General features: G+C 62.1%; 45 protein-coding genes and 3 pseudogenes (1 of these 48 only partly in view). 17 read left to right on the top strand and 31 right to left on the bottom strand.

What is annotated here, in order from left to right:
* Positions 1–505: 505 nt before the first annotated feature.
* Positions 506–1,384 (bottom strand): GNAT family N-acetyltransferase, encoded by an 879-nt coding sequence (locus CQ14_RS21650; protein WP_057859864.1) that lies wholly within the window; start codon positions 1,382–1,384, stop codon positions 506–508.
* A 325-nt stretch (positions 1,385–1,709) separates the two neighbouring features.
* On the opposite strand from CQ14_RS21650, the gene CQ14_RS21655 reads away from it, so the two are divergent.
* From CQ14_RS21655 to CQ14_RS21665, 3 genes are all read left to right on the top strand, one after another.
* Positions 1,710–2,633, top strand: coding sequence for a 2-hydroxyacid dehydrogenase (locus CQ14_RS21655; protein WP_057859865.1), 924 nt, complete (start codon positions 1,710–1,712; stop codon positions 2,631–2,633).
* A gap of 11 nt (positions 2,634–2,644) precedes the next feature.
* Positions 2,645–3,001, top strand: a complete 357-nt coding sequence (locus CQ14_RS21660; protein WP_057859866.1) for a cupin domain-containing protein — start codon at positions 2,645–2,647, stop codon at positions 2,999–3,001.
* A 210-nt stretch (positions 3,002–3,211) separates the two neighbouring features.
* The gene (locus CQ14_RS21665; RefSeq protein WP_057859867.1) at positions 3,212–4,669 is read left to right on the top strand and encodes an NAD-dependent succinate-semialdehyde dehydrogenase; all 1,458 of its coding nucleotides are present in this window, start codon (positions 3,212–3,214) and stop codon (positions 4,667–4,669) included.
* Between the two features lie 134 nt (positions 4,670–4,803).
* Here the strand turns inward: CQ14_RS21665 and CQ14_RS21670 are convergent, their stop codons facing one another.
* Positions 4,804–5,493: a haloacid dehalogenase type II gene (locus CQ14_RS21670; RefSeq protein ID WP_057860013.1), complete on the bottom strand. Its 690-nt coding sequence runs from the start codon at positions 5,491–5,493 to the stop codon at positions 4,804–4,806.
* Positions 5,494–5,975: 482 nt separating this feature from the next.
* Between CQ14_RS21670 and CQ14_RS21675 the strand changes: the two are divergent.
* Positions 5,976–7,186, top strand: a pseudogene (locus CQ14_RS21675) (aminotransferase class III-fold pyridoxal phosphate-dependent enzyme); the annotation flags it as partial.
* Between the two features lie 13 nt (positions 7,187–7,199).
* On the opposite strand, the gene CQ14_RS21680 reads toward CQ14_RS21675, so the two are convergent.
* Positions 7,200–7,676 (bottom strand): Lrp/AsnC family transcriptional regulator, encoded by a 477-nt coding sequence (locus CQ14_RS21680; protein ID WP_057859868.1) that lies wholly within the window; start codon positions 7,674–7,676, stop codon positions 7,200–7,202.
* A 114-nt stretch (positions 7,677–7,790) separates the two neighbouring features.
* Entirely contained in the window at positions 7,791–9,116 is a 1,326-nt protein-coding gene (locus CQ14_RS21685; RefSeq protein WP_057859869.1) for an NAD(P)/FAD-dependent oxidoreductase, read from the bottom strand.
* A gap of 665 nt (positions 9,117–9,781) precedes the next feature.
* Here CQ14_RS21685 and CQ14_RS21690 point away from each other — a divergent pair.
* From CQ14_RS21690 to CQ14_RS46580, 10 genes and pseudogenes are all read left to right on the top strand, one after another.
* Positions 9,782–11,446: an ABC transporter ATP-binding protein gene (locus CQ14_RS21690; RefSeq protein WP_057859870.1), complete on the top strand. Its 1,665-nt coding sequence runs from the start codon at positions 9,782–9,784 to the stop codon at positions 11,444–11,446.
* 23 nt (positions 11,447–11,469) lie between these two features.
* Entirely contained in the window at positions 11,470–13,140 is a 1,671-nt protein-coding gene (locus CQ14_RS21695; protein ID WP_057859871.1) for a peptide ABC transporter substrate-binding protein, read from the top strand.
* A gap of 74 nt (positions 13,141–13,214) precedes the next feature.
* Positions 13,215–14,165 carry an ABC transporter permease gene (locus CQ14_RS21700; RefSeq protein WP_057859872.1) on the top strand — a complete coding sequence of 317 codons (951 nt, stop codon included), beginning with the start codon at positions 13,215–13,217 and terminating at the stop codon, positions 14,163–14,165.
* Positions 14,166–14,203: 38 nt separating this feature from the next.
* Positions 14,204–15,082 carry an ABC transporter permease gene (locus CQ14_RS21705; RefSeq protein ID WP_057859873.1) on the top strand — a complete coding sequence of 293 codons (879 nt, stop codon included), beginning with the start codon at positions 14,204–14,206 and terminating at the stop codon, positions 15,080–15,082.
* Positions 15,083–15,126: 44 nt separating this feature from the next.
* Entirely contained in the window at positions 15,127–16,437 is a 1,311-nt protein-coding gene (locus CQ14_RS21710; protein ID WP_057859874.1) for an NAD(P)/FAD-dependent oxidoreductase, read from the top strand.
* A gap of 278 nt (positions 16,438–16,715) precedes the next feature.
* The gene (locus CQ14_RS21715; RefSeq protein ID WP_245320449.1) at positions 16,716–17,483 is read left to right on the top strand and encodes a GNAT family N-acetyltransferase; all 768 of its coding nucleotides are present in this window, start codon (positions 16,716–16,718) and stop codon (positions 17,481–17,483) included.
* Between the two features lie 11 nt (positions 17,484–17,494).
* Complete coding sequence (locus CQ14_RS21720) at positions 17,495–18,688, top strand: alanine racemase (protein ID WP_082649975.1); 1,194 nt, start codon at positions 17,495–17,497, stop codon at positions 18,686–18,688.
* Between the two features lie 84 nt (positions 18,689–18,772).
* Positions 18,773–20,236, top strand: coding sequence for an aldehyde dehydrogenase family protein (locus tag CQ14_RS21725; RefSeq protein WP_057859876.1), 1,464 nt, complete (start codon positions 18,773–18,775; stop codon positions 20,234–20,236).
* 244 nt (positions 20,237–20,480) lie between these two features.
* Positions 20,481–21,803, top strand: a complete 1,323-nt coding sequence (locus CQ14_RS21730; protein ID WP_057859877.1) for an NAD(P)/FAD-dependent oxidoreductase — start codon at positions 20,481–20,483, stop codon at positions 21,801–21,803.
* A gap of 54 nt (positions 21,804–21,857) precedes the next feature.
* A pseudogene (locus CQ14_RS46580) lies at positions 21,858–21,980 on the top strand (alanine dehydrogenase); the annotation flags it as partial.
* Between the two features lie 147 nt (positions 21,981–22,127).
* Here CQ14_RS46580 and CQ14_RS21735 read toward each other — a convergent pair.
* From CQ14_RS21735 to CQ14_RS21790, 13 genes are all read right to left on the bottom strand, one after another.
* On the bottom strand, positions 22,128–23,567 hold the full coding sequence (locus tag CQ14_RS21735; RefSeq protein ID WP_057859878.1) for an FAD-binding oxidoreductase: 1,440 nt from the start codon (positions 23,565–23,567) through the stop codon (positions 22,128–22,130).
* Between the two features lie 25 nt (positions 23,568–23,592).
* Positions 23,593–23,841 (bottom strand): hypothetical protein, encoded by a 249-nt coding sequence (locus tag CQ14_RS43810; RefSeq protein WP_156435261.1) that lies wholly within the window; start codon positions 23,839–23,841, stop codon positions 23,593–23,595.
* A gap of 296 nt (positions 23,842–24,137) precedes the next feature.
* The gene (locus tag CQ14_RS21740; RefSeq protein ID WP_057859879.1) at positions 24,138–27,239 is read right to left on the bottom strand and encodes a proton-conducting transporter transmembrane domain-containing protein; all 3,102 of its coding nucleotides are present in this window, start codon (positions 27,237–27,239) and stop codon (positions 24,138–24,140) included.
* Positions 27,233–27,592 carry a sodium:proton antiporter gene (locus tag CQ14_RS21745; protein WP_057859880.1) on the bottom strand — a complete coding sequence of 120 codons (360 nt, stop codon included), beginning with the start codon at positions 27,590–27,592 and terminating at the stop codon, positions 27,233–27,235. The genes CQ14_RS21740 and CQ14_RS21745 overlap by 7 nt, the downstream gene beginning before the upstream one ends.
* Positions 27,593–27,618: 26 nt before the next feature.
* Positions 27,619–28,320, bottom strand: coding sequence for a hydrogen gas-evolving membrane-bound hydrogenase subunit E (gene mbhE, locus CQ14_RS21750; RefSeq protein ID WP_057859881.1), 702 nt, complete (start codon positions 28,318–28,320; stop codon positions 27,619–27,621).
* A complete protein-coding gene (mnhG, locus tag CQ14_RS21755; protein ID WP_057859882.1) occupies positions 28,317–28,655 on the bottom strand; it encodes a monovalent cation/H(+) antiporter subunit G in 339 nt (112 codons plus the stop codon). The genes mbhE and mnhG overlap by 4 nt, the downstream gene beginning before the upstream one ends.
* Complete coding sequence (locus CQ14_RS21760; protein WP_057859883.1) at positions 28,652–28,894, bottom strand: Na(+)/H(+) antiporter subunit B; 243 nt, start codon at positions 28,892–28,894, stop codon at positions 28,652–28,654. The genes mnhG and CQ14_RS21760 overlap by 4 nt, the downstream gene beginning before the upstream one ends.
* Positions 28,895–28,898: 4 nt before the next feature.
* Positions 28,899–29,159, bottom strand: a complete 261-nt coding sequence (locus CQ14_RS21765) for a monovalent cation/H+ antiporter complex subunit F (protein ID WP_057859884.1) — start codon at positions 29,157–29,159, stop codon at positions 28,899–28,901.
* Positions 29,152–29,670, bottom strand: coding sequence for a Na+/H+ antiporter subunit E (locus CQ14_RS21770; RefSeq protein WP_057859885.1), 519 nt, complete (start codon positions 29,668–29,670; stop codon positions 29,152–29,154). The genes CQ14_RS21765 and CQ14_RS21770 overlap by 8 nt, the downstream gene beginning before the upstream one ends.
* Before the next feature lie 30 nt (positions 29,671–29,700).
* Positions 29,701–32,784: an efflux RND transporter permease subunit gene (locus CQ14_RS21775; RefSeq protein WP_057859886.1), complete on the bottom strand. Its 3,084-nt coding sequence runs from the start codon at positions 32,782–32,784 to the stop codon at positions 29,701–29,703.
* Positions 32,781–33,896 carry an efflux RND transporter periplasmic adaptor subunit gene (locus tag CQ14_RS21780; protein WP_430650201.1) on the bottom strand — a complete coding sequence of 372 codons (1,116 nt, stop codon included), beginning with the start codon at positions 33,894–33,896 and terminating at the stop codon, positions 32,781–32,783. The genes CQ14_RS21775 and CQ14_RS21780 overlap by 4 nt, the downstream gene beginning before the upstream one ends.
* An 871-nt stretch (positions 33,897–34,767) precedes the next feature.
* Positions 34,768–37,488: a molybdopterin-dependent oxidoreductase gene (locus tag CQ14_RS21785; protein WP_057859887.1), complete on the bottom strand. Its 2,721-nt coding sequence runs from the start codon at positions 37,486–37,488 to the stop codon at positions 34,768–34,770.
* A gap of 2 nt (positions 37,489–37,490) precedes the next feature.
* Positions 37,491–38,312 (bottom strand): FAD binding domain-containing protein, encoded by an 822-nt coding sequence (locus tag CQ14_RS21790; RefSeq protein WP_057859888.1) that lies wholly within the window; start codon positions 38,310–38,312, stop codon positions 37,491–37,493.
* Between the two features lie 115 nt (positions 38,313–38,427).
* Between CQ14_RS21790 and CQ14_RS21795 the strand changes: the two genes are divergently transcribed.
* Positions 38,428–39,777 (top strand): 8-oxoguanine deaminase, encoded by a 1,350-nt coding sequence (locus CQ14_RS21795; RefSeq protein WP_057859889.1) that lies wholly within the window; start codon positions 38,428–38,430, stop codon positions 39,775–39,777.
* Positions 39,778–39,831: 54 nt separating this feature from the next.
* Here the strand turns inward: CQ14_RS21795 and CQ14_RS21800 are convergent, their stop codons facing one another.
* The 14 genes and pseudogenes from CQ14_RS21800 to CQ14_RS21865 all read right to left on the bottom strand — a co-directional run bounded on the left by CQ14_RS21800 (position 39,832) and on the right by CQ14_RS21865 (position 53,704).
* Entirely contained in the window at positions 39,832–40,908 is a 1,077-nt protein-coding gene (locus CQ14_RS21800) for a BMP family ABC transporter substrate-binding protein (protein WP_057859890.1), read from the bottom strand.
* 85 nt (positions 40,909–40,993) lie between these two features.
* Entirely contained in the window at positions 40,994–41,911 is a 918-nt protein-coding gene (locus tag CQ14_RS21805; protein WP_057859891.1) for an ABC transporter permease, read from the bottom strand.
* Positions 41,898–42,989, bottom strand: coding sequence for an ABC transporter permease (locus tag CQ14_RS21810; RefSeq protein ID WP_057859892.1), 1,092 nt, complete (start codon positions 42,987–42,989; stop codon positions 41,898–41,900). The genes CQ14_RS21805 and CQ14_RS21810 overlap by 14 nt, the downstream gene beginning before the upstream one ends.
* On the bottom strand, positions 42,973–44,544 hold the full coding sequence (locus CQ14_RS21815; RefSeq protein WP_156435263.1) for an ABC transporter ATP-binding protein: 1,572 nt from the start codon (positions 44,542–44,544) through the stop codon (positions 42,973–42,975). Before CQ14_RS21815 ends, CQ14_RS21810 begins: the two co-directional genes overlap by 17 nt.
* Before the next feature lie 121 nt (positions 44,545–44,665).
* Positions 44,666–45,160 carry a nucleoside deaminase gene (locus CQ14_RS21820; RefSeq protein ID WP_057859894.1) on the bottom strand — a complete coding sequence of 165 codons (495 nt, stop codon included), beginning with the start codon at positions 45,158–45,160 and terminating at the stop codon, positions 44,666–44,668.
* A pseudogene (locus CQ14_RS21825) lies at positions 45,160–45,522 on the bottom strand (ABC transporter ATP-binding protein); the annotation flags it as partial. The pseudogene CQ14_RS21825 and the gene CQ14_RS21820, both read right to left, overlap by 1 nt.
* Before the next feature lie 85 nt (positions 45,523–45,607).
* Positions 45,608–47,161: a hydantoinase/oxoprolinase N-terminal domain-containing protein gene (locus CQ14_RS21830; RefSeq protein WP_057859896.1), complete on the bottom strand. Its 1,554-nt coding sequence runs from the start codon at positions 47,159–47,161 to the stop codon at positions 45,608–45,610.
* A 4-nt stretch (positions 47,162–47,165) separates the two neighbouring features.
* Positions 47,166–48,272: an S-methyl thiohydantoin desulfurase family protein gene (locus CQ14_RS21835; RefSeq protein WP_057859897.1), complete on the bottom strand. Its 1,107-nt coding sequence runs from the start codon at positions 48,270–48,272 to the stop codon at positions 47,166–47,168.
* A complete protein-coding gene (locus CQ14_RS21840) occupies positions 48,269–48,955 on the bottom strand; it encodes an AroM family protein (protein ID WP_057859898.1) in 687 nt (228 codons plus the stop codon). The genes CQ14_RS21835 and CQ14_RS21840 overlap by 4 nt, the downstream gene beginning before the upstream one ends.
* 7 nt (positions 48,956–48,962) lie before the next feature.
* Positions 48,963–50,039 carry an ABC transporter ATP-binding protein gene (locus CQ14_RS21845; protein WP_057859899.1) on the bottom strand — a complete coding sequence of 359 codons (1,077 nt, stop codon included), beginning with the start codon at positions 50,037–50,039 and terminating at the stop codon, positions 48,963–48,965.
* Positions 50,036–51,106: an extracellular solute-binding protein gene (locus tag CQ14_RS21850; protein ID WP_057859900.1), complete on the bottom strand. Its 1,071-nt coding sequence runs from the start codon at positions 51,104–51,106 to the stop codon at positions 50,036–50,038. The genes CQ14_RS21845 and CQ14_RS21850 overlap by 4 nt, the downstream gene beginning before the upstream one ends.
* Before the next feature lie 24 nt (positions 51,107–51,130).
* Positions 51,131–52,036 carry an ABC transporter permease gene (locus CQ14_RS21855; RefSeq protein WP_430650202.1) on the bottom strand — a complete coding sequence of 302 codons (906 nt, stop codon included), beginning with the start codon at positions 52,034–52,036 and terminating at the stop codon, positions 51,131–51,133.
* 10 nt (positions 52,037–52,046) lie between these two features.
* Complete coding sequence (locus tag CQ14_RS21860; RefSeq protein ID WP_057859902.1) at positions 52,047–52,922, bottom strand: ABC transporter permease; 876 nt, start codon at positions 52,920–52,922, stop codon at positions 52,047–52,049.
* The gene (locus CQ14_RS21865) at positions 52,919–53,704 is read right to left on the bottom strand and encodes an IclR family transcriptional regulator (protein WP_057859903.1); all 786 of its coding nucleotides are present in this window, start codon (positions 53,702–53,704) and stop codon (positions 52,919–52,921) included. Before CQ14_RS21865 ends, CQ14_RS21860 begins: the two co-directional genes overlap by 4 nt.
* A 541-nt stretch (positions 53,705–54,245) precedes the next feature.
* On the opposite strand from CQ14_RS21865, the gene CQ14_RS21875 reads away from it, so the two are divergent.
* Both CQ14_RS21875 and CQ14_RS21880 read left to right on the top strand, forming a co-directional pair.
* Complete coding sequence (locus tag CQ14_RS21875; RefSeq protein ID WP_057859905.1) at positions 54,246–56,330, top strand: hydantoinase/oxoprolinase family protein; 2,085 nt, start codon at positions 54,246–54,248, stop codon at positions 56,328–56,330.
* A gap of 2 nt (positions 56,331–56,332) precedes the next feature.
* A protein-coding gene (locus CQ14_RS21880) for a hydantoinase B/oxoprolinase family protein (protein ID WP_057860016.1) crosses the window boundary here: on the top strand, positions 56,333–57,671 show its 5' portion. Its footprint extends 320 nt past the window's final position; the window shows 1,339 of its 1,659 coding nt (coding positions 1–1,339); it begins with the start codon at positions 56,333–56,335; the stop codon falls past the right edge of the window.

Consider the following 57,671-nt stretch of genomic DNA (forward strand, 5'->3'; position numbering starts at 1 on the left):
ATCGAGCTATCTGCTGCTCAGCTGGATTTGTTCGACAAAGCGACCTGTAAGCCTTTGATTCATGGTGATCGGAATCTCACGTTCGACAACGTAAGTTGTTGATTTAACTCATTGGTCTCATGACTCTTAATCAGCGGGTCCCAGGTTCGAGCCCTGGTGCGCCCACCATCGCGNCAAGTACTTATAGAAGATTGTTAATCCTTCATTCCGACAAGCTGAGTCAGCGGCTGTTACGACAAAAGTTAATCTGTTTTGATTCACGCGGCGCGATGCTCGATGTGCGCGTGATGGGAAGGCGATCGTGAATCGTTTGTTTGACTCGCACTCTCTCCGCCATTTGCGCGATTTTGTACGCTAAAGTACGCTTTTGTGCGCTCGGGTTCGTTTAACCCCGCGTCGCGAGCGAAGCGCCCCTCTTCTAGCCGCCAGAACATGACCCGCTTCTTTGGGCCGTGATCGGCATGGTTGGCAGCTGCTCCCGCAACAGGCGATTCGCTTCGCAGCTTCAGCTCAACGCGTGACCGGCCAATCCGTATACCCAGGGCTCACCTTCCTTCCGGTTCAGGAATCGCCGTCCCTTGGACATGGTCGTGACAGTGTCGTTCATCCCAAGACGGCTCTGCTGAAGAAAGTCGGCAAAGGGACCCGTCTGCTCCCGCGTATCGACGCGGGCGAACCGCCCGACGAGATCTTTGAGATGCACGGCCGTGAGATGGATCGCGTCACGATCATTGCTGGCGACGATCGGACCGATCACGTGACCACGCCCGAATTCGCGCTTCATGGAATAGCCGGCGATCTCGCCGCCGCGGCGCAGAACGCAAATTGACGCGCCCTCTGAAAGCAATGCAAGCAGCCTCTGACGGCTTGTTCCGAATGCGCGCTCATCCAGTGCTGCGATTTCTTCAACATTCTCGGCTGCCAGCGATGTCAATTCACCGTCCAGAACTGGCACCGGCGGGAGAGGTGACACGACCTCACCCTGCCACTGATACACGACTGCTTCCTTCCTGAAGCCCAGCGAAAGATAAAGATGATAGGCTGCGTCGGTCGAGTTCAGGCTCAAATTCCGCTCGCCACACCGCTCAAACACCTGCTTCATGAGCCAGCGGCCAGTACCTTGTGCCTGGGTGCGGGGCGATGTGATCACCAAGCCGACGGTGGCAAACTCGCGTCCATGGGGGAACCACATCGCGCTGCCGAAAACGCGCCCGATGCCATCAACAGCGACGATGCCCTGTCCGGCGCGTCGCAGGAAATCCCAGTCCTTGGGCCGATGCGGCCAGCCAACCGCGATCGAAAGAGCGTGCAGCAGCTTCACATCAACGTCGTTGATGTCCCTCGCGGCCAGTTCAAAGGACTTTACGCGTACCGTTCGCCCCATTTCAACTCGTCCATTCTTTCGCGGGATGCCGGTCTCTGGCACATCGCGCCTTTTGTCCTCCCGCCACGATACGGCAGCAGGCTATTTCGCCGCAGTATCGCACGGAAACCCAGCAGGTTTCCCCTGTTTGGGCGGTCTTTTCGAAATCTTCGGCCTGTATTGCATCGCAATTCGGCAGGGAAAGCTCCGGCTTGCAGCTACCATCTCGATGTTCGGCAAATTGTGCAGGCAGAGTGGGCCGCCGTGAATGCTCGAGAAAGTCTTGCGAGGCTAATCGCTTTTCCCGGCGTCGTCGACATACCGAGCAAGACAGGGGCGTGCATCGATGGCATTTCTCTTTAATTCTGATGCTGCCAGGGGGGCAGTCTTCCGGGAGGCTTTTGCGTGCGAACTCCCTGATCTGGAATTCTACCATTGTAGCGAATCTATCGACCCGGAAAAGGTACGCTACCTGCTGACCTGGAACGTGCCGGACGACGCCTCGCGCTTCCGCAATCTGGAAGTGCTGTTTTCCCTCGGTGCGGGGGTGGACCAGTTCAAGCCGGACACCATACCTGATCACGTCAAGCTCGTGCGCATGGTCGAGGATGGCATCATACGCATGATGCAGGAATACGTCGTCCTCGGGGTGCTGACGCTCCATCGCGAGATGCTGGCCTATCGGGAGCAGCAGGGAAGAGGGCTTTGGCAAGCTCTTGCAACCTCCCAAGCGACCGATCGGCGCGTGGGCTTCCTGGGCCTTGGCATGCTGGCGCAAGCTGCGATCGATCGCTTGAAGCCATTTGGATTTCCCCTTGCCGCTTGGAGCCGCAGCAAGAAGGTGGTTGAGGGTGTCACCTGTTTCCATGGCGAGGATCAGCTCGGCGACTTCCTGCAAGGAACGGATATCCTCGTCTGTCTTCTGCCCCTGACGGAGCAAACGAGCGGCATCCTGAACGCAAGGCTCTTCTCGCTTTTGCCAGTGGGAGCGAGGCTGCTGCATGTTGGCCGCGGTCCGCAGCTCGACCAAGGCGCACTGATCGAGGCGCTCGACAGCGGCCGCCTTGCAGCAGCCATGCTCGACGTTACCGATCCCGAGCCACTGCCCGAAAGCCATCCACTCTGGTTCCATCCGAAGGTGATCATCACGCCGCATATCGCGTCCGTGACGCAGCCGCATACGGCAGCACAATCCGTCATAGAAAACATCAGGCGCCATCGCGCCGGCAGAAATCCGATCGGCCTTGTCGATCGAACCCTCGGCTACTAACAGGAAAATTCATGTCACTTCTGATCACCATCGACACCAATCCGGCCTTCGCACCAAAGCACGCCTTGCCTGCTCCGGAACGGCTCATTTCAGGCAATCCATCGTTCAAGACCTGGGCGCAGGACGCCTCGAAAGGCGAGAAGGTGCTGACCGGCGTCTGGGAAGCTACGCCCGGCGAGACCCATTCCATCAAGGGCACCACCTTCGAATTCTGCCATCTTCTTTCGGGCCTTATCGAAATCGAGGAAAAGGGTGGTGAGACCCGGAGATACCGCGCCGGCGACAGCTTTGTGATGAAACCTGGCTTCGTCGGGGTCTGGCGCACGATCGAGACCGTGCGAAAGATCTACGTCTGCCATTATGACTGAGCGCGATGCCGAGGGCAGCACTATCAAACGGCCCTCAGAACAATCGACTTTCGAGCCCGCGTCCGGCCAGATTCAACGCCGTCAAACCATTCATTCTCAATGAGAAATGCGGCGTGCGATCCTGTACTGCTCGCGTGAGACGGATCGTCCCGCCAATCGCAAATCCAGGCAGTGATGGCGGGGTCGGGCCCGAAGGCAAGGAGCAAGCCCATGATTGCATTGAAGGACAAGGATCTGTTTCGCCAGCAAGCGCTGATCGGCGGCAACTGGCGGGATGCGAGCACGAAAGCCACCGTTGATGTCATCAATCCCGCCAGCCAGAAAGTGCTTGGTACCATCCCCGACATGGCGCGTGACGAGACCAGGGCAGCAATCGCCGTCGCTGCGGATGCCTTTAAGCAGTGGAAGACAAAGGCTCATGCAGAGCGTGCGATGCTTCTGGAGCGCTGGTATGAGCTCATGCGGTACCATGAGCAGGATCTGGCGCTTCTGCTGACGCTGGAGCAGGGCAAGCCGCTGGCCGAATCGCTCGGAGAAATCCGCTATGGGGCCTCCTTCGTCAAATGGTTTGCGGAAGAGGCGCGGCGGATCAACGGATCGATGATTCCTTCACCCACTATCGATCGCCGCATTTTGGTGCTGAAAGAGCCGGTGGGCGTCTGCGGGATCATCACGCCGTGGAATTTCCCGAATGCAATGATCACGCGCAAAGTGGCCCCCGCGCTGGCTGCCGGCTGCACCGTGGTCATCAAGCCCTCCGAATTCACGCCCTTCTCGGCCCTCGCAATCGGTCTTCTGGCGGAGCGGGCGGGAATTCCCGCGGGCGTGATCAACATCGTGACCGGCATGCCGGCGGAAATCGGCAAGGAGCTGATGGCCAATGAAGCCGTCCGCAAGATCTCGTTCACCGGATCGACCCGCGTGGGCGCGCTGCTGATGAAAGGCGCCGCCGACAACATCAAGAAGCTCAGCCTCGAGCTCGGCGGCAATGCGCCGTTCATCGTCTTTGACGATGCCGATCTCGACCGGGCCGTCGAGGGCGCGATTGCGTCGAAGTTCCGCAATGGTGGACAGACGTGCGTTTGCTGCAATCGCATTCTCGTGCAATCAGGCATTTACGACGCCTTCGCACAGAAGCTCGCCAGCCGGGTCGCGACAATGAAAGTCGGCGCCGGTACGGAAGAAGGGGTCGAAATCGGGCCGATGATCAATGGCGCGGCGATCGAAAAGATCAAGCGGCACGTCATCGACGCGCTGGACAAGGGCGCGAAGATCATCGCGCAGAGTGAAACGGTGCCGGAAGATCGGCAATATGCGCGCCCTGTCGTGCTTGGTGGCGCGACGACTGAGATGCTGCTCGCTTCGGAGGAGACTTTCGGACCAGTCGCACCGCTCTTTCGCTTCGAGACGGAGGACGAGGCGATTGCGATCGCAAACGGCACGCCGTTCGGCCTTGCCGCCTATTTCTACACGGAGAACCTCAAGCGCTCATGGCGTGTTGCCGGGGCGCTGGAGTTCGGTATGGTCGGCCTGAACACCGGCCTGATCTCGACGGAGGTTGCGCCTTTCGGCGGTGTAAAGCAGTCGGGATTGGGACGTGAAGGCTCCCAGCTCGGGATAGACGAATATCTCGAGATCAAGGCGCTCCATGTCGGCGGGTTGGACTGAGCGATCCATCGGACCGGTAGCTGAAACAGGAAAAGGGGCGGTCGAACCGCCCCCTTTCTTCTTCACAAATGCATCGATCGCTATTGAAGCTTAAGACCTTGAGCGCCGCGCACGATCGCGAAAGGAATACGCTTTCACGCGCTCTTACGAAGAGGCTCCAACCCGACTGCCGCGGCGAGCCCCCCGATGTCAGCGACCTCGATGTATTCATAGAAGGGGTTCGCGGGCTCATGACCGCGGTTCACCCATACCTTGCTCTTGATACCCAGGTCGTAGGCGGTCATCAGGTCGTAGCGGAAGGAGGATGAGACGTGGGTGATGTCTTCCGGACCGCAGCCCAGCTTGTCAAACATGTACTCAAAGCCCTTCATGTGCGGCTTGTAGGCGCCGGTTTCCTCGGCCGTGATCACCGTGTGGAAGGGGGCGCCGAGCTTCTCCACGTTCGACATGATGAGGTTCTTCATGGAGTTCGACAGGATGACCAGGGGAATCTCCCTTGCAACTTTGGCCAGACCCGCCGGGACGTCAGGATGTGGACCCCATGTGTGGATCTCCTCGTTGATGCGCTGGGCATCCTCCGGCCGAAATATGACACCGTTGCGCTTGCACGTACGCTCTACCGAATTATGCACGACCTCGAAGTACGGCTTCCACGCGCCAAGAACCTCGTCCAGGCGATAGGCAGCGAAATCTTTGATGAAATTTGCCATCGTCGTGGCGGAAAGCTGGGAGCCGTAGACTCTCCTTGCCGCACCGGCCATGTCGAAATTCGTCAGCGTGCCGTAGCAATCGAAGGTGATATATTTCGGTCGGAACTTCGTCATGACGTGGAATCCTCCTATCCTCTCGGCACTGCGTGCCGGTACGACAAGCATCATAATGAGCATCTCGTAAGATAAAGCGCCGCTTTCGCCGGAGCCGGAAGCAGATTGTGTCGTATCGGGTCGAAGCTTTGGCAGAGCGTTCCGCCTGGCAACCTTTCGAATTGAGCAGCACCGCCAGGCGCCGGACCTGCTCCGGCATTAGATGCGGCGTCAATCACCAATGAAAGTCAAAACTCCTTTGGTCCAGGCTCTGCTTGGGAGGAACTGCTGACCTCGATATCCTAACTTGTTTTCGGGTTGATATGGAGGTCGACATGTTAAGCAATTCGCTGATCGAACTGGATCGAGCGCATCTGGTTCACCCGGTCGCATCCTACCGCAGCCATGAGGCGCTAGGTGTGCGGGTGTTGAAATCGGCGAAGGGCGCGNACCTTGACCGATGCCTCGGGACGTCAATTGCTCGACGGGTTCGCCGGCCTTTNGGTGTGTCAATGCAGGGTACGGACAAGATAGCATCGTTGAAGCGGCCACGAGGCAGTTGCGCGAACTGCCCTATGCGACAGGCTATTTCGGACTGGGCTCCGAGCCGGCTATCCGGCTGGCCGCCAGGCTGGCTGAACTGGCGCCTGGTGACCTGAACCATGTCTACTTCACGTTGGGTGGCTCGGATGCCGTCGACAGCACGATCCGATTCATCCGGTACTATTATCATGCCAAGGGAAGGCCACAGAAGGACCAGTTCATTTCCGTCGAGCATGGCTACCATGGATCGTCGACGGCAGGGTCTGGCTTGACCGCGTTGCCGGCGTTTCATGCGGGCTTTGGAGTACCCTATAGCTGGCAGCACAAAATTCCCTCGCACTATGCCTATCGCAATCCGGTTGGGACCCATCCCCAGGCTATTATTGCAGCGTCGGTCGCGGCCCTGCGGGACAAGATCGCCGAACTTGGCGCAGATCGCGTCGCCGCCTTCTATGTCGAGCCGATCCAGGGCTCGGGAGGCGTCCTCGTTCCGCCGCCATCGTGGCTGAAGGAAATGCGCGCTGTTTGCAAGGAGCACGATATTCTGTTCGTTGCCGATGAGGTTATTACCGGTTTCGGCCGTGTCGGTCCGCTGTTCGCCTGTGAGGGGGACGACGTCGTGCCGGATCTCATGACCACGGCAAAGGGGCTGACTTCCGGCTATGTGCCGATGGGGGCCGTCTTGATGTCCGACCGCGTTTACGACACGATTGCTGACGGCGCCGGCAAGACGGCCGTCGGCCACGGCTACACCTATTCCGCACATCCCGTCAGCGCAGCCGTCGGGCTCGCCTGCCTTGACCTCTACGAAAACGGCTTGCTGGAAAACGGCCGGAAGGCCGGGCACCGCCTGATGGAAGGTCTTCGCGCGCTGGCCGATCATCCGCTCGTCGGCGATGTCCGCGGTCGTGGCATGCTGGCCGCAATCGAGCTTGTCGCCGACAAGGAACGTAAGACGCCGCTGCCGGCGGCGGCCGACCCTGCGCGCCGCATTTTCGACCGCGCATGGGACAACGGCCTCGTCATCCGCGCCTTTGCCCAGGGCGTGCTGGGCTATGCGCCACCGCTCTGCTGCACGGCTGCGGACATCGACGGCATCATCGAACGGACTAGGACCACGCTGGACCAGACGCTCGAAGACAGCGACGTCCGCGCGGCGATGAAAGGATGATCGCTGCTGTTCTTCAGCTACTGAAGATGCTTTCGAGCGGCAGATGGGATTTCACGATGGGGGATTTCAGCACGACAAAGCTGAAGTATTTGTCGATGCCGATATCCATCTCCACGAGGCGTTCCATGACCGCCTGGTATTCGCTGATCCCGGCCGTGATGAATTTTACGAGATAGTCGTACCCACCCGAAACGAGATGGCATTCGACGACGGAATCGATCTTCTCGATCGTCGTGAGAAAGCGAGCGAAATCGATTTGCCGATGATTCTTCAGGGTTATTTCGGCGAAAACGGTCAGAGTTTGTCCGAGCTTGGAGACGTCGATCTGGGCGGAATAGCCGGTGATGAACCCCTCGGTCTGGAGCCTCTTGACGCGCATCAGACATGGGCTAGGGGAAAGGTTTATCAGCTCCGAGAGCTCGACGTTGGAAATCCGCCCGTTCTTCTGCAGTTCGCATAAAATCCTGATGTCGATCTTATCGAGCTTCATCGCAAGGCCATGAGATGGGGGCGATAACGGCGTCAGGGCTTTGAGGCTTCAGTGTCATTCGCATTGTCATAGCATCAACCAGCTCCTTTTCCCACTGGGGTGGAAACTGCTTTTCTAGAACTCGCTGACCTTGCCCCAGGCGCTCATTTTCAGCCGTTCCGGCGTGTAAGGGCGCGGGTCGACGATCGGCGCGCTACCAGTAATGATGTCGGCGATCATATGTCCCGCGCCGGGACCGATCCCGAAGCCGTGGCCGCTGAATCCCGCCGCCAGGATGAAACCCGGAATCGACTCAACTTCACCGATTGCCGGAATGCCGTCCGGCGTGCTGTCGATGTAGCCGGCCCAGATGTTTGAGATTGCAACGTGCTGGAGTTCGGGCACCAACTGGCAAGCTCGTTGATGTGTCAACCGAATCTGCCTCATGTCGGGACGGGGATTAAGTATCCGGTTCAGCTCCATCGGAGTCACCTCATCGAGCGCCCATTTCGCCAAGCTTTCATGACCTTGCCGCAAGCCTTCGAAGGCGCCAGGGGCAAGACTTCGCCACCGTCGTGCGAACATCGGTAGGAATTCGCGGCCGAACCTGAACTGCTGCGCCGTGGGATCGACTCGCGCGCGACCACTGATCGCCAGCGTGTATCCGCCGTTGCCGCGCCGGGTGAGCGATACCAGCGCAGTGTGCAGGGCATCAGGCAGACCGGCCACGCCGGGAGCGACGGCGAGAATGGACTGGCGCACGGACGCCTGCGGGAAGCGAATTCCGAGCTGGTTGCAGAACGAAGAAGCCCACGCGCCTCCTGCCATAACTACTGTCTTCGTCCGGATCGTGCCCGCTTCGGTCACCACGCCGCTGACCCGGCCGGCGCTGAGCTCTACACCGCGAGCCGCGCAGTGCTGGTGTACCGTGCCACCCGCCGCCATGATCGCACGCGCGGCGATGGGCACGGCCTTTGAGGTATCTGCCGTCCCGTCGGTCGGAGAGAAGACGCCGCCTTTCCACTTGCGGCCCGTCGTCTTGCCTCTCTCGCTCGCCTCTTCCGCGCTCAGCATGTGCGTCGTAACGCCGACGGTCCTGGCGAAGTCTCGCCACTTTGCCCAGCCTGCCAGCTCATTTTCGTCGTTCGACAAATACAGAAGGCCGCAGCGGCGGAAACCCGTATCTTCACCGGTCTCCTGGGCAACTCTCTCCCAGAGATCGAGACTCTTGGTCGCCATCGGCAACTCGCGCGCATCGCGGTTCTGTTGGCGGCACCATCCCCAGTTGCGGCTGGACTGCTCGGCAGCAACCCGACCCTTTTCTAGTAACGCGACCTTTAGACCGCGACGGGCGAGGTAATAGCTCGTGAACACTCCCACCACTCCGCCGCCAATGACGACGACGTCTGCCTCGTGAGGCAGCGATGGACTGGATTCGATATGGATGAGCGGCGCGCTCATTGGGCGGGGACCTCCCGTGGTTGCGGTAACGTAACGGAGGTGGTGCGGCAGGCCCCGCGGACTTTCGTGATCGGACGGAATATCCTGCCGTTTGCTGCCTTGGACACAGGCTATTATTGCGGGAATACTCGGCTTGCGCCGCATCTCGCTGTGTGGAGACCGACCCACACCCTCTGCAATCGGGTCGGCCAGGAAAAAACATGCATCCGCCGCGCGTCAGCGGATCTCGCGATGCAGACTGAAATGCCAAATCGGACTTCGTTTTCAGAAGTTCGTGCTGCCCGAATGCCGCGTTTCGGCGACTCCAGGGTGATCGAAGTCGTCAAAATCAGGAGAACCATTCAATCTCGATCAATGGGTCGATGTCCGAGGAGGCGAACTGCATGAGCCTTGTCCAGGAGCAGGCCTTGGCCGAAGCGATAGAGATGGCGACGCTCTATGGGCTTCCTCGCGATGGCGGTGGCCGACCTGGCCGGCGTTGTCATCTGAGCATCCGCTCCTGCATATTGCTCAAGCGGGCCTGAATCATGCCCCGGCCTCCAATGAAGGAATGGCAGGTTGACCGCCGAATTGTCGAACTGCCCCAGAAGCGCGGCGACGCAAGGAGCCGAAGGCTCGCCCCTCAGCAGGATGATCGGACCAGGTTGAAAGGGGAGGATGTTCTTATGGCCTCTGGCATCCAGCCTGTAACCCCCGCCGATGTGGCGCTCTCGGTGCGCGACCTGACCGTAAGTCTGCCGGAGGGAATGGAGCGGGCCTACGCTGTCGAGAACATCTCCTTCGATCTGAAGCGCGGTCAGATCCTGTGCATCATCGGCGAATCTGGATCGGGGAAGTCGGTTACTGCCAACGCGATCATGGGGCTCCTGCCGAAAGTGATCCGCGTTTCTTCGGGTGAGATTCACCTGGACGGGATCAACATCGTTGGCCTCTCGCCCGACAAACTCCGCAGCCTTCGCGGCCGGGTCGTGTCGATGATCTTTCAGGACCCTCTCTCTGCGCTGAACCCTCTGATGACAGTGGGTGCGCAGATCGAGGAAGTAATGGCGGCCCACGCCGTCGGTACGCCGAAATCCCGTCGCAGCCGGGCCATCGACTTGTTGAACGAAGTGGGCCTGCCCGATCCGCAGCTCATGTATCACCAGTATCCATTCCGACTGTCGGGCGGGCAGCGGCAACGGGTGATGATCGCCATGGCTTTGGCTCTTGAGCCGGCGATCCTGATTGCGGACGAGCCGACCACCGCGCTGGACGTGACGACCCAGGCGCAGATCCTTCAGTTGATCCGCGACATTCAGCGCCGCAAGGGAATGAGCGTCATGTTCATCACCCACGATTTCGGAGTCGTCGCGGAGATTGCCGATTACGTTGTGGTGATGGAGAAGGGCCATTGCGTGGAGCAGGGCAGTGCCGAGCGGGTACTGAAGTCGCCCAGCCATCTCTATACGCGACGCCTGATCGCGGCCGTGCCGCACCTGACCGGCAAGGACCGTGTTCCCTTGCAAGCAGCGGACCGCGCGTCCATCCTGAAGGTTGAATGCCTCGCAAAAACCTATCGCAGCGGCAGCGCGCTTTTCGGCAAGCGGCGCATCGTGCCCGCGGTCAACGGCGTGACGTTCGATCTCACGTCGGGCCGCACGCTGGGCGTTGTCGGGGAAAGCGGTTCGGGCAAATCATCGCTCGGACGGCTGCTGATCAAACTCATGGCGTGCGACAGCGGTTCGATTCTGTTCGAAGGCCGAGACATTGCCGGGCTTTCCGAAGCCGAGTTTCGGTCGCTGCGGCCCAAAATCCAGATGATCTTTCAGGATCCTTTTGCATCGCTCAACCCGCGATCGACGGTCGGGCACATCCTCACAGTCGGCCCGGTCGCGCATGGAATGCCCTATAGCGAGGCGTGTGAGCGGGCGCGCGAGCTTCTGTCCCATGTCGGCCTCGATTCAGGAGCCTTCGATCGCTTTCCGCACGAGTTCTCCGGCGGGCAGCGCCAGCGCATCGGCATCGCCCGGGCGCTGATGTTCAAACCGAAATTGCTGATTGCCGACGAAGCAGTCTCTGCGCTCGACGTATCGATCCAGGCTCAGATCTTGAAGCTGCTGGACCAGATTCAGCGGGAGACCGGCGTCTCGATGATTTTCATCACCCATGACCTGCGCGTCGCAAGCCAGATCTGCGATGAAATCGCCGTCATGCATCGCGGGCAGATCGTCGAACGCGGGCCGCCGTCCCAGATCTTCCTCGACCCAAAATCCAGCTACACGCGAGAACTGGTAGCGGCGATCCCGGGGGAGCAAGCGGGAAGCATGCTCGAACATGCAGCAAATCCGTAACACCGCAATGGAGGAGAGACGTTATGACCAAGCGTTCTGCAACTATATCGAACTGCTCCCGGCGTGATGCTCTGCGGATGCTGGCGTTGAGCGGAGCTGCAGGCCTTATCGCGCCGAATCTCCTTGGCAAACCTGCCTTCGCGCGCACCTCTGCGGCAAAGCCGACCGGCCGCGTGATCGTCGGGCTCGGACAAGAGCCGACCGTCTTCAATCCGCTGATGGCACACATCGAAGTCGATGATGGCGTGCATTTCTCGGTTTTCGACGCGCTCTTCCGTATCGATCCCCAAGGTGTCATTCAGCCCAACCTCGCCGTGGAAGTGCCGAACCAGAAGAACGGCGGCATTTCGGAGGACGGTCTCAAATGGCGCATTCGTTTGCGTGAGGATGTCCGCTGGCACGACGGCAAGCCTTTCAGCGCCGAGGATGTGAAGTTCACCCTCGAACTGATCATGAATCCCAATTTCCGGAGTTGGCGCACGGCCGGCCATGCGCTCGTGCGCGACATCACGGTGATCTCGCCCACGGAGATCTCGTGGCGAATGGAAGAAGCTTTTGCGCCGTATTTGTCGTTCCTGACCGAAACCTTCATCGTCCCCAAGCACATCCTCGAGAAGGAGGCCAATCCAAGCAACGCCGCCTTCAATCAGGCTCCGGTCGGCACCGGCGCATTCAAGTGGGGCAAGCGGGTCCCGGGCGATCATCTTGAGCTCGTCGCAAACCTCGAATATTTCGGCGAAGGCCCTCACATCGAGAGGCTGGTCTTCAAATACATTCCCGATCTCACCGTCCTCTACACTCAGTTCAAGAGCGGCGATGTGGATCTCGTGGGGCAGCCCTACATCACCCCTGACCACTATCGGGAAGCCAAGGCGCTGCCGAACCGCGTTGTCACCCTGGTCCCAAGAGCCTCATTCGAATCCTTTTACCTGAACCTCGAGCGTCCCCAGTTCAAGGAACTTGCGGTTCGCGAAGCGCTCTACGCGGCGATCGACAAGGAGGCGATCATCCAGGGACTCTATTACGGAGTGCCGACGCCGACGGAAACCTTCATGCCGAAGCAATCCTTGTACTACAACCCCAACCTGCCGGCACACGAATACAATCTGGACCGCGCGCGCAAGATTCTCGACAAGGCCGGCTGGGTGCCCGGACGGGATGGCATTCGCGCCAAAGGCGGCGTCCGCTTGTCGTTCGCCAACTCGACCACATCAGGCGACCCGCTTCGCGAGCAGGCGCAGCAGTTCCTGCAGCAGACATTTGCACAGTTAGGCGTCGAGATGAAGATATCGAACTTGCCCGCCGCCGTGATGTGGGGCGAGTTCTGGATGCAATCGCAGTTCGATTCCGTGATCGTCGGCAGCTCGTATCTGATCGGCGCAGACCCGGATGTCACCAACCGCTTGCACTCGCGTTCGATCGGAGCGAAGGGCGGGCGTGGTTCGAACAACGCGCAGTACGCCAATTCGGAAGTCGATGCCTTGCTCGACAGGGGAGCTCGCACCTTCGATCCGGACGCGCGGCGCTCGATCTATCATCGCGTTCAAGAGCTTGTCCGTCGGGACCTGCCCTTCCTTCCGCTGTACCAGAGCAATGCGGTCCAGGGCCAAAAGAAGGGGATTTCGGGCGTCGTGCCAAACGGCAACACGCGCACGGAATCCTGGAACGCGGTGGCGTGGCATTGGGCGAGTTGACGTGCCGACGCCCGAGGCCGGCATAGCCAGCAGCGGCGACCGACTGGCCCTATCAAGGTAAAATGGAGACTCGAATGTCGGGATTCCTGCTCAATCGTCTCTCGCAGAGCATCGTGCTGCTGGTGATCGTCTCGATCATCGGCTTCACGGTTCTCAATCTCATGCCGGGCGGTCCTCTTGCGCAATTCGGGCTTGATCCCGGCATGACCCAGAAGGACGTGGAGCGACTTGCAGAGCAGCTAGGGCTGAACCGGCCGCTGTGGATTCAGTATCTCGACTGGGCTTGGCGGTTGATTCAGGGCGACTGGGGGCATTCATTCCGCGACGGCTCTTCGGTATTGACCGTGATTGGGCGGCATCTGTCGGCGACGCTGCTCCTCATGGGGACGTCTACTGCATTGGCGATCGCGATCGGTTCCTGGATCGGCATCCGCGGTGCCACCCACCGCTATTCTCTCTTCGACTACTGCGCGACGGTCGGTGCCATGGTCGCGCTGTCGGTCCCGACTTTCTGGTTCGGCCTCATCGGCATCTACATCTTCACCCTGAAACTCGGTTGGGTTCCGGCAGGCAACATGTACACGATCGGCGACGGCTCGGTACTGGACTATCTGCATCACCTGATCTTGCCGAGCTTGGTGCTGTCGCTGGTCCATGTCGCGATCTGGAGCCGTTACATGCGCACGGCGACACTGGACGCGCTGAGCCAGGATTTCATCAAGACGGCTCGTGCCAAAGGCCTAAGCGAGCGCCGCATCTTGCTGAAGCATGTGGTCGGCAACGCGCTTTTGCCGATGATCACGCTGGCAGGGATGCAACTGCCCAGCATTCTGACCGGCGCGCTGGTTACCGAGACGGTCTTCACTTGGCCGGGAATGGGTCGGTTGTTTCTCGATAGCCTCGGTTATAGCGACTATCCGGTCGTAATGGGCCTACTGATATTCTCGGCCATCCTGGTCGTGCTGGGCAACCTGATCGCCGACATCGTCATCGCTACCGTCGACCCGCGCATCCGCCTGGCCTGAGCCTGCGGACCCACGCCTGTTAACAGGAGGCAGCAGATATGACCGCCATTGCCGTGCATGCAACTCCAACTCGCTGGTGGCACAGCCGCGCGGTGTACCGCTTCATGCGTCATCATCTGGCGCTCGTGGGGATCGCGATGATCACCCTGCTCGTGTTGGCGTGCGCTATCGGTCCCTATGTGTTGCCATACGACTCGCTCCAAATCGATCTGCGCGCCCGCTTTGCTCCACCGCTGAGCGGTGATCACTACTTCGGCACCGACCCGCTTGGGCGTGATTTGGCGGCGCGGCTATTGATGGCCGGGCGGGTCTCGCTGCTCGTGGGATTCTCCGCGATGCTGCTGTCAACGCTGATCGGCACGCTGGTCGGGGTGACGGCGGGCTATCGGGGAGGCTGGGTCGGGGCGGGGCTGATGCGCACCGTGGACGGCTTCCTTTCCTATCCCTCGATTTTCCTCGTCCTGGCGCTGGCCGCAACGCTGCGGCCCAGCCCGGTGATGATCACCGTGATCATTGCCGTCACGAGCTGGATGGAGACCGCCAGAATAGTCGAGGCCGAGGTCCGCTCGCTGCGCGAGCGCGAATTTGTCCAGGCTGCACGCATGGTTGGGCTGAGCCGCAGGCATATCATGTTCCGCGAGATCCTGCCCAATGCCATGGGTCCAATCATCGTCGCGGCAAGCCTTGCCGTCGCGCGCGCAATTCTTCTCGAAGCCTATATCAGCTTCCTTGGCTACGGAATCCAGCCGCCTATGCCCAGCTGGGGCAACATGCTCAACGGTGCCCAGCAGTATCTGGCGAGCGCTCCATGGCTTGCCATCATTCCCGGTGCAGCGATCACGATTGCGGTGACGAGCTTCAATTTCATCGGCGACGGCCTGCGAGATGCCCTCGACGTTCGAGACGACCACATTTGACGATTTGAGCCGAGCCACAGTTGAACATACGAGAAGCAAACGCCATGCACGCGCCGAGAGTTGACGAAAAGGCGACGCCCTACTGGTGGGAAGCCGCCCCGCTCAAGCCGCTGCGTCAGCAAGCCTTGCCCAAGAAGCTCGACGTGCTGATCGTGGGCGCGGGCTATGCCGGGCTCTCGGCCGGGTTGGCGCTGGCGCGCGAAGGGCGCTCGGTTGCTGCCTTTGATGCAATGGATCCCGGGGAGGGCGCTTCGACGCGCAACGGCGGAATCACCAGCGGAACAATTCGGCCGGATTACGCGACGCTCACGCGACGGTTCGGTGAAGACAAGGCGCTGGCGATCGAGGCGGAAGGCAAGACGGCACGCGAGTTCCTGTACGATTTCATCAAGACGGAAGGGCTCGCGTGCGACTTCCAGCCGGTGGGCCAGTTCAAGGGCGCATTCGGTTACGAACAATACGAAGCCATGGCGCGGACCTCGGAGAGGCTCGCGAAGAAGTTGAGAGTCGAGGCTTATGCCGTTCCCTATGCCGAGCAGCGAAAGTATATCGGCACCGAGGTCTATCGCGGCGGCTCGGTTCGGATGGACATCGGTGGGCTCCATCCGGCGAAGTTTCACGCCGAACTCCTTCGCGTGGCGCTCGCTTCGGGGTTGACCGTCCACGGGCGGACAGCGGTCGTCTCGATAGAGAGGGATAGCTCCGGATTCCGCGTCGTGACCGCGGCCGGTTCGGTGCAGGCACGTCAGGTGCTGGTTTGTACGAACGGCTACACCGATAGTGCCGTGCCCTTCCTGCGCCGCAGGCTGGTGCCGGTCCGCAGCCGGATCATTGCAACCGAGGAGCTTGCGCCCGAAGTCATGGCGCGGCTGATGCCGAAGCGCATGATGATCACCGAGAATCGAGAAGTCGGCTTCTATTACCGACCCTCACCTGATGGCAAACGCATTTTGCTCGGTGGACGTGACAGTTCCCGTGTCGGCAATCCGGTGGCTCCGAAGCTCCTTCTGCTCAAGGGCCTTGTCAATCTGTTTCCGGAACTGGAGGGCGTCCGGCTCTCGCATAGCTGGTTCGGCAATGTGGCCATGAACCGCGACATGATTCCGCGCATCTTCGAGAAGGACGGTATCGTCTTTGCCACCGGCTTCTGCGGTTCGGGCGTCGTCTGGGCGCCGTGGATCGGCATGCATGCGGCCCACAAGCTCATGGGGCATGAGGAGCGGGCACGCACGGCCTTTGACTTCCGCCCTCCCGCCTTCATCCCGTTCTATCGAGGCAATCCGTGGTTCATGCCTGCCTTCATCCAGGGCTATCGGATGCGTGATCGGATCGCGCTGTGGCGCGCCAGCCGCTGACAGCAGAACGGCCGTTCTGGCGCACCATCAATGAAATACTCTGCCGAACTTCGCTCGAGTCTGATTGCGTAATGCTGCCGCGCTCAAGGTACGCTGCACAAATGCGAGGATCGTCAGAGGCGCTCGCCCGTCGGGCACTGGCGAGTAGGGCGCGCAGGAGACGTTGACCGACCATGACAAACGCAGCTCATCAGGCCGAAGATCCCGTCAATGACGACGTTGTCCTGCTTCCATTCGCCAGATCGCATCTGGAGGGGGCGCTAAAACTCTCGCAAGAGATGTCCTGGCCCTATCGGTTCGAGGATTGGGATTTCGCGCTGCAGTTGGGCCATGGATTTGTTCTGCAGAGCGCGTTTGTCGTGATTGGGACCGCGTGCTGGTGGCCCTACGGCGAGACCCATGCTTCGGCCGGGATGATCATCGTCTCGAAAGCTGCTCAGGGACGCGGTTACGGGGCCCGACTGATGGACGCGCTGCTCGCCGCGGCACGACCACGGATCGTCACGCTGAATTCGACGGCCGAAGGCATGGCGCTTTACCGGCGCCGCGGCTTCGTCCCCATCGGGGTCATCCACCAACATCAAGGAATTCCCAGGGAGCGACATGAGGCGCAGCTGCCGTGCTTCGTCAGGGCAATGGCTCCGTCGGATTTCGAAGCGATCGTGAGTCTCGATCAGGAGGCCACCGGCTGGACCAGACGCGAGATGTTGAACCGGCTGATGGGGGTCGGCGACGGCTATGTCCTCATGCGTGACGGCATACCCCGCGGCTACGCCATTTCCCGTCTTTTCGGCCGCGGGCACGTCATCGGTCCTGTGGTTGCAAGAAGCCGGACCGATGCACGCACCTTGATCGAGGCCGCGCTCGCGCGTCTCGGGCGCGTGTTCGTCAGGATCGATATCTCTACCGCCGCGCAACTCGGGGACTGGCTCGAAGGCATCGGGCTGCCGAAGGTCGGCGACGCCACCACCATGGTTCTTGGCACGCAGATGCCATCAAGCGGGCCGGCGCGCATGTTCGCGCTCGCCAATCAGTCATTCGGCTAGGAGACATCGGGATGCTGCGCCTGGAGATGCAGGGAACGGATATCCCGAACGCCGGACTTGGCGAGGCGACCGAGACGCTCGGCGCGCTGGCGACCCCGGCTCTCCTGCTCGACAAGGACCGGCTGGATCGCAATCTCACTCGTCTGTCCTCCCGTATGGCTGCACGAGGCGTCGTGCTGCGTCCCCATATGAAAACCGGAAAATCCATTGACGTCGCCCGGCGCGCCTATCGGTCCGAACCGGGCCCGATCACTGTCTCGACCCTGGCGGAGGCGGAGTACTTCGCGCGGCACGGTTTTCGCGACATGACCTATGCCGTGGGTCTGGCAGCGCACACCGCCGAGAGAGCAATGCGTCTCCGCAAAGCCGGCATCGACCTCAAGGTGCTGCTCGATTCGCCTGAGCAGGCGACGATGCTCGGCGCGGCCGGTCGCGCCGCTGGTGTAACGCCGTCCGCCTTCATCGAGATCGACTGCGACGGTCACCGCGGCGGGCTGACCCCGGCCGACCCCAAACTCATCGTCGTCGCGGCCGCCATGGTCGAGGCGGGCGTCAGGCTCGCCGGCATTCTCGCCCATGCCGGCGAATCCTACGGCCTCTGCGCGCCCGAGGCCCTTGTCGCGGCTGCGGAGAACGAACGCGCCGTGGCCGTCGCCGCCGCAACGACATTGCGCGCGGCGGGGCATGAATGTCCAGTCGTGAGCGTCGGCTCGACGCCGACCGCCCAATTCGCCGAAGACCTGACCGGCGTTACGGAGATACGAGCCGGCGTCTACATGTTCTTCGATCTGGTGATGCTCGGTGTCGGTGTCTGCACCACCGACGATATCGCGATCTCTGTTCTTGCTACCGTGATCGGCACGAAGCCGGAGAAAGGCTGGATTCTGGTTGATGCCGGCTGGATGGCCCTGTCGCGCGATCGTGGCACGGCGGCGCAGCAGGTCGATCAAGGTTACGGTCTCGTCTGCGATTTGTCGGGCAAGATCTATCCCGACCTGATCGTCGCGCAGGCGAGTCAGGAACACGGCATCCTCGCCATCAGGTCCGGATCTGCCGAAGCTTTGCCGGATCTTCCTATCGGCACGAAGATCAGAATCCTGCCCAATCACGCCTGCGCGACGGCGTCGCAACACGAACTGTACAATGTCGTCTCCGCCGGGAGCGACACAATCGAAGCTCAGTGGCCGCGAATACGCGGCTGGTAGGGCTGGCCGGCCATTCCCGGCCACCCCGCCCCCCTGGTTCCTGCCGCTGATCGGCGCCTATTACCGGATCAAGGATCGCTTCCAATGACCTCGCCCCTTCTACACCTGGCGGAAGCCGGCTTCCTCGGAAAATTCTACATCGACGGCGAATGGCGGAAGCCGATCGGATCAGTCACGGCAGCAGCAACCGTCGTCAATCCGGCGACGGAGCAGCCGATCGCTGACGCCGCGCTCGGCGATGACGATGATGTGGACTGCGCCATCGCAGCTGCCAGACGAGCCTTCGCCGGTTGGTCCATGACCCCGCCTGCTGAGAGAGCGGCGCTGCTCGACCGGGTTCATGGGTTGCTCCTCCAGCGGCTGGAGTTGTTCGCACAGGTTCTCACGTGCGAGATGGGAGCCGCCATCACCTACGCGCGGCGGGCCCAGGTGCCGCTGGCCGCCGAACATATCCGTGTCGCGCGCGACAATCTCGCAACCTATTCGTTCGTCACTCCGCGCGGCAGTACCGCGATCATGCGCGAGGCGATCGGCGTGTGCGGCCTCATCACGCCGTGGAACTGGCCACTTTATCAGATCACGGCCAAGGTGGGCCCGGCGATCGCATCCGGCTGCACGGTTGTGTTGAAGCCGAGCGAATTGTCGCCGCTGAGCGCCTTGCTGTTCGCCGAGGTGATGGACACTGCCGGTTGCCCGTCCGGCGTGTTCAACCTCGTCAATGGGACAGGTCCGATCGTTGGCGCCGCTCTGGCGTCGCATCCGCAGGTGGACATGATCTCGATCACCGGCTCGACGCGCGCCGGCGTTCTCGCCGCGCAAGCGGCAGCGCCCACCGTCAAGCGCGTTGCCCAGGAGCTCGGCGGCAAGTCGCCGAATATCATCTTGCCGGACGCCGATCTCAGCCGTGCTGTTCCGCTTGGCGTCGGCGCCGCCTTCCGCAATCTCGGCCAATCCTGCAGCGCACCGACGCGCATGCTCGTGTCTCGCTCACATATGGAAGAGGTCGAGACTTTGGCGGCAGCTGCCGCTTCAGAACTGGTGGTCGGCGATCCCCTTGCCGAAAGCACGACCCATGGCCCGATCGCCAACCGGCCGCAGTTCGAGCGCGTGCAGACCATGATCGGCGTCGGCCTGGATGAAGGCGCCAAGCTAGTCATCGGCGGGCCAGGGCGGCCCGGCGACCTTCAGACTGGCTTCTATGCGCGACCGACCATCTTCTCGAACGTCCGTCGCGACATGCGGATCGCGCAGGAGGAGATCTTCGGCCCCGTGCTGTCGATCATTCCTTACGACACCGTGGACGAGGCGATCGCGATCGCCAACGACACCGTCTACGGCCTCGGCGCCCATGTGCAGGGCACTGATATGGAGAGGGTCCGGACAATCGCCGGGCAGATCCAGTCGGGTCAAGTGCATCTTAACTATCCCGATTGGGACCCCAACGCACCTTTCGGCGGCTACAAGCGCTCCGGCAACGGTCGCGAATACGGCCTCGAGGGCATGGAGGAGTATCTCGAGACCAAGGCCGTCCTCGGATTTTACCGATGAATGCTGCGGCAACGTCTGCTTGGCACCGCACGAGTGCGATCCAACGGACGAGCAGGTCGCGCCGCCCCTGCGCCGAACTGGGACTCGGTCGGACTTGAGCAGCTTCGTTCAATCAAGCGGCCAAAAACCCGAACATCTTGCGGAGTCCTAGACGATTTCAGTACATTCTATCGCGCGCAGGATGCGATGAAGGGCTGATCGGAACTTTGCTTCCGCATTCTTGGCAGCCGAGATTCGTTGGAACATGTCACCCCGCGTCGAGCGCATTCACAGCGATGAGCGTCTCCCGGCTGAGGCCGACGTCGTCATCGTCGGCGGCGGCATCCTCGGCTCTACCGCCGCCTATTACCTGGCGAAACGCGGCCTCTCTGTGGCGCTCCTCGAGAAGGGCCACATCGCCTGTGAACAATCGAGCCGAAACTGGGGTTGGTGCCGCCAGCAGAACCGCGACCGGCGCGAACTGCCGCTCTCGGTGCTCTCCATGCGGCTGTGGGACGAACTCACGCGCGATATCAATCGAGACCTCGGATTTCGACGCTGCGGTCTCGTCTATGCGACCCACGACGAGGCTGTGCTCGCCGGCTGGGAAAGGTGGCGCGAGGTCGCCAGGGAGTACGATGTCGACACCCGCGTACTGAGCCGGGCGGAGGTGGCCGAGCGCGTCCCCGAGGCGCGCGACAAATGGGTCGGCGGGACCTATTCGGAACGGGACGGCAAGGCCGAACCTGCGCTCGCCGCGCCGGCTATCGCCGATGCGGCCAGAGTTCTGGGCGCCACGATCCACCAGGGATGCGCCGCACGGGCGCTCGACTTGGCCAATGGCAAGATCGCGGGCGTGCACACGGAGAAGGGCTATATCAGAACCAGCGCGGTGCTGTGCGCCGCCGGTGCCTGGTCCTCGCGCTTCCTTCGGCCGCTCGGGATCAGTTTCCCCCAAGCGAGCATCCGGCAGACCGCGCTGCGTTCTACCCCGACAATCAACATAGGCGAGGCGGTCTCCACACCCTACTGCACGATCACGCGCCGACTGGACGGCAGCTATACGCTTGCGATCAGCGGCAAGGCGAACCTCGAAATCACGCCCCAGGCTATCCGGTATAGCCGGGAATTCATGCCGCAGTTCTTGCGTCGCCTGAAGAACGTCAGGCTCGGAGTCGGCCAATCGTTCGTTTCGGGGCCGGATTCGATGCCGGCGCTGCTGACCAACGACGATCGGATCTTCGAACAGAATCGCGTGCTGGATCCTCCGCCCCTTAAATGGCTGGTGAGCCAAGTGGTGGAGAGTGTCCGGAAAACTTTCCCTCAACTCGGCGAAATAGAGATCGATAGCGCCTGGGGCGGCTTCGTCGATTGCACGCCGGACGCAGTGCCTGTGGTGTCGCAGGTGGACGGGGTACAAGGGCTCGTCCTCGCGGCGGGCTGCTCCGGTCACGGCTTCGGTTTGGGCCCAGGGCTCGGCCATCTGGCCGCAGAGCTGGTCGTAAACGACGCGCCGTCCGTTGATCCCACACCGTTCCGGCTGTCGCGTCTGGTCGACGGCTCGAAGCTGGAGATCGCCGCCATCTAAAGATCGAGCCGGAAGCCAGGCCTGACGCGTACCGTGGCGAGCAAAGGATTCGGAGCTGTGCTCGAAGATCGCCATCTGCATGCGGGACTTAATGTCCATCGCGGACGGCTAACTTCAAGGCCAGTGGCCGAGAGTCTCGGCCTGCCATGCTCACCGTTCGAACAGGTCGCGGCCTGATCGCGACTTGGCAGCCCCTAAAGGGCGTTTCCTCCCCAACTCGAGCCACTCCTTCGGAGTGGCTCTTTCTTCATGGGCAAGACGATTTGGCTGATCGAGGTGTGTCAGCCGAAGATGCACCGTTTGGCCAGCTCGCCGGCCGATGGTTCAACGGGCAGACTTCTCTACCAAGGGGCAAACGATCGCGTCGGCGTTCATGATATCCGCTGGATCAAACGCGGTCTTGATACGGCGCATCGCGGCGATGCGGCCGACATCGCCGTACCGCTCCAGAAGGTGCTTCTTGAACCGGCCGACGCCGTGCTCCGCGCTGAACGTGCCGCCGAGCGCCGCGGCCGTGTCGTAGAGTTTCAGCGACAGGCTGCTTTCGATCCGCTTGGTGAACTCCATCCGGTCGACGGCCGGAGGAACGAGCACGTTGTAGTGCAGGTTGCCGTCGCCGACGTGTCCATAGACCGACAGCTCAAGATCGGTATCATAGGACCGTACCTGTGTGTCTGCTAAATCCAGAAAGCGCTGAATGCAGGAAATCGGTACGGAAATGTCGTGCTTGACCGATCCATTCCGGCGCTTCTCCCCCTCGGGGATGGCCTCGCGGAGCCGCCACATCGCGGTCCGCTGCGATCCGCTCTGCGCCAGGAACGCGTCCTCGATCCATCCGGTCTCGATCGCCTCGGCCAGAACGGCTTCCATCAGATCTTCGAGATCGAGGTGGCGTGAGGAAGAGGCGAACTCGACGAGTACGGCGCCTCCCGAGCCGGCCCGGACCGAGGGTGGGCCGGTCATCGCTTCGGTCGCGAGCGCGATCGATCGGGCCGTCATGAATTCGAACGTGGTCAGCAGGTCCGCGGATTCGCGACGGACCAGGGAGAGAAGCTCGGCGAGCGGCGCGCCACTCGCGAGCTTCAGCCAGGCAGTCGCGCGGCGGGTCGGCAAGGGCACGAGACGCAACACCGCGCCGGTGACTATGCCGAGAGTTCCCTCGCTTCCGACGAAGCACTGCTTGATGTCGTAGCCGGTATTGTTCTTCCGCAGCTTGCGCATGTCGGAGACCACCGTGCCGTCCGACAGCACCGCCTCGATTCCGAGCAACAGATCGCGCGTCATCCCGTACCTGACGACGGACAGTCCGCCAGCGTTCGTTCCGATGTTACCGCCGATCCGGCAACTGCCTTCCGCGCCGAGACTGAGCGGAAACAGAAGTCCAACGGCCGCCGCGGCTTCCTGCACATTCTTCAGGATGGCGCCGGCGTCAACAGAGATGCTCATGGCGATGGGATCGAGCTCGCGGATTTTGTCCATTCGCTCGAGGCTTACGATGATCTGCCGTCCGGAATCGTCCGGCGTCGCACCGCCGCAGTAGCTGGTGTTGCCGCCCTGCGGAACGATCCCGATACGATGATGCGCCGCCAGCCGCAGCATGTCGGCGACCTGCTCCGTCGTCGCCGGCTTCAGCACGGCAAACGTCGACCCCGTGAAGAGCTGGCGTTGGTCCGTTGTGTAGGTGGCGATCCGCTCCGGGTCGTCAACGACGCCTCCGTCGCCAAGAAGGTTGCGAAAGGCCCGAACGTGTACTGATTGGGACATGCTTCAGCTCCCGATTGGCATCGGGTCATCTTTGCGGGTTTGCGCGGCATTGCTTGCCGTTCGGTAGCGGTTTCGAAGATGCCAATGCCGAAATGCCGCGATTGCCAGCTGTTTGCGCCGCTGCACCGAGCATTTTCACCGCGAGGTCAAACTTCCGAGAAGTGGTCGACGAGTTGCAGGCGGGCTGATAGGAAAGCAGCGCTTCCGAAATAGTGGATTTAGCGATGTGGCGGACCAGTGACTCGCCCCCCAACAACTCCAGAAACTCATCCAAACAGGAGCGCTTCCGCCGAGAGTTTGCTACCGGGCCATTCCGACAAGGGAAAAACCTGTTGGGGTTTCAAAGCAGGTTTGGAGACACGTTTGTCGGAATAGCCATTGATTTTACTGGGAAATCATACGCCTCTTAATCAGCGGGTCCCAGGTTCGAGCCCTGGTGCGCCCACCATCGCGANTATTCTTCTTCAATAAGTTAGAGAGAAGCCTGCGGAGAACAAAACGGGTCTCGTGCGACGCTTTTTGTGATCGTGCGACGCGTTGACGGAGTTCTCTTAGGGCGCACGCTCTAGTTTAGTTGACCGCCACCCACAAATGGCGAACGCCTGCGGCCGCATACAGAGCAAGAAAGTAATACAAAATGTAAAGGTTATAGGTCTGGCCGTTGCCCGTGTAGAGGATCCGGATCCTCTCAGCGGAGGTCGTGGTGGCCTCGGTCAGTCCGCCCCAGAGCGCGCCGGCCCATGGAGGCGTCAGTGTTGTGAAGACAGCCCTGAAGCCTTTGTAGAGGCTTGGTCGCGTGCCACCGATCTCGACATTTGCGATGGTTGCCCACCAGCCGCTTTGTTGCAGCAGCCAGAACAATCCGAACAATATCGTAGATGCGATCACGGCGAGCGCCATGACAGGCACCGGATTCCAGTAGCCGTAGATCATCTCCAGCGACATGCCCTGCCATACCAACGTCGATGCGAATTGCGGATCGATCGCGTTGGAGAGCGGGGTGATCAGCAGTTTCGGGAAGAATGACATCAGGAAAATACCGGCGATCAGCAGGATCTGCGGTGTCAGCAGGGGAATCGGCGCCTCCGTCAGGGCGTCATGCGTAGCTCTCCGAGGTCCGAGAAAGATCGCCTGGATGAAGCGTGCCATGTATATAAAGCCGACAAAGGTCGCCAGCAGAGTCATCAGCGCGGGACCGTACCAGCCCTTCTCCATCATTGCGCTCAGCAGCAGCCATTTGCCGCCGAAGCCGGCGAGCGGCGGCAGACCGGACATCGCGACAATCGCGATCGCAGCCGTTGTGAATGTGACGGGCATGACACCGGCAAGACCGCCGAGTTCGACGATCGAGCGCTTCCCCGTTCGCAAGATGATCGCGGCTGCGACCAGGAACAGGATGCCCTTCACCAGGAGATGATTGGCAGCGAGGTAGAGCGCCGTAACCCAGCCGAGATGGCTCATCAGTGCGATCGCCGCCACGATGTAGCCGAGCTGGCTCATGCTGGAATAGGCGAGCATGCGCTTCAGATCGTCCTGGCGCGCGGCAAGCATGGCGCCGGCCAGCGTGGTCAGCATGCCGATCCAGCCCACGACAAGTGCCAGATTCAGGCTCACGTCGGAGCGGATCGCGACGTAGGTCCCGACCAGCAGTCCGTAAATCGACACCTTGCTAATGACGGCCGAGAGCAGGGCGGATACGTCGTCATCGGCTTCCGCATAGGCACCCGGTAGCCAGACGTGGACCCCGATGGCGCCGGCCTTGATCAGCAGGCCGATGGCCAACAGCACAAAGACGGGCGCGCTGTCCGGGCCCGCTGCGCGCAGCGCCGATAGCGACACGCTGCCGGTCTGCGTGTGCAGCACAGCGAATGCGCACAGCAGGAAGAAGGCCGCGGCCAGCGAGAACAGCAAATATTGTAGCGCGTGGGCCGCGGCCTCGGTCCTGCGCAGGATCAGGAAATAGGAGGACAGTGTGATCAGCTCCCAGACGAAAATGAATTCGAGGCTGGTCGTGGCGCGCGGCAGCGCCGGCAGCGACAGCAGCATGACGGCAAGCAGCGGATAAAAACCCGAACGGTGGTCCGTGCGGGCGAGGCAGGCGATCGACACAACAAGGCCGCCAGCGAGAAGGAGCATCGCAAACAGCAAACTTATGCCGGACAACTCGAGAATGAGCTGGCTGCCACCAACGGTCACCAGAACGAGCACGATCAGACATTGCATGCGGCTCGGCAGCCGAGCGAGCATGTGCAGTACGAGTCCCGCAGCAAGCGGCATGTACGCCCACAGTGCGGCAAGGCCGGCAAGTTTGCCGGCGATGTATCCGCTGATCACAAGAAGAAGAGCCATTCCGAAGATTGGAAATAAATCAGCCGGCACTCCGTCCGCCTCGGCTGGAGAGTTTAGGGCCAGGCTAAACCAGCGGAACATATAGGCCGCTTCCAGCAGCGAGCCTACCAACACGATGGCGATCCAGACGTGGAGATCGCCGACGGCCAGAGACATGACGAGTTGCCATTTCGCCCAGAATCCCGGGAATGGCGGCAATCCTGATATCGCGACGATCAGTATGCCGAACGTTAGGATCGCTCCCGGGCGTCTGGCGAGGACCGCCCAATCTTGCAGGCGTTCCCTGCCGACGTAACCGGCCAACCAGAAAAGCCCGACTTTGGCGAACAGGTGATTGATGAACAGCCCGCCGACCACCAGGAACATCGCATTGTCGGCGTTGAGCCGGTAGAGCAGGGGCACGGCGATCGTCAGCAGGCCCACCTGGCCGATCGAAGAATAGCCGAGAAGACGCTGCGCGTTCGTCTGTTGGAGGCCGATGAGGTTCGAGAAGACGAATGTCATCGCCCCAAGGCCAGCGATAAGTTCCAACTGGTCCTCGAACAGGGGCAGCAACTTGAGAAGGGCGAAGAAGACGCCCGCCGAAACACCGCCCGAGATCATCGCGGCAACGTCACAGCGCGCCGTCTCATAGACGTCGAGGCCCCATCCATTCGCGGGGAAGGGCTTCAGCTCCAGCAGCAGGCACGCCAGCAGGAAGATGAGTGCGGCGAAGCCGATCGGACCCGTGATCGAGGCGCGCTTTGCGATCAGTTCGTCGATGTTCAGGATGCCAGTGACGGCATAGAGCAGCAAGGTGCCGATCAGGAAGAAGGTCGACGCCAGGACTGTCGCCATGAGGAACTTGAATGTCGCCGACAAAGACGCAGGCGTGTCCCGCAGGCCGAGCAACCCATAGGTCGCGATCGAGACGATCTCCAGGAACACGAACAGATTGAAGAGATCGCGGGTCATCACCATGCCCTGGATGCCCATGACCAGCAGCAGGTAGAGCAGCAGCGTTCCGTACCTTTCGCGCACGACATAGGCGGCGCCGAAAAGCGCGACGAGATTGACGCTGAAGGCGAAGATACTTTCGGCAAGCCCCATGCGCAGATTGATCGCATAAGGCGGCTTAGCGCCACCCGTCAGGATCTCAATGGGAGCGGTGCCATTCAAAAGGACGAATAGCCCGTAACCGGAGATCACCGTCATCGCCGCGAGCGCGAGGACAAAGGCGGCGGCTGTCCAGGATTTGCCAAGACGATAGAAGAGTGGAATCAGGAAGCCGCCAGCCAGGCCCACAATGAAAATGTTGAGTGGGTGCAGCAGGCTCTCTACCATTTCGACTCCGTGAAGGCGTCGATTGATAGTGTTTTCTTGGACTCATAGAGCCGTATTGCATAGGCCAGCATGACCGCGGTCACGGCCATGCCAATCACGATAGCGGTGACGGCGAGTGCAGACGGTACCGGGTCGACGGCGCGTGAAATCGCTTCCGACACACTCAGCGCGCGGTCGATGATCGGCGCTGTGCCGTTCGCCACGTATCCGATCGCGACGATGACGATATGGGTGCCGGTTCCCATCAACGAGAACCCGATGATGATCCGCAGGATGTTGCGGTGTGTGAGCATGCCCCAAAGTCCGATCAGGACGAGGAGGAGGCCCGTTGTCAGAACGATCCTCGAAATCATCGGACGGGTCCCTTCGTATGATCGGGTTAGGGCCGGAACCTCTCGAGAATGACGCTTAGCTCGCAGCCAACCTTGATGCCCAGAAGCGCCGATAGGACCGGAATGGCGCCGGCGCTGAAGAACGCACCGAATTGCCCAAGTGGGAGGATTCGATTGTCCAGAAAGCCATCCGCAACGATCAACCCCGCGATGCCCGCCAACACGAACAATGCGCCGGCCACCGACTCCGTGATGCCAAGGAATTCGAGATTGGGCTGGTATTGCGGGTAGGCAAGCAGCACAAGCAGAATGCCGGACGCAATGACGGCGCCGCCCTGGAAGCCGCCGCCTGCGGTCAGGTGCCCGTTCATGATGATATAGGCCGCGAAGATGGAAATGAGCGGAACGAGGATCTGCGTGCCAGTCTGCACGATCTCCGACGATGGCCGGGCCTCGCCAGGGCGATCCTCGGAGGGTACGCCGCGCGGCGGGCCTTCCCTGCCGAGCACGAGGCCGACGCTCGCCGCCACCATGAACAGAACGGCGATCTCTCCGAGAGTGTCAAACGCGCGGTAGGTCAGCAATATGCCGGTAATGACATTCGGCGCGCCTAACTCCTGCGGCACGAGCCTGATGTAGCTTTCCGCCAGGGGCCGCGCCGCTTGCTGTTCGGTGTAGCCGATGACAAGGCTTGCAAAGACAAGCCCGAGTGAAACAATGGCGACGATGATAGAGTGGCGCCGGATCATGTGCCGCCTCCTGCTTCCTGCCGCCCGTCACGCAGCACATCTATACCGGTATCACCAGCCATCGGAATCCGGATGCTGTGCGCGGCTCGGGCCAGCGCATGCGAGGAGACGGGATTCGTCATCAGCACGAAGTAGACGATGATCAGGAGCTTGAGGCTCCATCCCGGGTGGTGGATAGCCAGGCCCGCGAGCACCAGGGTGTTGCCGAGCGTGGAGGCCTTCGTGCCCGCCTGCATGCGGGTATACACATCGGGCATGCGCAACATGCCAAGCCCTGCCGAAAAGTGGAAGATTGCGCCAAGCAGGACTAGAACGCTTCCGATCAAATCCGTCATTGTGCTCTCTCTGTTGTCCTGCGGATCGCATAAAGGAAAATGACCACCGACAAGCCGGAGCCGATCGACGCCTCCGTCATTGCGACATCCGGCGCGCCCAGCAGGACGTAGCAAACCGCTGCGAACAGGCTCGCAAGTCCTCCGCTGACCGCCGCGGCCAGGGTGCTGTCCAGGCACACTGCCAGAATGCCGCTGACAAGAATGCTGCCGCACAACAGGTAAACGAAGAGATCAAGCATGTTGTCAAAGACCTCGCTCGAGATAGCGTGCAATCGCCAGGACAGCCAGGAAGCTCAGAACACCGTAAACCAGAGCGACGTCCAGATAGATCGAGCGGCCGGCCACATGCGCGTAAAGCGCAATGAGCGAAATCGAAACGACGGTCAACATGTCGATTGCCGCAACGCGGTCAATCGTGGTCTGTCCGAGAACCAGACGCAACACGCCAAACGCGACCCCGAGAAAGATCAGAATCGCCGCGGCGGTAAGGGTTGCGTCAGCCAAAGGTCTTCCTCAGGTGTTCTTCGAATGCGCCGGCAATGGCACGGGTTGCTTCGTCCGTGTCTGTTGTTTTGACGTCGAGCCAATGAACGAAGAGGCTGTCGCCATCGATGTCGATAACGAGTGATCCGGGCGTCAGCGCGATCGAGCTGGCAAGTGCAAGACGCCCAACCGGAGTTTCGAGTCTCGTTCTAATCCTAACGATGCCGGGGTTGATTTTGATGCGTGGCGCATAGACGTAGCGCATCATGTTGATGTTCGCGCGAACCAGCTCGACGAGAAAGACACATGTGTAGAGAACGAAATGATAGAGGCGCCCCGGGGACAAGCGCACGTCTCGCCATACGCCCGGCTTGCGCGTGAACATGTAGGCCAGAACGACGGAAATGATTGCGCCGGTCGCGAGCACGCTAGCGGCGAATGACGAGTTCGCCGCGAACCAGATAAAGATGAGAAGCACCGATAGCCAAAGGAAGCCGCTAGGCCGTTTCACTGCGGACTGATTTGGCGCCATTGTCAGAGACCCCGGCTGTCAGATCCAGTGTTACGAGTTGGTCGTCGGAATGCCGAATCTCGCCGGCTTCTGCGGATCGGCTGATTTCTCGGTTCCCTTGAACCAGGCTACGTACAAGGTAGGAAGGAAGATAAGCGTAAGAATCGTCGCGACCAGCAATCCTCCCATGATCGCGAACGCCATTGGTCCCCAGAACACCGTTGGAGCGATCGGGATCATGCCGAGGACGGTCGATACGGCGGTCAGCATGATCGGGCGGAAGCGGGAGCTGCTGGCATTGACGGCGGCAGACCACACGTCCTTCCCCTGCGCGCGTTCGGCGTCGATTTGGCCAATCAAGATCACGGCATTCTTGGTAATCATGCCGATCAATGCCAGAATGCCAAGAATTGCGACGAAGCCGAGCGGCCTGCGGGACACGAGAAGCGCCACGGCAACGCCGATCAAGCCGAGAGGCGCGACGCTGAGGACCAGGAACAACCGCTGAAAGCTTTGCAGCTGGGCCATGAGGATTGTAAACATCAGCAACAGCATGACCGGAACGACGGCCATCACGGAAGCTTGCGAATATTTGCTTTCTTCAACAGTCCCGCCCACGACGACGCGATAAGCGCGGGGAAGGGTTGCTGCCAGCTTGTCGACCGTAGGCGCCAGCGCGTTGATCACGGTTTCCGGAAGCGCTCCCCGCGCCACATCGGCTTGCACGGTCAGCGTGGGCACACGGTCGCGCCGCCAAACCAATGGATATTCCTGCTTGTATTCGAACGTTGCGAACTGGTTCAGCGGGACCGTTCGCCCGTTCGGAAGCGGCACCTGCAGGGTGCTCAGAGTTGAAAGCGAGACGCGCTGTTCGTCGGTCGCGCGTACGCGAACGTCGACAAGATAGATATCGTCGCGGACCTGGGTGACGGGCGTGCCTGAAATCACGGTGTTCAGGACACCTGCCACCGCCTGCGAGCTCAAGCCCAGCAATCGCGCCTCGTCCTGGTCAACATGGATGCGCAGCTGACGCGCCGGTCCCATCCAGTCAAAATTGACCTGCTCGGCTTGCGGGTTGGTTGCGACGATCTGGGCAAGCTTGAGTGCGATTTCGCGCACCTGATCAATGTCGGGGCCGCTTACGCGATACTGCACGGGCCAGCCAACCGGCGGGCCGAGTTCGAGCGGAGAGATCCGGGAAATCGCGCCCGGGAATTCATTGGCCAAGAATTTCTCAAGCTTGACGCGAAGACGCTCGCGCGCCGCGACATCCTTCGCAACGATCACCACCTGTGTGAAAAAGTCGTTCGCCAACTGGACATTGAGCGGCAGATAGAAGCGAATGGCGCCGCGTCCCACATAGGTACTCCAGCGCGCTATATCCTCATTGCCCTTCAGGGCCGCATCGAAACGCTTCGCGGCGGTTTCGCTGGCGTAGATCGACGAGTTCTGCGGCAGGCTGATATCGACCAGAAGCTCCGGACGATCGGACGACGGAAAGAATTGGCGGGGAATGAGCGGCAGGGCGAGATAGGACAGACCGAAGAGAGCCAGGGTGAGAAGAATAGTCACCCATTTTGCCCGCATGGCCGCGGTCAGGAAGTTTTGATACCAAGAGAGAATTCTGCCGGGAGTCGCGGTTTGCGAGGTACGGGGCGGTTTCAGAATGAGGACGCCCAGCAACGGCGCGAAGACGACCGCCACAAACCAAGACACGAGCAGTGCGATGCTAACGACGGCAAACAGCGAGAATGTGTACTCCCCGGCGGAGCTGGCCGCAAAGCCGACGGGAACAAATCCGGCGATGGTTACCAGCGTTCCTGCGAGCATGGCGAACGCATAGGTCCGGAACGCGAACGTCGCGGCTTCAATCTTGTCATCGCCCGCGGCCAGGCGGTTGAGGGTGGCGTCGGTGGTGGTCATAGCATCATCGACCAGCAGTGCCAGCGCGATGATGAGGGCGCCGAGCGATATCCGCTGCATGTCGATGCTGGCCATCTGCATGATCGGAAACACGATGGCGAGCGTCAAGGGAATGGAAAGCGCGATGATCAGCCCCGGGCGGACGCCCAGACTGATGAAGCTGATCACGAGAATGATGGCAATCGCCTGCAACAACGAGGTCATAAATTCGGAGATCGCGCCATCAACCGTGACGGCCTGATCGGCCACCAGGATTGGCTGGATTCCGATCGGCAGGTCGGCCGTGATCTGGTCCATCGTCCGCTTGATGTTGCTGCCGAGGGCAAGAATATCTCCGCCCTCCCGCATCGCGATGGCAAGCCCGATCGCCGGCTCGCCGTTTACGCGGAACATGGGCTGGGGAGGATCGGAAAAACCGCGCCGCACTTGCGCGATATCGCTCAGGCGCAGCGTCCGTCCGTCCGCGATGAAGTTGACGTCGGCGACGTCCCGCTCCGTCCGAAACGCGCCTGAAACCTGCAGCGACAGACTCTCGTCGCGGGTTTGGATGGTGCCCGCCGGACGTACAACGTTTTGGGCCTGGAGCGCGGCGATGAGCGCCGAGCGGTCGATACCTAGGCCGGCGAGTTCTTTCGTCGAGAACTCGACATAGATCCGTTCGTCCTGAGCCCCCAGCAGTTCGATCTCCGAGACGTCACGAACAAGAAGCAGCTTCGAGCGGATATCTTCGACGTAATCGCGAAGTTCGCGATGGGTGAACCCGTCGCTGGTGAAACCGTAGATGATCCCGAACGTCGCGCCGAAATCGTCGTTGAAGCCGGGCCCAACGATGCCTGTTGGCAGCGTATGTCTGATATCGCCGATGTTCTTGCGAACTTGGTACCAGGTGTCGGCGACTTGCTTCGCGTTTGCGCTGCCCTTCAAGTTGACGAAAATCGTCGTGATGCCTGCCTTGGTATAGCTGCGCAGGAAGTCGAGATGCGGCGTTTCTTGCAGTCTGCGCTCAAGTCGCTCTGTCACTTGCTTGAGCGTATCCTCGATGGTTGCTCCGGGCCACGCGGCCTGAACAACCATGGTCTTGATGATAAAGGCGGGATCCTCGCTGCGCCCAAGACGGAAATAGGATACAACGCCGGCAATGACGGCAATGATCATGAGGTAAGCAACGAACGAGCGGTGATTCAGCGCCCATTCTGAGAGATTGAACCTCATGACGGCCCCGATCCGAGTATGCGAATCGTCTGGCCGGGGTGCAGGGCCTGCACGCCTGCTGTGACGACGATTTCCCCGATGTCGATTCCCTGGGAAACTGCCACCAGCGCCTGATTGAAGCGCAGCACGTCGACGTTTCGCAACGATACGGTGTTTTTTGAGGGATCGACGACCCACACGGCGGGCTGTTGATTTACTCTCGTCAACGCCGTCGCCGGGATTTCAATAATCGGGACCGCCTCCGTTTCCAAGCGCCCGGTGACGGTTGCGCCAAGACGCATGGCGGGTGGAGGATCCGTCAGGCCAACCTTGACTTCGAAGGTTCGTGTTGCCGGATTGGCCTGGGGGGCAACTTCGCGGATACGGCCTCGGGCGGTCACCGTGGGATCGTCGGTCAGACTTACACTGATTTCAGGATCGCTCGGCGCCGTTCGGAGGACCTGCGCGGGAATGTCGAAGATGGCATCGCGGCCATCCTTGCGGGCAACCCTGACTATGCTTTGTCCAGCTTGGACGACTTCACCCGCCGCGGGACCGGTTGCCGTCAACACCCCCGGAGCGTCAGCCTTGAGCTCGGTGAAGCCCACCAGATCATGCGCGATCTTGAGTTGGGCCTCGGCCGCGTCGACCTGCGATTGAGCTGTTTGATGGGCCTGTTTTGCCTGATCGAAGTTGACGTTGGTGGTCCAGCCCTGCCCGAAGAGGGTCTGCTGACGTTCGAATTGATTGCGGGCCTGGACCAATTGCCCCTGGGCGGCCGCGAGAGCAGCCTGCGCCTGCCGCAGGCCGTTCATCTCGTTCTGTGGTTCCAGGCGCGCGATAACCTGACCACGCTCCACTCGATCTCCGAGCTTGCCGTTGCTCTCGAGAAGCCGACCCCCAATGCGGAACGAAAGCGATACCTCGTCCTCGGCTTCAATTCTGCCGGTGAACGTGAGTTGCGTTCCTGCTTTACTCTTTTCAACGGTTACGGTTCGAACCGGACGGGTAGCTGGAGCCGCTGTTTCTGTCTCTCGTTGACAGGCTGTAAGCAGCGTCGGAGCGATCAGAAAAATCAGACCGGCCTGCCGCAGGCGACGAGTTCTCATCAAATGGGAAGCACATGCGGCCATGGCTTACACCCTTTTTTGCCTGACCTGGCTCTTCTTGCCATTCGTTGATCGTCATCGACGGGAGTCCGTTGATTTAGATCAAGAGAGATATTGGGACTGGCCTTGGTGTAAAACCCTGTGGGCTGGACTAGGCCATAATGGCCAAGATCGCGGACGTGAATTTCCGCGGGTGAACAATTGCGTTCGTTTCCGGCGTGCCGAGATGATCGACGATAAGTACTCCCGCGGAGAGCCAGGCGAGTTTGGCCGGTGCGTGACGACGAGCGTCACGCTGGGGACGACAACCCGCTATAGCCGATCGTGCCACGATAGCGACGATCTCGCGGGGCAGGGCGGCATTTTGTAGCGTTTCTTCCAACGCGCGTTGAAATCGTTGAACAATCAAGCGGATTTTGGTTCCGCGGTACGGCTTCTTTCTCCGCGTCCGAGCGCTCGGATAACAGGCGGTACAACGCAGTACTATGAACGCGCGACGAATGCCCATTTTCGGCCGGATAAGCCCTGGGGGTGCGACCGGCAAGTTATTGAATTGTTCTTAACCCGTGGCTGTCTGTTAATCAGCGGGTCCCAGGTTCGAGCCCTGGTGCGCCCACCATTGCGAAATCAAGCGCTTGCAACGTCTTGATCTGAAAGTCGACCGGGAACCGAGCTTTGATTTCGGTGCGCTTTCCTTTGTTTCTGTATCTTCACGCCATGAGGTACAGCGCGCAGATCAATTGCTACAGGTCAATCCGATGCTTGTCGTAGAATAGGATATCAGCGCGAGCAAAGCGGACGATCTGGAGTCTGAAATCGGCTTTGGGTGAAGAGCATTTCGCGAGCCGGACGATGCCTTGCGTCGCCCGGACTGCACCGCGTCCGGACGCGAGTCTTATCCAAACTTTGCAAGTAGCGCTGGAAACAGCCTGTCGGGCTTGAACGGGGTCTCGGTGAAGCGGATGCCGGTGGCGTCGGCAAGCGCGTTCCCCATGGCCGCGGCAACCGGGTTATAGGGGCTCTCGCTCATCGATTTTGCACCCATCGGCCCCAGTGAATCCGAAGTTTCGGCGAACAGCACCTCGGTGCGCGGCACGTCGGCAAAGCACGGCAGATGATAGTCGCGAAATCTTGCGTTCACCACGCGGCCATCGTCGTCGATCACCATCTCCTCATAGAGCGCCGCGCCGAGCGATTGCGCAACACCGCCTTCGATCTGGCCGCGGCACTGCATGGGGTTGGCAAGGCGGCCGGCATCGGCGGCCTGTACGCTCTTGAGGATCCTGATCTCGCCGGTGCTCTTGTTCACGGCCACGCGGAAACCCTGGACGTTGAAGGCGACGGATCGCGGCGTGCCTTGCGAGTTGCCGCTGGCCGCGAGTGTCCTTCCCCTGGCGGTTGCCGCGATGGCGAGTTCGTCAAATGACAGGCGCTTGCCGCCGGCAAGCACGCCTTCATTCTCCAGAATGCATGAGGTGGCATCGACGCTTGCCACTTCGGCCGCAAATGCCCTGAGCAACGCCGCAAGCGTTTCCGCCGCCGCCTGCGTCGCCCGGCCGGCCACAAATATCCCCGCGCTGCCATAGGCCCCGGTGTCGTGGCCGCCGTGGGCGGTGTCGGATTGTCTGAGGCAGATGCGGTCGACGGTGGTCGCAAGCGCTGACGCGGCGACCTGACGGTGCACGGTGCTGGTGCCGTTGCCGAACTCGGCGGTGCCGACGGTGAGGTCAAAGCCGCCGTCATCGCGCAACGCGATGGAGCAGTCGGCGAGGTGTCCGGCCGGCGGCACCGTATCGATCATGGTCAGCGCGATGCCTTCGCCGACTAGCCAGTCCGCAGCAAGGGCCGGCTTTGCGGTGTCGGCCAACAACGCGCGCTCGACCAGGTCGAGGCACTGGTCGAGCCCGTAGGAGCCGTAGATCACGTCACGGTAGCCGGAGTCCGGCGGTGACAGCATGGGATCGCCGGGCCTGACGATATTGCGCCGGCGCATCTCGAACGGGCTGATGCCGAGCTGCTTGGCCAGCTCGTCGATGGCGGCTTCCACCGCGATCAGGGACTGGGGCAGGCCGTAGCCGCGGAAGGCGCCCGCCGGCACCGTGTTGGTATAGGCGGCGATCCCGTCGACCTTCTTGTTCGGGCAATTGTAGACGCCGAGAGATTCGGCGAGGGCGTGGAACAGCACCGGGCCGGCATGGTTGCCATAGGCGCCGGTGTTGGAGAGCACGTCGAGCTGCAGCGCGGTGAGCTTGCCGTCTTTGTCAGCGCCCGCCTTGACAGTGACGCGCATCGGATGCCGTGTCGAGGTCGCGATGAATTGTTCTTCGCGCGTCAGCTCGAACTTGACGGGGCGGCCGGTCTTTAATGCGGCGAGCGCCAGAATATCCTCGACGAACATTTCCTGCTTGCCGCCAAACCCGCCGCCGACACGCTCGCAGAACACGCGCACCTTGTCGGACGGGAGATCGAACAGATCAGCCAGCGTGCGGCGGGTCAGGAACGGCACCTGCGTCGAGGAGCGCACATTCAGCACGCCATCGGGGTCGACCCAGGCGAGGCCGCCATGCGTCTCCAGCGCGGCATGCTGGACCCGCTGGGTGGTGAAGCTGCCTTCGTAGGTCACGGCGGATGCCGCAAGTGCGGACGCGACGTCGCCATATTCGCCATGGATTTCCGCGACGATGTTGCGCTGGCCATTGGCCACGCGATGTTCAGGCGTCTTGTCGCCGTGGATCACCGGCGCGCCCTCGGCAATTGCCTTCACAGGATCGGTCGCAGCGGGCAAAATCTCGTATTCTACCTTGATGCGACGGCACCCTTCTTCCGCAATGGCTTCGCTCTCGGCGATGACGGCCGCGACCTTCTGCCCGATGAAGCGGACGATATTGTCGAGCACGCGGGTGTCGTTCGGATCCATCCAGTCGTGCTCGTGGCGCGCGGTCGAGAACAGCTGGTCCGGCGCATCCTCATGGGTCAGCACCGCATGCACGCCGGCAATTTTCAGCGCGGCACGCGTGTCGATCGAGATGATCCGTGCGTGCGGATGCGGCGAGCGCAGCATCTTGACGTGCAGCAGGCCTTCGATTGTCGTGTCGAACGTGTAGCGCGCCGTGCCGCGCACCACTTGAGGCCCGGCTGGAGCGGGTAAGCTCTTGCCAAAGGCCGAGCCGGCAGCAGCCTCCTCGATATTGCTGTTTCCGTCGAGCGCGTCCTCGATCGAGCGATAGCCGGTGCAGCGGCAGATGTTTCCCTTCAAGGCAACGCCAAGTTCCTGGCGCTGCGCCTGATTCAGCGACGCGCAGGTCAGGATCATGCCCGCGGTACAGAATCCGCACTGAAACCCCTGCGCGTCGAGAAAGGCCTGCTGCAGCGGATGGAGACCGCCAACGGGCGCAAATCCCTCGATGGTGGTGACGCTGTGGCCCTCCGCGCGGAAGGCGGGGATCAGGCAGCTATGCACGGGCTCGCCATCGAGCAGCACCGTGCAGGCGCCGCAGTCGCCGGCATCGCAACCCTTCTTGACGCCGAAATGGCCGAGCTCGCGCAGGAAGGTGCGCAGGCATTGCCCGGCGCGCGGTTGTTCTGAAAACGCTTTTCCGTTGATCTGGAACGCCATCTCTAGGCCGCGCTCTGCAATTCGCCGCGGATTTCCTCCGCCAGCCGCAGCGTCATGTGCTTGCGCCATATCGGGCTGCCATGCACGTCGGTATGATAAAGCTCGTCGGGGACGCGATGCAGGATCGTGGCACGAAGCTCGGCCGCTTGCGGGATACTGGTGAAGGGCAATTGCATCGGTCGCGCTGTCGAAGCCGTCACCGTCAATGCAAATGTACCGTCCGCGGCGACGCTGCCGATCAGGAGCGCCGCGGACCGCCCGACCGGTGTCAGCGAGATCTGCCGGAACGCCGAACGCCGCCTCAGCGCGGCAAGCGGAATATCGATCTGCCGCAAGAGATCGCCATTCGAGAGCACATTTTGCTGGCTGCCGGTGACGAAATCGGCGACGGAAATTCTCCGCTCGCTGCCATCGGCCTGCCAAATGGTGGCGACGCCATCGAGCGCCGACGTCAAGGAGATCATCGGACCGGCCGGCAGCGACATGCAGATGTTGCCGCCAACGGTCGCAGTCTTCCAGATCTTGAAGGATGCAAGGAACGCGCGGCAGCACTGGCCGATAAGAGGCGCTGCAATCCAGTCTGGCGGGCAGGAAAGTGCGTCGAGTTGAGCGACGGTGCAGGTCGCCGCGATCGAAAGCCCGGTTTCGCTGACAGTCAGCGCCGGCCATTTCAGGTCGGTGAGATCGATCAGCCGCTTCAAATGGTCCTGTGGTTCCGAGAACAGCCAAGTCCCGCCCGCGAGCCAAGCATCGCCTGCCGTCCAAACCGGCAGATCGGTCCGGCTCGCAGGGTGAACAACCTCGCCGATGGTGTTCAAGTCCATGGATGCGCTACGCTTTCAACAGGCCCCATCTCGCACTATGAAGTCTTGCAAGACAAGCGCCAATTGTCAGCGGTTCCGGCAATTGCAGGGCAGGCGGACGAGGAGACAGCAGGATATGGACCCAACGCAAGCGATCTGGATCAGGGATCCCCTTGCCATTCTTGCCGATGGCGCCGAGCGCGGCGTCGTGGTCAAGGGCGGCAAGATCGTCGAACTGGTGGGAAAAGGCATGCAGCCTGCCACGGCTGACGTGATCGCCTTCGATGCCGGCGCGCATGTTGTGCTGCCGGGGCTGATCAATACGCATCACCATTTCTACCAGACGCTGACGCGGGCGCTGCCGGCAGCGCTGGACCGCGAGTTGTTTCCCTGGCTGCAGGCGCTCTATCCCGTGTGGGCGCGGCTGACGCCGGAGGCGCTTGATCTCGGCGTCACCGTGGCGATGTCGGAACTCCTGCTGTCCGGCTGCACGATGACAACCGACCATCACTATGTGTTTCCAACCGGCCTTGAAGAGGCCGTCGATATTGAGGTTGCTGCCGCAAGCCGGCTTGGCCTTCGGGTGCTGTTGACGCGCGGTTCGATGAACCGCTCGCAGAAGGACGGCGGGCTACCGCCAGACAGCGTGGTGCAGGATGAGGACACGATCCTTGCCGACAGCGAGCGCGTGGTTGCAAAGCACCATCAGCGCGGCGAGGAGGCCATGGTTCAGATCGCGCTCGCGCCATGTTCGCCGTTTTCGGTGACGACCTCGCTGATGCGCGCAACCGCTGAGCTTGCGGAAAAGCTTGACGTTCGCTTGCACACCCATCTCGCCGAGACCGAGGACGAGAACCGTTTTTGCGAACAGATGCATCATTGCCGGCCGCTCGATTATCTCGAGGATTGCGGCTGGCTCAATGCGCGGACCTGGCTTGCGCACGGCATCTTCTTCAACGCGGACGAAATGAAGCGCCTCGGCAAGGCAAGGACGGCGATCAGCCATTGCGCCTGCAGCAACCAGATTCTTGGCTCCGGCTGCTGCCCCGTTTGCGAAATGGAAGACGCGGGCGTGAAAATCGGGCTTGGCGTCGATGGTTCGGCCTCCAACGACCAATCCAACCTGATGCAGGAAGTACGCGCGGCGTTCCTGCTGCAGCGGGCGCGCTATGGCGTCGCCCGCGTCAGCCACAAGGATGCGCTGCGCTGGGCGACGAAAGGCTCGGCTGCCTGCGTCGGCCGGCCGGAACTCGGTGAAATCGCGGCCGGGAAGGCTGCCGATCTGGCGCTGTTCAAGCTCGACGAATTGCGCTTTTCCGGCCATGGCGATCCCCTGGCCGCGCTGGTGCTATGCGGCGCGCATCGCGCCGATCGGGTCATGATCGCCGGAAAATGGGCCGTCGTCGATGGGGCGATTCCCGGGCTCGACGTATCAGATCTGATCCGGCGCCACAGCGCCGCCACGCGCGCCATGCACGCGGGATAAGCCAACGAAAACGGCCCGGGCGTTTCCGCCCGGACCGCCTTCGTTCGATCCGGCTTACTTGCCCGGAATCTTGTCGTCGATGCCCTTTACGTAAAAGTTCATGCCGAGCACCTGGCCGTCGTCGAGATGGGTGCCGGCCTTGCATTCGACTTCCTTGCCGTCCTGGGCCGTGATCGGACATTTGAACGGCAACAGCTTGCCTTCCTTGATCGCCGCCTCGGCCTCTTCCGCCATCTTCTTCACGTCGTCGGGCATGTTGAGGTAGGGCGCCATCACGAGCATCTTCTCCTTGAGACCGGCCCATTGGTCTTCCGACTTCCAGGTGCCCTCGAGCTCCGCCTTGACGCGGGCGATGTAGTAGGGGCCCCAATTGTTCATGATCGAGGTGAGCTGCGCCTTTGGCCCGAACTTGATCATTTCGGAATCCTGGCCGAACGCCAGCTTGCCGCGCTCGGCGGCGACCTGCATCGCCGCGGGGCTGTCGGTGTGCTGCATGATGATGTCCGCGCCCTGGTCGATCAGCGCCTTGGCGGCGTCCGCTTCCTTGCCGGGGTCGAACCAGGTATTGACCCAGATGATCTTGACTTTGATGTTCGGATTGATGGTTTGCGCCGCCAGCATCGTGGCGTTGATGCCGGAAATGACCTCTGGGATCGGGAACGAGGCGATATAGCCGAGCACGCCGGTCTTGGACATCTTGCCGGCGATCAGGCCCTGAATGTGGCGGCCTTCATAAAACCTGCCGGAATAGGTCGAGACGTTCTTGTCGCGCTTGTAGCCGGTGGCGTGCTCGAAATGCACGTTGGGATATTTCCTGGCGACCTTCAGCGTCGGCTCCATGTAGCCGAACGAGGTCGTGAAGATCAGCTTGTTGCCGGCGCGGGCGAGTTGCTCGATCGAGCGCTCGGAGTCAGGGCCCTCGCTGACGTTCTCCAGATAGGTCGTCTCGACCTTGTCGCCGAACTCCTTCAGCATGGCGAGACGCCCGAGGTCGTGCTGGTAGGTCCAGCCGAGATCGCCGACCGGGCCGAGATAGATGAAACCAACCTTGAGCTTGTCGGCGGCGGATGCGCCAAAGCTCACGCTGGCTGCCACCACCGCTGCGGCCGCGGCAAGAAGGATCTTTCTCATTGCGCTCTCCTGACACTGACGGGCGACTGTCTCTCCCGCAGCGCGGCGCCCCGTCGCGCACGCCAAGGGTACATCACTTTCGGACTCATCGATCCGGCACGAACACCGTTCCCAATGCGGCCGGCGCGGTCGAGCCGCCGGTTCTCGCACGCGAGATCAGCACCAGCACGATCACGGTCGCCAGATAGGGCAGGGCCGTCATGAATTGAGAGGGAATGCCCAAGCCCGCGCCCTGTGCGTGCAGTTGCAGGATCGTCACCGCGCCGAACAGATACGCGCCGATCACGAGGCGTCCGGGCAGCCATGACGAGAACACGACCAGCGCCAGCGCGATCCAGCCGCGGCCGGCGGTCATGCCGGGAATGAAGAACGGCGTATACGCCAGCGGCAGATAGGCACCGGCGAGCCCGGCGCAGGCGCCGCCGAACATCACGGCGAACATGCGGATGCGCAGCACGGGATAGCCGAGCGCGTGGGCCGAGGCATGGTTGTCGCCGACCGCCCGCAGGATCAGCCCGCCGCGGGTCCTGTAGAGAAACCAGGAAGCGCCGATGATGAGCGCCAGCGACAGGTAGACGAACGCATCCTGTCCAAACAGGATGCGACCGGCGAAGGGAATGTCGGTCAATCCGGGAATGTAGAGTTTTGGCGCCGTGGTGATTTTTTCGCCGACGAAGCGGGAGCCGATCAGGCCGGACACGCCAGTCCCCAGGATGGTCAGGGCAAGGCCGGCAGCAACCTGGTTGACCGCGAGGGCGAGCGTCATCAGTGCAAAGACCAGCGACAGCACTACGCCCGCCAGCATCCCGCAGATGGCGCCGACGATGACGGAGCCTGTCAGCCAGGCACCAGCGAAGCCACAGGCGGCGCCGACGATCATCATGCCCTCGACGCCGAGATTGAGGACGCCGGCACGCTCGGTCACCAGCTCCCCCGTCGCCGCCAGCAGCAGGGGCGTGGAGGCCGCCAGCACGGCGAGGATGATGGCCTCAAGCAACCCCACGGGACACCTTTGGCGAGGAGGAAACGAGCCGGAAGCGGTAGAGGATCAGGCTGTCGCAGGCGAGCACGTAGAACAGCAAAATGCCCTGAAAGACCTTTGTGACGTCCAGGGGGATTTTCATCGCGATCTGCGCCTGCTCGCCGCCGATAAAGGTGAGTGCGAGGAAAAGTCCTGCAATTAATATTCCAGCCGGGTTCAACCGGCCGAGGAAGGCGACGATGATGGCGGTGAAGCCGTAGCCGGGCGAGATGCCGGGCTGGAGGTGCCCGATCGGACCTGCGACCTCGATGATACCAGCCATCCCGGCCAGCGCGCCCGATATCGCAAATGTCAGAAGGATGAGCCGATTGGAATTGAAGCCGCCGAAACGCGCGGCGCGCGGGGCTGCGCCGACGACGCGGATTTCAAATCCCATGATGGTCTTTCCGAGCAACACTGCGCCGGCAACGACCACGAGCAGGGTGATGACGGCGCCGAGATGCAGCCGCCCGCCTTCGATCAGGATCGGCACGGTTGCGACCGGATCGAATTCCGCCGTGGTCGGGAAATTGAAGCCTTTTGGATCGCGCCAGGGACCGCGCACGAGATAGTCGAGTAAGAGGTCGGCGACGTAGACCAGCATCAGGCTGGTGAGGATTTCACTGGCGCCGAACCTGACCTTGCAGATCGCCGGGATCAGGGCATAGAGCGCGCCGCCGATCGCGCCGAGCAGCAGCATTGCCGGCAACACCCAGAGGCCGGCGTCGGTGCCGTGGGTTTTGACTGCGAGCCAGCTTCCGGCGACGGCGCCGATCAGGAACTGCCCTTCGGCACCGATATTCCACGCATTCGCCAGATAGCAGAACGACAGCCCGATCGCGATCATCACCAGGGGTGTTGCCTTCACGGCGATCTCCTGCAGCGAATAGCTGTCGGCGAGGGGATCAATGAAATAGACGCCCAGCGCGACAATCGGGTTCTTGCCGAGGATCGCAAACAGCACGCTCATGGTCGCGATGGTGAGGCCGATCGCGATCAGTGGCGAAACCAGCGCGATCGTGTTGGATCGCTCGGCGCGCTTTTCAAGCACTAACTGCATGAGGCGCTTCCTTCTCTTCCAATGCGCTGCCGCCCATCAACAGGCCCAGTTGCTCACGCGTCGCTTGCGCGGTCGGCAGCGGCGCCGACAATCGGCCATGGAACATGACCGCGATCCGGTCGGTGATTTCGGCCAGCTCGTCGAGGTCCTGGCTGGTTACCAACACAGCTGCACCCCTGGCGGCGAGATCGAGCAGGGCCTGGCGGATGACGGTCGCGGCTCCGGCATCGACACCCCAGGTCGGCTGGCTCACGACGAGCACCGCGGGGTTGCGGAGGATTTCGCGACCGACGATGAACTTTTGCAAATTGCCGCCGGACAGGCTGGCGGCTTCCGGATCGCGCTTGGCCTTGCGGACATCAAAGGCCTTGGTGGCGCGGTCGACGGTCGATAGCATCGCCGCGAGCTTGATGAAGCCCCGATGCACCATGCCGCTTGCGGCGTGGCCGGTCAGCAGCGCGTTTTCGGACAGTTTCATGCGCGGCGCGGTGCCGTGGCCGAGCCGTTCTTCAGGCACAAAGGCGGCGCCAAGCCTGCGGCGCTGGGTGATTGAAAGGTGGCCGGCGGCCGTGCCATCGATCACCACCGTGCCCGGATCCTGCGCCAGCCGCTCACCGGAAAGGGCGGCGAAAAGCTCGTCTTGTCCGTTGCCGGCCACGCCGGCGATGCCCAGGATTTCGCCGCCCTTGAGCTCCAGCGAAATATGCTTGAGATGGACTCCGTGGGGATCGTCGGGCTCAAGGCTGAGGTCGTTGACGACAAGCCGCGGCACGGTGGTCTGGCGTCCGGCAGCGGCCTTCACCTCCCTGATCTCGGTGCCAACCATCATTCGCGCCAGCGAGGCGGCGGTCTCCGCTCTCGGATTGCAGGCCGAGACTTTCTTGCCGCCACGCAGGATCGTGGCGATGTCGCAGAGCCTCTTCACCTCCTCCAGCTTGTGGCTGATGTAGAGGATCGCGCGGCCCTCGGCCTTCAGCCGTTCGAGCACGATGAAGAGTTGATCGGCTTCCTGCGGCGTCAGCACGGCTGTCGGCTCGTCGAGGATCAGGAACTTCGGATCCTGCATGAGCGCGCGCACGATCTCGATGCGCTGCCGCTCGCCGACCGACAGCTGCCAGACGTCGCGGCGCGGGTCGAGCGGAAGCCCGTAAACATTGGACACTTCTTCAAGTCGCGCCGAGATGTCCTTGAACGATTGCTGGCCGTCGAGGCCCAGCGCCACGTTCTCCGCGACGGTGAGATTGTCGAACAGCGAGAAATGCTGGAAGACCATGCCGATGCCGCGCGCGCGGGCGTCCGACGGTCCGGACAGCACCATCTTCTCGCCCTGCCAGCGCATCTCGCCTTCGCTCGGCTGAATCAAACCGTAGATCGCCTTGACCAGCGTCGACTTGCCGGCGCCATTCTCGCCGAGCAGGGCGTGGATCTGGCGTGGCCAGATCTCGATGTCGATGCAATCGTTGGCGAGGAAAGCGCCGTAGCGTTTGGTCAAGCCAACCGTCTGAAGCAGCGGCGCGGCGCCGGACTTCGGGCCGAAGAGCATGGAATCTGACATGCGCGGTCACGCGTCTTGAGGAAATAATGCATCAATATTGTGGGCTAGTTTGAACGTCCGCGTAAGTGGGGAAATATCACCCCGCGGACCAATCTCTCCCTGGGCGATGAAGCGGGATCGACTATTTCTTCCAGATGCCTTCGTGCGGCGCGGCAGCCTCATCCTCAAACAGTGGGCCAACGATCTCGACCGGACGCTGGCCACTGGCAAACACCTCGCGGCAGGGCAGGTCGAGCGTCGGGTTCTCGGGATGGTCGCCGGTCAACGCACGTAGCCGGTGTTCGCTCAGGCCATAAACCAGCCGGCCGATACCCGCCCAGTAGATCGCGCCGGCGCACATCGCGCAGGGCTCGGCCGAGGAATAGATCGTGGCTCCGCGCAAGGTCTGTGCATCGATCGTGGTGCAGGCCATTGTCGCAAGCAGGCGCTCGGCGTGGGCCGTGCCGTCATGCGAGGGCATATAGCCGTTCTCGGCTTCGAGCAGCACTTGTCCGTCGCCGCTCACCAGTACGGCGCCGAATGGATGGTTGCCATTGGCCACGGCGCGTCGGGCGACCTCGAATGATCGGCGCAGGAAATGCGCGTCGCGCGCTGCCGGATCGTCGCGGTCTGTCATCAATGTCCTGCCATGTGCCGGCCGACTTCGGTGAGATCGGCTTCGCTGGCGCGCGCCTCGTGAACGAACTGGCTGTGGAACATCACGACCAACCGGTCGGACATTTCCAGGAGTTCGTCAAGGTCTTCGCTGACGAGAAGCACCGCCGCACCGTGGTTGCGCGCCGCCATGATCTCGGCGTTGATCTGGGCCACCGCCGCAAAGTCTAATCCAAAACAGGGATTGGCGGCGATCAACACCTCGACATCGCCGCCGAGCGCCGCGCGCTGCACGTTGCCGCCCGAGATCGGCGTGTCCGGCGTGAGGGTCCTGATCGTGTAGAGGACGATCTTGCGTTCGGCGTCCTTGCGAAAGGTCGAGCGGACATGCTGGCGCGCCGGAGCCGATCTTCCCCGGCAATCAGATGTTGGCCCGGCATTGTCTCATCTTCTTGCTGGATAGATCGAATCAAGCGGCCTCATGGATGTTCGGGTCGGCAATCGCGCCGGCAACGCGGACCCGGACACGCAGGGCATTGCCGGGCAAATAGGCGATTGGCATATCCTCGACGTCGACCATCTTGAGGCTCGCCCGCTCGGCGCCGGCCTGAACGGCGCGGTCCTCGGCGATGCCGCGAGCAGCCGCGATGGCCTCCTCGCGTGACAATTCGCGAAACACCTGGTCAGCTTCTCCGCTGACTTGCGCGATTGCAGCACCCACCGCATTGGCGCAGTCGCCGTGGGGAACGCGCACAATCCTGGAGATTCCGGGCAGGCGGTCAGGGACCAGGAAGGCGCCGCCGCCGACGGCAAGCAGCGGCACGTCACCAGCTTCGGTCTTCATGCGGTCGACATCCTGCTCCAGCTTTCGCTTGGCATAGGACAATGCCCCCTCGACCAGCGCCTTCGGCAGCGCCGCGACGCGCGATCGGTCGCCGACGTCGAGGAGCCCGGCCGCTACCGCGATGTCGGTCGCGGTGAGACGCGTGCCGCCAAACACCAGGGCTTCCGATGTCAGTTTGTAGCCGACGCTGACCGGGCCGACGCGCACCGGCCCTTCCTCCACGTGGCTGCCACCGCCGAGCCCGATCGAGAGCAGGTCGGGCATCCGGAACAGGGTGCGCACCCCGCCGACCTCGACGACGGCGTTGGCTTCGCGCGGAAAGCCGTGGCGGAGCTGGCCGATATCGCTGGTGGTGCCGCCGACATCCACGACCATGGCGTCGTGGAGCCCCGACAGATGTGCTGCGCCGCGCATCGAATTGGTCGCGCCCGATGCGAAGCTCATGACCGGGAAGGCGGTGGCGATCTCCGCTTGCATCACCGTACCGTCGTTCTGGGTCAGGAATAGCGGTGCAGCGAGACCGCTGTCCGCGATCGCCTGGCGGAAGGCCGCGACCGTGGTCGCCGCAAGGTCGTTGAGCGCGGCGTTAAGCAGCGCAGCGTTTTCGCGCTCGAGCAGGCCGATGCGGCCGAGGTCGTGCGACAGCGTCACCGCTGCGTCCGGGCAGATTTCACCCAGAATTTCCCGCGCCGTCGTCTCGCAGCTCGGGTCGAGCGGCGAGAAGCTGGAGCAGATCGCCACCGAGCGCAGGCCTGCATCCCTGATCTTGCGCGCCGCGGCTTTCAGCCCGGCGATATCGAGCGGCATGAAGGGGCGGCCGTCGTAATCGTGGCCGCCTTCGAGCATGAATATTTCGCCGCTGACAAGGCTTGCGAGATCAGCCGGCCAATCGCAGAACGGCGGCAGCGATGCGCTTGCCGGCATGCCGATGCGGATCGCCGCGACCTTTTGCAGGTGGCGGCGCTGCACCACGGCATTGATGAAATGCGTGGTGCCGATAACGACCGCGTCGACGGGCACCGCGGCAACCGGGTTGGCGCGCAGGGCCCTTAGCGCGTCGAGAATGCCGGTCGTGACATCCGCCGTGGTCGGGCGCTTGACCGAATGCACGACCTTTTCGTCCACGATCAGAACGGCGTCCGTATTGGTGCCGCCGACATCGATACCGATGCGTTTCATGAAATCAGGCTCCTGCTTCGGCCGGCGAGAACAAGGATCGGAATTCGAGGTCATAGCCGAAGGCGCGAGGACCAACGAATTCAAGGCCGCGTGGACTGGTGAGCACGGGCGGCGCGGGCAGGGCCACGATCGTCACGCGCTGGCCGTAGCGCACGGTCTCGGTGCCGACGGCATGGCCGTTGGCACTGTCGAGCACGCATATCAGATCGGGCGACATCGCGATCGCCTCGTCATTGCGCCATGCGACCACCCATTCGTTCTGAAACGAGAGTTTTAGCTTGTCGCCGCGATCCTCGTCGCTGCCTTCGACTGTCGCCGATCCGCGCAGGAACCCTTCGGTCGTGCGGCGCGCGACATCGACGATCTTGCCGGTGAACAGCTTCTTGCCGCCTTCACTCGCAAGCAGTGCCGCGATCGGATCCTCGTGCCGGCGGTTCGCCTCCTGCACTGCACGTCCGATGCGGATGGCGGAGGTAGTAGTGAAGTGGATACCCCAGTCCTTGACCTCGCGGCCGGTGCGCGGGGCCTTGCTGGTCGATGCGATCGACCCCATCTCGACGCAGATCTTGCGGCTTACCCGCTCCATCCACTTCCAGCTCGGCACCTTGGTCACGACCGCCTCGATCCCGCGCGGATCGTACAGCGTGCAGGGATAGGGGCGCAGTCCGCCGATCGCCACCGACGTCATCTGGGCTTCGGGAAAGGCGCGGCCCATGCAATCGGCATCGACCACGGGAATGCCGAGGTGAGCCGCGGCCATCAGGGCCTGCATGCCGTTGCCGCCGCCGATCTCGACGGACATCACGGCGCGAAACTTGAAGCCATTGATCTCTTCCTGCATGCGCACCGCGCGCGCGATGTTGCGACTGTCGGCGAGCCGCTCCTGGCCGACCAGCGGCGCGCCCATGTTGGAGACGACCGCGACCCAGTCGTCGTCGGCAAGATCGAGCGGCGACATCAGTTGCACGCGATGCCCGTCGGCATAGAGCCGGCGCAGATTGAGCAGGCCGAGATAGGGGCTGCCGCCACCGCCGGTGCCGAGAATCCAGGCGCCGACCGCGAGGGCCTCGATCTCCTCGAGGCTGATGCTCTTCAAGGCGACTTCGCTCACGATACCAACTCCTCGACGACGCGCGCCGCCGCGGCGATGGCCAGGATCACCGGTCCCGCGTAATTGCGCCGTATCAGCGCCTTGTTGGCGCTGGTGTAGCTCATGCAGTCCATCACAACGAGGTCGGGCAGCTGCATCGCCATGGTCCGCGCCGCGGCGTCGACGACGTCGTCGCCGGACCCCGGTCGCAGTGTCACGCCGACGACCTCGACGCCGTCGCGCTGCCATTTCTTTCCGATCAGCGCCGTCTGTTCCGGCAGTGGCGAAAACACGCCGAGCCGTCCCTTTGGCAGAACGGCTTCCACCATGTGATGCAGCACCGCTGACGGCAGGATCGCCAAACCCTCTGCGGAAAGGTTCGGAAATTTTCCTGTGCAGGCAAGCATCGTGACCGCGACGCCCTGGTTGCGCAGGCGGGCGAGTTGCTGGCCGGCGCGCTTCTCGACCTCCTTCTTGCTGATGACGACGCCATCGCCGTCCGGCAGCAGCGTAAACAAGGTGTCGTATCCATCCATCGGCGGAATGGCATCGATCTCAGCGCGGCTCATGCCGTCCAGCGCGCCGCGCAGTTCGACCGCCATGCCGGGGGAGAGCACGGCTGCGATTTCGGCGGCAATCGAGGGGCGAGGGCTTTGCCCGATCACCACGACGCCCATCCGCTGGTGTTTCATTGGCTTGTTCATTCCCTGTTCAATCCCTCAGAACGACGAGATCGGACGGATCCCAATCGAGCGCAACCAGGTTTCCCGGCGCAAACAGGCTGCTCGTGCCGGCATTGGGCTGCTGTGCCAGAATGCGATGTCCGCTGGTCAGCGCGATGCGGTAGAGCACGGCGCCGCCGAGGAAGTTGGTGCTTTCGACCTGTCCGTGTGCACAAGCGGAAGGCGATTGCCCGGCCGCGGTGAGCCTGATTTTTTCCGGACGTAACGCCACCGAGAGCACACCCGTCGCCTCGGCAGAAACGGACGCAGGCAGCGTCAGGACCAGGCCGTTGCCGACGGCGAGGCCGGAGCCCGACGTGGTTGCCGCGCGTTCGCCGCGGAAGATGTTGGTGTCGCCGATGAAGTCGGCGACGAAGCGCGTCGTCGGACGGTCGTAGATTTCCACGGGCGTGCCGATCTGCTCGACCCGGCCGCCGTTCATCACCGCAATTCGGTCCGACATCGCCAACGCCTCTTCCTGGTCGTGCGTGACGAAAACCAGGGTGAGGCCGAGCGCCTTCTGCAACTGCTTCAGCTCGAATTGCATTTGCTGGCGCAGCTTCTTGTCAAGCGCGCCCAGCGGCTCGTCGCAGAGCAGAACCCGCGGCTCGATCACGATGGCGCGCGCCAGCGCTACACGCTGCTGCTGGCCTCCCGACAACTGGCCGGGCCGCCGATCTTCCATGCCGGTCAGTTCGACCATGGCGAGCGCAGCCTTTACCTTGGCGGCGATCGTCGCCTTGTCGATGCGGCGCATCCGCAAGCCGAAGGCGACGTTCTCCTGAACCGAGCGATGCGGAAACAGCGCGTAGTTCTGGAACACCATCCCCATGTCACGCTTGTGGGCGGGCAGGTGGGTAATGTCGGTGCCGTCGACGCGGATGGCGCCGGCGCTCGGTGCTTCGAAGCCGGCGATCATGCGCAGCGTCGTCGTCTTGCCGCAGCCGGACGGACCGAGCAGCGAGAAAAACTCGCCTTGCCGGATGTCCATGGCGACCGCGTCAACTGCGCGAACGCCGCCATCATAGATCTTGCTGACGCCGGCGATCTCGATCGAGGCGCTCATGCCCGGAAGATCCGGTTTACGCGCGAGTCGATGTCGTCCTTGTGCGCATTGTACCATTTCCAGTCGACCTGAACGAGCTTGGAGACCTTTTCAGGCGTGGTCAAAAGCTTGGCATCGTATTTGTCGTCCAGCTTCACCATCTTGTTGGCGGGCGAATACCACACCGTCTCGGCGAGCTTCTTCTGCACCGGAGCACTCAGCATGTAGTTCACATAGGCGTTGGCGAGTTCCTTCAACTTGCTGCCGGGCGTGATGGTCAGCACCTGCTCCAGCGACAGAACGCCCTCGCTCGGCGTGACGAAATCGATCGGCTGATTTTGTCCGTCGTAGCGATAGATGCCGGAATCGTGAATGACGCCGAGGCCGACTTCACCCGACAGGAACATCTTTTCCATCGCGCCCGTGAAATCGACGAGTTTGATCGGCTTGAGCTTTTCCAGTGCCGCGTAGGCGGCATCCAGGTCAGTCTGTCCCTTGCCGAACAGCGTGCCGCACATCATCAGGAAAGCCTGGCCGAGGCTGTTGACCGGGATGACGTAACCGCCGCGCACGCCGTTGTACTTCGCGTCCCATAGCTCCTTCCAGGAGCTGACGCCGGAATAGCCTTTGTCTGTGCGCATGCCGAGCCCGATCGCGCTGGTGAAGATCGAAACGCCGACGATCTTGTCGCTGAGCGCATAGGGATAGACGTCAGCAAGATGAGGCACGAGCTTCGCGTCGATCTTCGGTTCGACGAGGCCCATTTCGACCGCGGCCCATTGCTCGTTGGAATTGGTGTGGAGCACGTCGTAGATCGGCGCCGAGCGCGAACTCGCCTGCAGCTTCGGCAGGAACGGGAGTGCCGTATCGGTTTGGAGCTTACACTTGAACTCCTTTTCGAACGCCGGCCCGACCTCGGCTTTCATGATGTCGCCCCACTTGCCGCCCCAGCCGGTGATACGCAGGGTCGGCTCGTCCGCGCTCGCGACATAGGGAGCAGCGATCACGCCGACGCCGAGCGAGGCGCCGGCAGCGAGAAAGCGACGGCGGCTCAGGCGCGGCAGGGTTGGTCCCGAAGGTTTCGTCATGTCTGGATTCCTTCTCTATGGCCGTTACAGTTTGACGTAGGAGCGCAGGCCGACGGTGCGGTCGAGTCCGATCACGACCACAAAGGCGAGCAGGATCGAGACCGCCGATGCGGCGCCGATCGTCCCGTCCAGGTCGAATTTCAGGTAGTTGAAGAGCGTGATCGGCAGGGTCTCGCTGCCTGGGCTGACCAGGAACAACGAGACTGGAAACTGATCGAAGGAGACGATGAAGGCGAAGATCGCGCCTGCGAGCACGCCGGGTTTCACCAGCGGTAGCGTCACCTCGAAGAAGGTTCGCATCGGTCCGGCGCCGAGATTGCGCGCGGCCTCTTCGAGCCGCAGATCGAAATTATGCAGCACGGCGAGCGTCGTGCGCACGACGTAGGGGATCGTCACCAGGGTATGACCGGCGACGAGGCCCCAGAGCGGGCGCCCGACATCGAGCAGCACATAGGTTTGGAACAGCGCCAGGCCGGTAAGGATCGCGGGCAGCATCAGCGGCGAAAGCATCGTCGCCACGACGAGGCGTGCGCCGGGCAGATTGCCGCGCGCGATCGCCAGTGCAGCCGAAGCCCCGAACACGGTCGCGCAGACGGTCGTGATCGCGGCGACCTCGAGGCTGAACCCCAGCGCATGCATGAAATCTCGGGAGGCGAAGAATTTCTCGAACCAGCGCAGCGAGATGCCGACCGGGGGGAACTGAATGAATGGCGTCGGATTGAGCGCGAACACGAAGACGATCGCGATCGGCGCCAGCAGGAAAACGAGCACGGCTGTATTGACGGCAAGGTAAAGCATGCGGCCATAGCGCACTCTATGCCTCGCAGCCGGGACTACGTGTCTTCGCGCTGAAGTGTCACTGCGGCCCAAGCCGCTATCCAACTCGTTCGAAAGCTCGCGTGGGTGGCCTGACGGTGCGGATTGCATCATCGCGTCACCCTCACTGCAAGTCGCGCTGGCCGGAAACGCGACCGAGCACGTGGTTGTAGGCGACGACCAGCACGAAGGAGACCAGCAGCAAAACCATGCCGAGCGCAGCGGCGAAGCCGATGTTGAAGTTCGCCGAGATCTGCTGATAGATCAGGATCGGCAACGTCATGATCTGGAATCCGCCCAGCAGGATCGGCGTGACATAGGCGCTGATGGCGAGCGCAAAGACCAGCAGCGAGCCGGCGAGGATGCCGGGCAGGCTGAGCGGCAGGGTTACCTCGAGGAATGTGCGCAGCGGGCTGGCGCCGAGATTCTCCGCCGCCTGCTCCAGTCGCTCGTCGATACGTCCGATCACGCCCGTCAGCGTCAATACCATGAACGGGACGTAGATGTGGACGAGGCCGATGACGATGCCGGTCTCGTTGTACATCAGCTTCAGCGGCTGCGAGACGAGACCGAGGGACTGCAGCGTCTGGTTGATGACGCCCTTATCGGAGAGCAGGGCCATCCAGGCGAAGGTGCGCACGACGATGCCGGTGAGCATTGGCGCAAGTACCGCCATCAGCAACAGCGCGTGACCTGCGCGGCTCTTGATCCGGGCCATCCAGTGCGCGAGCGGATAGCCGATCGCCAGCGCCGCGAGCGTGGTCCAGAGCCCGATGCGGATCGTGGTCCAGATCACCTCGAAATAATAGGGATCGTCGGCGATGCGCGCGTAGTGCCGTGTTGTGAACGCAACGTTCGGAGCGACAACGGGATTGCCGGTCAGCAGGCTCATCACGGCCATCAATCCGATCGGCAGAAAGAAGAACAGGGCGAAGAGCAGTGCGCTTGGCAGGATGAAGAACGCCAGGCCGTTCATGCGAATGGCTGGGGCCAGGCTCATCGCGATGTTGTCCCGGTGCGAAGGGAGGCAGCATTGATGAGGGGATCGCCAGTCGTGCGGCGAAGTTTCGTGGCCATCGCAGCCAGTTCGCGGCGGATATTGGCGCGCTCGGTCGCGGTGGTCGCCTGCACGGAATAGGACACGGCAATGCCGATGAGCTCGCCGGTTTCGCCGCTGGCGAGCGCAAAGCCCTGCGACCCGACGCCTTCAATCGACTCGTCGGCAGCTTCCGAGACCCCGGTCCGCCGGATCTCCTTCAGCCGTGTCATCAACTGTGCAAAATTCTGCGGCGAGTTGCGCGGCAGTTTCGGATAAGGGGTCGGCACGCGCGCCCTGATCTCTTCGTCCGATAGTCGCGCAAGCATGGCCCGGCCGTTTGACGTCGCGAGCGCCGGCGTGCGCTGGCCCGGCGGATTGACCACGCGAAGCGGGTTCGAGCCGGGCACGATGCGCAGCACCACCTGCTCGAAACCGTCAAGCACCGCGATATAGCCGGTGTGCCCGGTGCGCGCGCAGACCTCGCGCAATTCGCGTTCGGCCGTCCCGATCAGATCGTCATGCGCCCGATGCAGCCGGCCGAGTTCAAAGGTCAACAGGCCAGGCCGATAGCGGCGGGTGTGCGGATCCTGTTCCAGCAGCCCGCAATCGCGCAGCGAGCGCAATAGCCGCGAGGTCGAACTCTTCGGCTTGCCGGTAAGCGCCATCACATCCGCAAAGGACAGATCCGGCCGCGCCGCCGAAAAGCAGCGCAGGATCTCGATGGCGTTGGTCAGTGCGCTCACAGGCGAAAATCCAATGGTTCCGAAATTTGGAACCTGATACCAAATTTTGGTACTCCTGTCAGAAAGCGTCAAGGTGAAAACCCGGGCAGCCGATGCCTGAATCGGCGGCGGACTTCGCGTGTGCGGTGCGGCCAGCCCGCGCGTCGCGTCATTGAGCGCGGTGGAGGAAGTTCGGGCGATTGATTGACGCGGAGGCCGAGGCCCGTTGATCGATCTCTGCCAGAGTGCGACCGATGCTCGCGAGCGCACGTTTGCAGTTTTGCTCGTCGGAAATAATCAGAGGCGATGACATGAGCGGCAAGTCTCGACCGGCGCGGATCAGCATGCCATCAGCGGTTGACGCAATTGGCGTTGCGCGCCCCAGCGCTCTCGTGCCAGCATGAGCCATGCTGAACTTCGGCACGCTGACGGATGGTAGAAATCGCGCCGCATGGGTGCCCCGCAAAATGGCTGGGCGCGTGGCCGTGTGCTCTATCACTGGCATGGAAATTGCTGCGTCGTTTGGCTCAGTTCGTTCAGCTAGCGGCGCGGAGATAAGGTAATGCTTGAGGGGGCCGAAGTGCGGCTTGCCGTCGATATCGGAGGCACTTTCACGGATATCGTGCTGGACGTGGGTCGGGATCGCAGGTCGCGCAAGGTGCTGACGACGCCGTCGCGACCGGAGCAGGCCGTGCTGGACGGGATGCGTCTCATCTTGGCGGACGCGCGCGCACATATCTGCGATATCGATGTCTTCATTCATGGGACGACACTTGCGACCAACGCCATCATCGAGCGCCGAGGCGCGAAGACGGCACTCGTCGCGACACAAGGTTTCCGCGACGTGCTCGATATCGGTACCGAGAGCCGCTACGATCAATACGATCTTGGGATCGACAAGCCGAAGGCGTTGGCGCCGCGCTCCCTGCGCTTCACCGTTCCCGAGCGCATCGATGCGCATGGCGCAGTGCGGTTGCCGCTGGATGAAGCCGCCGTGCGTGCACTCGCGCCGGTGCTGCGTGCGCAGAACGTGGAGAGCGTCGCTTTCGCCTTTCTCCACTCCTATGCAAATCCCGAGCATGAACGGCGCGCCGCTGCGATCCTGAAAGAGGAGCTGCCGGCCATATGGGTGACCCTGTCGTCGGCGGTGTGTCCTGAAATTCGCGAATACGAGCGGACTTCAACCGCCGTCGCCAATGCCTATGTGCAGCCTCTCATCGACGGCTATCTCACGCGGATGGCCGAAGCGCTGCAGGCCGAGCAGTTCCGCGGCGCCATATATCTCGTGACCTCCGGCGGCGGCGTGACGTCGATCGAGACGGCGCAGCGCTTTCCGGTGCGCCTCGTCGAGTCGGGTCCTGCAGGCGGCGCGATTTTCGCCGCCCAGATCGCGGCTCGTCTCGGCGAGACCAAGGTGCTGTCCTTCGACATGGGCGGCACCACGGCGAAGATCTGCCTGATCGAGAAATATCAGCCCGAGACGTCACGCGTGTTCGAGGTCGATCGTGCCGCGCGCTTCCTGAAGGGATCGGGCCTGCCGGTGCGAATTCCCGTGATCGAAATGGTCGAGATCGGCGCCGGCGGCGGCTCGATCGCGCGGGTCGACTCCCTGAAGCGCGTCACGGTCGGGCCCGAGAGTGCATCGTCCGAGCCTGGTCCTGCCTGCTATGGCCGCGGCGGCCAACGCCCCGCCGTGACCGATGCGGATGTCGCGCTTGGCAAGATCGATCCCGAGGCATTCGCAGGGGGAACGATCAAGCTCAGTCCCGAACTGTCGAAACTGGCCTTGTTGCGCGACATCGGCGAGCCGCTGGGAATGTCGGCGGAAACGTCGGCCTATGCCGTGCATGAGGTCGTGTGCGAGAACATGGCGAGCGCAGCCCGTGTGCATGCGGTCGAACGCGGCGCTGTCGTCGGTCAGCACACGCTGATCGCCTTCGGAGGCGCCGCGCCGCTGCATGCGGCTCGGGTTGCCGAGAAGATCGGCATCTCGCGCGTGATCGTGCCATCCAACGCGGGCGTCGGGTCGGCCGTCGGATTTCTTGCCGCACCGATCGCCTATGAGCTGGTGCGCAGCCGTCATGTCAGGCTCGATGATTTTGATGCGGGCGCGGTGTCGGACCTGCTGCAGGAGATGGCGACTGAGGCGCGCGCCCTGGTGGAGCCCGGCGCCGCCGGCGTACCGGTGCACGAGCGGCGCACCGCCTTCATGCGTTATGTCGGGCAGGGCCACGAGATCACGGTCGAGCTGCCGAACCGGCGGCTGACGGCAGCGGATCTCGCCGGCCTGCGCCAGGCTTTCGAGGCGGATTATGCGGCCTTGTTCGAGCGACCGATTCCGGGCGCCGCGATCGAGGTGCTGAGCTGGTCGGTGCTCGCGACCACCGAGCCGCGCAATCCGCCTGTTGTCGCCGAGGTGACACGCAAGCCGGCCGGGAAGGCCGCCGGAAGCCGGAAGTTTTTCGATGGCCGGGTGGGGCAGGTCGTCGAGATTCCGCTGTACCGTCGTGACCAGATGGCGCCGGGCGCGACCATCGTGGGACCCGCCGTGATCGTGGAAGATGAGACCTCGACCTTTGTCTCGATGAGCTTCGACGCCCATATCGACGGCGCCGGCAGTATCGTCATGGAACGGAAGGCGGCATGACCATGAGTGGGCCAAGCGGCGCGAGCCTGATCGATCTGCAGATCATGTGGCACCGGCTGATCGCGGTGGTCGAGGAGCAGGCGCAGGTGCTGCTGCGCACCGCCTTCAGCCCGATTGTACGCGAATGCGGCGATCTCTCGGCCGGTGTGTTCGACCTCAAGGGACGGATGCTGGCGCAGGCGGTGACCGGAACGCCGGGGCACGTCAATTCCATGGCCGAGTCCGTCAAGCATTTCATCGCCCATTTCCCGATCGAGACGATGAAGCCGGGAGATGCCTATATCACCAACGATCCCTGGATGGGGACCGGCCATCTCAACGACTTCGTCGTCACTACGCCTTGCTTCAAGGACGGCAAGCCGGTCGCGCTGTTTTCCTGCACCAGCCATTTGATGGACATCGGCGGCATCGGCTTCGGGCCTGATGCCACCGACGTCTTCATGGAGGGGCTCTACATCCCCATGCTGAAGCTGATCGACCAGGGTGTCGTCAATGAAACGCTGATGGCGATGATCCGTAGCAACACGCGGCTGCCGATCGATACCGAAGGCGACACCTATTCGCTGGCGGGTTGCAACGACGTCGGCTGCGAGCGCCTTGTCGAGATGATGCGCGAATTCGAGATCGACTCGCTCGATACGCTTGGTGATTTCATCTGCGACCGCTCGCGCGAGGCGGTGCTCGCCGAGATCGCCAAGTTGCCGAAGGGCGTTTGGCGCAACAGCATGGTTGTCGACGGCTATGATGCGCCGGTCACGCTCACGGCGGCGCTGACGATCTCGGAAGAGGGCATTCATGTCGACTTCGACGGCACCTCGGGTGCTTCGAAGTTCGGCATTAACGTGCCGCACTCCTACACCACCGCCTACACCGTGTTCGGCCTCGGCTGCGTGGTTGCCTCGGAGATCCCGAACAATGCGGGATCGCTCTCGCCGTTGACGGTATCGGCTCCCGCGGGCTCGATCCTCAACGCGCCGAAACCGGCGCCGGTAGCGTCGCGCCATGTGATCGGCCAGATGTTGCCCGACGTGGTGTTCGGATGCCTGCGCCAGATCATTCCCGAGCGGGTGCCGGCCGAAGGCACCTCCTGCCTGTGGAATCTCAATGTGCGGGGACAGACCCGCAGCGGTACCGGCGGCAATTACGGATTCTCGATGGCGGTGACCAGCAACGGTGGCACGGGTGCGCGCTTCGTCAAGGACGGGCTGTCTGCCACCGCGTATCCCAGCGGTGTGCGCGGCACGCCGGTCGAGATTGCGGAGACGCAGACACCTCTAATCTTCTGGCGCAAGGAGCTGCGGCCGGATTCCGGCGGTGCCGGCCGCACCCGCGGTGGCCTCG

Origin of the sequence: Bradyrhizobium lablabi, assembly GCF_001440475.1 — a bacterium.
Taxonomy (GTDB): Bacteria; Pseudomonadota; Alphaproteobacteria; order Rhizobiales; family Xanthobacteraceae; genus Bradyrhizobium; species Bradyrhizobium lablabi.

Bases quoted from the DNA above. Each gene is read 5' to 3' on its own strand.
- CQ14_RS21650 (WP_057859864.1), bottom strand. From the start codon at position 1,384: ATGGGGCGAACGGTACGCGTAAAGTCCTTTGAACTGGCCGCGAGGGAC.
- CQ14_RS21655 (WP_057859865.1), top strand. From the start codon at position 1,710: ATGGCATTTCTCTTTAATTCTGATGCTGCCAGGGGGGCAGTCTTCCGG.
- CQ14_RS21660 (WP_057859866.1), top strand. From the start codon at position 2,645: ATGTCACTTCTGATCACCATCGACACCAATCCGGCCTTCGCACCAAAG.
- CQ14_RS21665 (WP_057859867.1), top strand. From the start codon at position 3,212: ATGATTGCATTGAAGGACAAGGATCTGTTTCGCCAGCAAGCGCTGATC.
- CQ14_RS21670 (WP_057860013.1), bottom strand. From the start codon at position 5,493: ATGACGAAGTTCCGACCGAAATATATCACCTTCGATTGCTACGGCACG.
- CQ14_RS21680 (WP_057859868.1), bottom strand. From the start codon at position 7,676: ATGAAGCTCGATAAGATCGACATCAGGATTTTATGCGAACTGCAGAAG.
- CQ14_RS21685 (WP_057859869.1), bottom strand. From the start codon at position 9,116: ATGAGCGCGCCGCTCATCCATATCGAATCCAGTCCATCGCTGCCTCAC.
- CQ14_RS21690 (WP_057859870.1), top strand. From the start codon at position 9,782: ATGGCCTCTGGCATCCAGCCTGTAACCCCCGCCGATGTGGCGCTCTCG.
- CQ14_RS21695 (WP_057859871.1), top strand. From the start codon at position 11,470: ATGACCAAGCGTTCTGCAACTATATCGAACTGCTCCCGGCGTGATGCT.
- CQ14_RS21700 (WP_057859872.1), top strand. From the start codon at position 13,215: ATGTCGGGATTCCTGCTCAATCGTCTCTCGCAGAGCATCGTGCTGCTG.
- CQ14_RS21705 (WP_057859873.1), top strand. From the start codon at position 14,204: ATGACCGCCATTGCCGTGCATGCAACTCCAACTCGCTGGTGGCACAGC.
- CQ14_RS21710 (WP_057859874.1), top strand. From the start codon at position 15,127: ATGCACGCGCCGAGAGTTGACGAAAAGGCGACGCCCTACTGGTGGGAA.
- CQ14_RS21715 (WP_245320449.1), top strand. From the start codon at position 16,716: ATGTCCTGGCCCTATCGGTTCGAGGATTGGGATTTCGCGCTGCAGTTG.
- CQ14_RS21720 (WP_082649975.1), top strand. From the start codon at position 17,495: ATGCTGCGCCTGGAGATGCAGGGAACGGATATCCCGAACGCCGGACTT.
- CQ14_RS21725 (WP_057859876.1), top strand. From the start codon at position 18,773: ATGACCTCGCCCCTTCTACACCTGGCGGAAGCCGGCTTCCTCGGAAAA.
- CQ14_RS21730 (WP_057859877.1), top strand. From the start codon at position 20,481: ATGTCACCCCGCGTCGAGCGCATTCACAGCGATGAGCGTCTCCCGGCT.
- CQ14_RS21735 (WP_057859878.1), bottom strand. From the start codon at position 23,567: ATGTCCCAATCAGTACACGTTCGGGCCTTTCGCAACCTTCTTGGCGAC.
- CQ14_RS21740 (WP_057859879.1), bottom strand. From the start codon at position 27,239: ATGGTAGAGAGCCTGCTGCACCCACTCAACATTTTCATTGTGGGCCTG.
- CQ14_RS21745 (WP_057859880.1), bottom strand. From the start codon at position 27,592: ATGATTTCGAGGATCGTTCTGACAACGGGCCTCCTCCTCGTCCTGATC.
- mbhE (WP_057859881.1), bottom strand. From the start codon at position 28,320: ATGATCCGGCGCCACTCTATCATCGTCGCCATTGTTTCACTCGGGCTT.
- mnhG (WP_057859882.1), bottom strand. From the start codon at position 28,655: ATGACGGATTTGATCGGAAGCGTTCTAGTCCTGCTTGGCGCAATCTTC.
- CQ14_RS21760 (WP_057859883.1), bottom strand. From the start codon at position 28,894: ATGCTTGATCTCTTCGTTTACCTGTTGTGCGGCAGCATTCTTGTCAGC.
- CQ14_RS21770 (WP_057859885.1), bottom strand. From the start codon at position 29,670: ATGGCGCCAAATCAGTCCGCAGTGAAACGGCCTAGCGGCTTCCTTTGG.
- CQ14_RS21775 (WP_057859886.1), bottom strand. From the start codon at position 32,784: ATGAGGTTCAATCTCTCAGAATGGGCGCTGAATCACCGCTCGTTCGTT.
- CQ14_RS21780 (WP_430650201.1), bottom strand. From the start codon at position 33,896: ATGGCCGCATGTGCTTCCCATTTGATGAGAACTCGTCGCCTGCGGCAG.
- CQ14_RS21785 (WP_057859887.1), bottom strand. From the start codon at position 37,488: ATGGCGTTCCAGATCAACGGAAAAGCGTTTTCAGAACAACCGCGCGCC.
- CQ14_RS21790 (WP_057859888.1), bottom strand. From the start codon at position 38,312: ATGGACTTGAACACCATCGGCGAGGTTGTTCACCCTGCGAGCCGGACC.
- CQ14_RS21795 (WP_057859889.1), top strand. From the start codon at position 38,428: ATGGACCCAACGCAAGCGATCTGGATCAGGGATCCCCTTGCCATTCTT.
- CQ14_RS21800 (WP_057859890.1), bottom strand. From the start codon at position 40,908: ATGAGAAAGATCCTTCTTGCCGCGGCCGCAGCGGTGGTGGCAGCCAGC.
- CQ14_RS21810 (WP_057859892.1), bottom strand. From the start codon at position 42,989: ATGCAGTTAGTGCTTGAAAAGCGCGCCGAGCGATCCAACACGATCGCG.
- CQ14_RS21815 (WP_156435263.1), bottom strand. From the start codon at position 44,544: ATGTCAGATTCCATGCTCTTCGGCCCGAAGTCCGGCGCCGCGCCGCTG.
- CQ14_RS21820 (WP_057859894.1), bottom strand. From the start codon at position 45,160: ATGACAGACCGCGACGATCCGGCAGCGCGCGACGCGCATTTCCTGCGC.
- CQ14_RS21830 (WP_057859896.1), bottom strand. From the start codon at position 47,161: ATGAAACGCATCGGTATCGATGTCGGCGGCACCAATACGGACGCCGTT.
- CQ14_RS21840 (WP_057859898.1), bottom strand. From the start codon at position 48,955: ATGAACAAGCCAATGAAACACCAGCGGATGGGCGTCGTGGTGATCGGG.
- CQ14_RS21845 (WP_057859899.1), bottom strand. From the start codon at position 50,039: ATGAGCGCCTCGATCGAGATCGCCGGCGTCAGCAAGATCTATGATGGC.
- CQ14_RS21850 (WP_057859900.1), bottom strand. From the start codon at position 51,106: ATGACGAAACCTTCGGGACCAACCCTGCCGCGCCTGAGCCGCCGTCGC.
- CQ14_RS21855 (WP_430650202.1), bottom strand. From the start codon at position 52,036: ATGATGCAATCCGCACCGTCAGGCCACCCACGCGAGCTTTCGAACGAG.
- CQ14_RS21860 (WP_057859902.1), bottom strand. From the start codon at position 52,922: ATGAGCCTGGCCCCAGCCATTCGCATGAACGGCCTGGCGTTCTTCATC.
- CQ14_RS21875 (WP_057859905.1), top strand. From the start codon at position 54,246: ATGCTTGAGGGGGCCGAAGTGCGGCTTGCCGTCGATATCGGAGGCACT.